Genomic DNA, 50,530 nt, shown 5'->3' on the forward strand with positions numbered 1-50,530 from the left:
AATTGGTGGTGGTTGCCGAAAGAAGAGGAATCCTGGACCAAAGAGCGACAGGTTCGCTCGGCTATTGAAAGAAGTGTTAAGCGAGTATCGAACCAGATTGACTCCGTTCACGCCTACATGCGGAGTATAGGGGTAGATAAGCCTATTCATATTGGGGAAACAGGCTGGGCGTCCAGTGATAATCACCTCTATGGAGCGGAAGGGTCAGGTGCTGCGGATGAATTCAAAGAAATGCTGTTTTATCAAAAGATTCGGGCGTTTTCACAATCTAGAGGAATGGCCTGTTTTTATTTTGAAGCTTTTGACGAGCCTTGGAAAGACGGAAAGAATCCAGGGGGGAGTGAAAACCACTTTGGGCTGATCACCGTGGATGGAGAGGTGAAAATGCCTCTGTGGGAAGCCTTTGATAAGGGAGTCTTTAATGACCTTTCGCGTGGAGGTGAGCTTTTGAGAAAGAGTTTGGATGGTAACATGGAGAGAGGTCTCAGTCTTGCATTCTCCCCACCGAACAGTAATGATTAAGAAGACTTTTTAAATGGAGAGGATAAGCTGTGACTCAGCTTTAACCGTCGTGCGTAGCTTAATTAGAATCGCGTCCCATTTTAGTGTATTCCCCGATTGATAAAAAAGAAGCGGAGACGAACAATGAGGTTGTCCGTGCTCCGCTCTGGTCTTAATGAATCGGCATTTTGAAAGCAACTCTTGAATTATTGATTAGCTATGCGATCATATCAAGTTGGGTTGACGAAAATCATAGCATTTACAATAAAAGGCGAATGCTTTCAACGTTCCTATTTTGAGTCACCCATCTTCACGCCAAATTCAGAAATTGGTCCGTTGCTCGAATCCCAGCTGGCGTTTTTCCAATGAGCCGCCCGGAACTATGAGTTCCCAGGTTACAAATCCAGTTTTATCTTCAAGCTTACCCCCATCAATATTTAGTATTTCGACATTGGTCCACTGAGCCGTTTCAACGGGTATCTGATCGACAATTGTGATAGATATCGCTTCGCTTTTGGTGTTCCTGATGGAAAGATCCCAGAAAACTGATTCAGTCTGCGATTTAGAGAGGATTTTTTTACTATACAGTTTCGTATTCAATTCTCTTGTAACGACAATAGAAGGGTCTCTCCCAAGGCCGAGTTCCAAAGTGTCTTTTGTACTCTGAGGGTCGATCCATGTTTCACCCCTGAATGTGCCTTGACAATACAAGCTCGCAGATCCTTCGGATAAGTCTAACCTGGTCCATTCTGGTATCCCGGCTACCAGGAAAACCCCAGGGTCGGCAATTGGTGCACTGTAGTATTTATAGTCGACACCAATTTCAACCTGTTTCAGTCGAACTTCATAGTCACGTCCATCTGATGGCACTGTATAAGGCACGTTTATTTTATATGACACTCCTGTTAAGCGATCTACATCGGTGTTGGATAAAAGACTCGTATTCTTCAATGGGGCCGCTTTAATGCCTTCGACATAAACTTCCGTGGCATCAGACCTGCTGCCTCTAACGTTAATGCCACTTCCGTTATCTACTTGATACACGCCAGCCGCAGTGCTAGCAAGGGAGGCAACATCACGTTGTGGGAGATTCTGTATTTCTTCACCTTTAGAAGTCCTTCCCTGCTTGTCAGGATCAATCAAGGGGGTGGTATACCCAATCACATCAACCGAAACTAAGGTTCCTTTATTCTCATATAGCGTAAAGTTCACCTTCTTTCCATTCAATGGTTTCAAATTAACGTTACTATAAGACGTTTCCTCGTAACCGATAAAACTGCATTTAACGGAATAACGACCTTCAGGAATTGGCTTGATCATGTATTTTCCCATATAGTTTGTAGTAGTTCCATGGATCAATTCCCCACCCGCGTATATTGAGATAGCGGCATATGCAACTGGCTCGCCAATGCTGGCATCTACGACAGTTCCTTCTATCCACGAACTACCTTCAAAGGACTTTTCTTCAAGCTCGTATTGAGGGATACGTTCTCCGGAATACCATCTCTTGAGTATTGGTCGAGTATTGTTTTTTCGAGGAACATCTGGAATCAAAGTCATTTGAACTTCTGACCAGTTCTCTCCTGTGCTTTGAAAAACATTTGCGAGATACACTATCGTCAAAGGTTCATTCGTATTCAAAACCCGAAAATCATACTTTGGAGTCCAGCCCGCGTGATCCACGAAATAGCTCAGTCGTACTGTTACTTCAGTATTCGGACCTTCAGGTTCAAGACTAACACTGACAATTGATTGAGGCTTGAATCGCTTTGTCTGAAGCCTCTGGATTCTTTTATTAATGACTTCTATTGAGTCGGTGAGACTTTCCATCTCATTTCGAATCTTTCGCTTCTCAGTCAAAATGGATTCAATCTTTTGACTATAAAATTCGGCCGCTTGTTGTACCTCAGTTAAGTCGGAGGAGCCGTCTCTTCTAGTGAAGTCGTTGTTCTTATTCAAAATGTGCCATTCTTGATCAAGTGCTTTTAATCGGATTGAATGAGCGTAACCTACTTCCTCAATTTCATCAATGATTGCCTCGAGCGACTTTTCTTCCTGAGATTTACTAGCCCCAAGGAATTCTTGTCTTTCGCGTTTAACCCCAATAATTTTGGCGTTTCCATCAATGTTTACCTGAACACTATTTGAGCGAATGTCTAGTGGTAAATCATCGAATCTAACCAAGATCTTTTTAGAGTTAACGGAAACTGTGACCTCACGTTGAACTTCGGCGCCTGAGAAGAATAGTGTGACCTTTTCGATTTTGCTTTCTGCGGACAAAGTGTCTTGTCCGTGGGCGGGGCCTATGACCACTAGGTATAGGAATCCCATCAAGAGTAGATGTTTCATGACAAGGTAATAAAGGTTAGTACAAAGGAGATCGGAAGAGTTGTAGCAATCCGATATGTGCTAAATACAAAAGAACTGTGTGATTTACAAGAAGCTAGCCGAAAAAATGCTCCGATGAAGACGTTGAGACCCCGTATTGTGCTCTCTGATGTGGAAAGGGTTACGTAATGAACGTCATCCTCTGAGATCGAATGAGATTCGAAGCAAGAGAGAGTGATTAGGTTTTACAGTCTATCAATTCTATTTCAATCTCAGAACCGAAGCTGTAGCTGAAGTGTGTATTGTATTGGGGCGCCAATCTTTGCGGGGCGAATGAGGACCTCTCGATTGAAGGCGTTTTCGACGAGTGCTCGGATTTGAATATTCTCATTTATGGTGTAACCGATCCTGAAATCCCAGATCAAATCGCCTGTGTTTAGTCGAGCTCGACTTTCGGGAATGCCCGGTACTTGAGTTGCAAAGAGGTCGGAAACGAAGATCAGATCGATGTTTGCCATGAAGTCGTTCATACGTGTCGAGGCTCCGATCATCCAGGGTTCATGATCAAACTGAATGTCGAGTTTGAAAAGGTGTTGGTAGCGATATTTTAGTATCCCACTTGGGTCGCTGCTGGTATTGGCGTAAGTCAAAGAATCGGGCCATATGGGTTCTAGGGAATAGGCTGTAGCAAAGACTTCATTTGGATCAGCTATTTGGGGGTTCATAAACGTGTACCCTCCCATGACTTGAATCTTGTTTTTTCCGAAATCGTATTGCAGAGCTGTGCTTAGCTCAATCCCGCGAATGTCAGTGGTTCCGATATTGATGCTTCGGAATCCCAGGCCGAATAGCCTGTTGATGTCGGTCGATTCTTCCCATCGACCGAAGGTGAACTCCATCATGTCGTTGTATTGCATCCAGAAACCCGCTATATCGACAAAGCCTTTTAGACGTCCTATACGAAGTCCCTGTTTCACTCCAATTTCTGCACTCCAGCCGCTTTCGGGCTGAAGGTTTTCATTTGGATATATCCAAATGGCTCCTACACTCGTACGCGTGTACTTTTCGGCAATGGTCGGAAAACGGTACCCTTGCCCAAAGCTGGCCCGAATGCTCGTAGCCTTCGTTATGGCGTAGTTTATTCCGCTCCGTACAACGGGTTTTGAATAACTGGCTTCATCTAATCTGAAATGCTCGTAACGACTTCCTAAAGAGAATTTCAAACGCCCAAATTTCTTATCGACCTGAAGGTATCCTGCCAAATTGTAGCTCGAGTGTTGGCCCTGAAAGAGTGCGGCGTCGCTATAGGACCACATATTTACCAATCCGCCCGTAAGGGCGATATTCTCACTTAAATAGTACTGACTCTGAAACTCCGTGTAGTTGGTGTAGAACGAGTTGTCGTAGATATTCGTTTCTGAGCGCGAAGTATTCAAATTAGACATGAAGCGCCCCTTGAATTGATGGGACCAACGGTTCTTTTTCCACGAAAAGAACGGATCGATATAGATGAAATTAGCTTCGGTTATCGTTCGGGAACTATCGAGGGGGATATACCCTTCATCTTCGGAATTCCAGATCAAGGCATCTCCGCTCTTGCGGTAGTTGATGTTCGTGCTGACTCCGTATTCCCATGGAGATTCAACATTGTTGTGGACCCAAGAGCCTTCGATCCTTATCCGGTGATCTTCGACATCGTATTCAAATCCATTGTCGCGCAGCGCGTGGCCACCGAGAACGAACCCGTTCGTTCCGGACGACCAACTCGTTCTCCAGTTAAGGCCGGAAACGGTTTGCGTGCCGCTCCACCATTTGAGCTCTTCCCGCGCAGGAATACCATATGCGCCTGCAAAGAGCGTTAGCTCCGTTATAAGTGTATCGCTCGGTGCTTTAGTGCGTACGTTGATGACTCCATTTAAAGCTGAAGAACCGTACAATGCACTGCTTGCTCCTTTGATGACTTCGATTTGCTCGACAAGTTCTGTCGGGACAGACTTCCATTGCACTTGACCGGAACCCCCATCGATCACGGGTAAATAATCTATGAGTACTTGGACCCGCGTACCGGCTCCATAGCTCCAACCGCTACCTCCTCGAATGTTGGCTTGGTCTTCTATGATGCTTATTCCGGAAGATTGTTCGAGGACCTTTTGCACTTCATAGGTGTTCTTTTGTTGGATAAGACGAGGTGTAACGATATCCATAGACACGGTGACTTCATCGAGACGCTGATCGAATTTACCGGCGGTCACGGTCACGGCCGATAAGAACTCATTCTGAGGGATGAGTTCAATTTTAAGTTCTACAGCAGCATTTCCCACTTTTACACCTTCAATGATCATGGGCTCGTAGCCCACAAAAGTGATGTCAAGGTTGTAAACACCCGAAGCAACGTCCAAGGTAAAGCGACCATTTTCGTTGGTCACCGTGCCAAACTCGAAATCCGGTATTCGAACGTGAGCACCAGCGAGTGGTTCACCAGTAGAAATATCAATAACGGATCCGGAAATGGTTTGTGAGAATGCCCAAGAGGGGATGAGGAGGAGCAGGGCGAGAAATCTTGTCATGACTGAAAGGTACGAAATGCCATTTATCCAGCACGGATGTAGTGATGGGCACCCGTATTGACAATTAGTCCTTCCATTTCAAGCTGAAGCAGCACGGGAAGGGCCTTCGGTAGTTCGCAATTGAGTTGCTTACACAGCGATTCGATGGAGCAGCTTTCTTCAGATCCGATGAGTTTTAAAATGCTATGTTGAAACTCGGAAAGTTCAATAGGGAGCTGGAGCTGAGGTTGATCGTGAATGCGTTTCCAGCCGAGGAGCTCGGTCAAGTTATTGGGATGTTCGATGAGGTGAGCCTGGTGATTTCTAATAAGGGAGTTGCATCCGGCAGAGAACTCATCCGTGACTCTTCCAGGAAGGGCCATGACATCACGACCGTATTCATTGGACAGTTTTGCGGTGATCAGTGCTCCACCTTTCCGAGCGGCTTCAACAACGACGCACACATCACAGAGGCCCGCGATGATTCTGTTGCGCTTTGGAAAGTTCTCTTTTTCTGGTCGGGTACGCGGCAGGAATTCCGTGATCCATGCTCCTTGATCCAGAATGTCACGAGCGACATGTCGATTAGAGAATGGATACATTTTATCGAACCCGTGGGCCAGAACCGCCCAAGTGGGAAGTGCGTATTTTATGGCGGCCCGGTGCGCCTCGACATCTATTCCGACCGCAAGACCCGACACAATGGCCACGTCGAATGCCGAAAGGTGTTTTACCAGGTCGCGAACGAAACGCCTGCCGTATTCGCTGGCCTGCCTGGAGCCAACTATGGAAACGACGTGCTTTACCGGACTTAATTTCCCTTTCACGAAGATCCAGGGTGGCGCATCGTGGCAATGGCGTAGTCTAAATGGAAATCGTGGGTCCTCGAAAGTCAAGGTGTCGAAAGAGGTTCGCTTTAGTTCGTTTACCATGGTTTGTGCCCATTTGAAACGCTTTGGTTCGATCGCGTTGATCTCTCTGAGCCAATTTCTTTGAGGTTCCGTAGCTTTCATGTAGATTTCGGGGCCCGGATCGAGCAGGCCACGGGCGGATCCGGCAAGGGAAATGAGCTTACGTAAAGTTACCGGTCCGATACCTTCGACGTCGGCAATGGCAATCCGGCAAATGAGTTCTTGGTCGTCCATGGCCGAAAGGTCGGTGATGTAGGGGCCTAAGAATGGCACTGCGGGACATCCGCCCGCAGGGCGAAAAAATAAAATGGGAGGTCAATAATTTCTCCTACTTTTGCCTCAGTAACTACACACTACTCAGTATGAACGCTACACAAAAGGAGTTCATGGATCGGGTAACTGCGAAGAACCCGAATGAACCGGAATTTCTGCAAGCAGTGCAGGAAGTGGCCGAAACGGTGATCCCGTTTATTGAAAAGAATCCAAAGTATGAGGTGCATAAGATCCTCGATCGGATCGCTGAGCCCGAACGCGTGCTCATGTTCCGTGTGCCATGGATCGACGATGAGGGAAAAGTACAGGTGAATCGCGGATTTCGGATTGAGATGAATTCGGCCATCGGACCGTACAAAGGGGGCTTGCGCTTCCATCCATCGGTGAACCTCAGTATTTTGAAATTCCTCGCCTTCGAGCAAGTTTTCAAGAACTCGTTGACCACTTTGCCCATGGGCGGAGGAAAGGGAGGTTCTGATTTTGATCCTAAAGGAAAGTCAGACAATGAAGTTATGCGCTTTTGCCAGAGCTTCATGACGGAATTAGCTCGTCATATTGGGCCGAACACGGATGTGCCGGCAGGAGATATCGGTGTTGGTGGACGTGAGATCGGATATTTGTTTGGTCAGTATAAGCGTCTCCGCAATGAGTTCACCGGTGTATTGACCGGAAAGGGCTTTAACTGGGGAGGAAGCTTGATCAGACCGGAGGCTACCGGTTATGGGAACGTGTACTTCGCCGAGCAGATGCTCGAGACGAAGGACGAGATAATCCGCGATAAGGTAGTCACCATTTCAGGATCGGGTAACGTTGCGCAGTACGCTTGCGAGAAAGCAACCCAATTGGGTGCGAAAGTGGTAACGATGAGTGATTCGGGTGGTTACATATACGACAGTGAAGGCATTGACGAAGAAAAGTTGGCCTTCATCATGGACTTGAAAAACATCCGCAGAGGGCGCATCAGCGAGTACGTTGAGAAGTATCCAAATGCCGAATACCACGAGGGAAATCACCCGTGGGGTATCAAGTGCGATATCGCGTTGCCTTGTGCAACTCAAAACGAGTTGAATGGTGAAGAGGCTCGAATGCTCGTAGACAACGGAGTGATCTGCGTGTCGGAAGGAGCTAATATGCCGTCTACGCCCGAAGCTATTGAGGTGTTCCACAAGAACAAGATCTTGTTCGCGCCAGGAAAGGCGAGCAATGCCGGTGGGGTAGCGACGAGTGGTCTCGAAATGAGCCAGAACTCACTTCGCCTGAGCTGGACGCGTGAAGAGGTCGATGCTCGCCTTCAAAACATCATGAAGGACATCCATCGCGCTTGTGTGAAATACGGAAAAGAGGACGGAGGATATGTTGATTACGTGAAAGGAGCCAACATCGCCGGATTCGTAAAAGTGGCCGACGCCATGATCGATCAGGGAGTGGTTTGACCCTCGATCACAATTGAAATTTATAAGCCCCGGAATTATTTCCGGTTTTTTTATTTAAGGAGTATGAAAAAAACTTTTACTGATTATGGCCCTAGCGGGCGGATGAGCCGCTAGTACACAGGAGCAGTTCGGGCGTGAGCTGTTCATCTACGACATTGGAACGCCACTACTTCAAAATTCCGACGGTATTAGTCAGGACGGCCGATTCAGCTGGTCGCACTACTTTACGGCATACCGCGACGTGGCAATTGGGCAGTCGAACAACAGTATCGCAATCGGAGTGGGAATGGGCTGGACCCAGATCAATTCGGACCTCAACGGAAGTGTAAATCCGCCCGGGTCTGCTGAAGCTGGCGAAACCGTTTGGAGGACCTTAGCTACGGGAGAGGATCCAACGCGTAATCGAACAACCTTTCGTCGTGTTTACGTGCCCATTGAGTTCCGCTATCGCGGAAAACAAAATCCGAATGGCGGATATTTTAAAGTTCACGCCGGAGTGCGGATCGGTTGGAACTACCAAACGGTAGGTTATTACAAAGAAGGAACCTACAGCGTAAAGTATTTCGGATTGTCAGGTACCAACAACTTCCGGGCCGATGCCGTATTGCGCGTTGGCTTTGGAGAAGGTGCTTTTAGCTTTACTTTTAGTTTAACCGACTTGTTCGATGGGGCCCAATTGTCCGACGGTACCGATCTGTCGGGTCAGGCCTTGACCATAGGCTTGTCCATGATCGCCTTCTAAAAAAGGATCATTACCGTAAATACGGGTACAAAGCCCACCAGAAATCCGATATACGTTTCGGAAGGCTGGTGGGCTTTTAAGTAGATGCGGCTGCTGGCCAGAAACCCTGCCAACAAAATCAGTGGCCCTAGAATGTAGAAAAGGTTGATTTGGCTTAAGACCGAAATGGCCAAAACGCCTCCAATGAGCCCTCCCATCCCGGCAACGTGCACGCTGGCTTTCAGAAATTGATTCACGAAGAACCCCAAGGCCAATGACAGTGTGATGCCCTGCAGAAAATGAAGGATGTCGACCGGAGTATAGAGGTGTTCGAGAATCCGTTCAGTAGCGTAGACGGCCATGGCCGAGAAAAGCAGTGGCCACGAGCGGTCTTGACGGCGTGGAAGCTCCACGGACCCTACCATTCCGAACAGCATCAACAATACGACCAACAAGGCGGGCAATACGTATGTGCCGGCAAATACTATTCCTACGAATAAGTAGTAGTACTCCTCGGGAATTTGAATCGGGGAGTAAGCGTTGATCAGTAAAACTCCGATGGCCGGCATGATCATCGGGTGTAATAAGTAAGCAAAGAAGCGCGCGACCCAGTACATTAGAGTTGCTTGCGTAATCGGGCCACTGGAATGTTCAGCTGCTCGCGGTATTTTGCCACCGTTCTACGTGCGATCGGAAAGCCTTTTTCCTTGAGCGACTTGGACAGTTTTTCGTCGGTGATTGGCTTGCGTTTGTCTTCTTCCCCGATGAGGTCCTCCAAGATCTTCTTGATCTTACGAGTGCTCACCTCTTCACCCTCTTCATTGGTCATGGCCTCGCTAAAGAAGTTTTTAATGAGGAAGGTTCCATATGGGGTCTGAACATACTTGCTGCTCGCAACACGGGAGACCGTTGATATGTCCATATTGATCTCATCCGCGATATCCTTCAAGATCATCGGCTTCAACATGCGCTCGTCACCGGTTAAAAAGTAGTCGCTTTGTTTTTCCATGATGGCATTCATGGTGATGTATAAGGTGTGTTGGCGCTGTTTTATAGCATCGATGAACCACTTTGCCGAATCGAGTTTTTGCTTGACGAACAACACCGCTTCTTTTTGCTCCTTGTTGGCCTTCTCCTTCGTCTTTTGGAAGTGGTGAAGCATATCGCTATAGCTTGGGCTGACGTTTAGCTCAGGCGCATTGCGAGAGTTAAGCGTGAGCTCCAATTCACCGTCCACGATCTTTATCGTGAAGTCGGGGATCACCTGCTCTGCTCCACGGGTGTTGGGTGCTGCAGAGGTGCCCGGCTTGGGGTTAAGCTTCACTATTTCTTCGATCGCTTCTTTGAGCTCTTCTTCGTCGATCTCCAATTTCTTGGTAATCCGGCTGTAGTGTTTCTTGGTAAACTCGTCGAAGCAGCGGTCGAGAATGCATATTGCGTTTTCGATGGCCGTGGTATGCCTTTTGCGGTCGAGCTGGATCATTAAGCATTCCTGCAAATCACGTGCCCCCACACCTGGAGGGTCTAAGGACTGCACGACCTCCAAAGCCTCTTCGAGTTTGTCTATGGATGTGAATATGTTTCCCGTAAAGGCGAGGTCGTCTAGAATTGAAATCAGTTCACGCCGGATATAACCGTCGTCATCTACTGCACCGACCAAGTATTCGGCGATCTCCTCGATCTCCGGATCCATGTTGACCATTTGAAACTGTTCGCGCAAGACTTGAGTAAACGTAGCTCCGGCCGTGATAGGTGCCCTGGCCTCTTCATCATCGGCCGAGTAGTTGTTTGCCTGGAGGCGATAACTCGGTATTTCGTCATCGCTCAAGTAGTCATCGACATTGATGTCCTCCGCCTCAATGGTGTTCTCTTCGCGATCCTCGTAATCGTCAAAGTCCGAAGAATCGGAATCCATTTCAAGCATCCCCTCTTCAAGGGCCGGGTTGTCTTCTAGCTCTTCTTTAATGCGTTGCTCCAGGGCTTGCAAAGGCAGCTGGATCATCTTCATCAGCTGGATCTGCTGTGGAGATAGTTTCTGACTGAGCTTCTGTTGGAGCTGTTGTTGGAGCATTTTTAGGTATGATTACTAACCGGCTATCAAAAGTCGTACCAACCCAAAAATAGAAAATTTAGAATTCTGCGCTACCAGGAAAACGTGGAAATGGAATAACGTCACGAATATATCCCATTCCGGTAACGAATTGGACTAGTCTTTCGAAGCCCAATCCAAAACCACTATGTGGTGCCGTACCGAATTTCCGGGTTTCGAGGTACCACCAAAGTTCCTCTTCCGGAATGTTGAATTCGCCGATCTTTTCCTTCAATACACCGTAGCGCTCTTCACGCTGAGATCCGCCCACGATTTCGCCGATGCCCGGGAACAGAATGTCCATGGCCCGAACCGTTTTGCCGTCCTCGTTCAAGCGCATGTAAAAGGCTTTGATCTTGGCCGGATAATCGAATAGGATCACCGGACATTCAAAGTGTTTCTCCACCAAGTAGCGCTCGTGCTCGCTCTGAAGATCGGTGCCCCACTCTTCGATGAGGTAGTTGAATTTCTTTTTCTTATTCGGCTTACTGTTCCGAAGGATGTCTATTGCCTCGGTGTAGGTCACGCGCTTGAATTCGTTGTATACAATAAAGTGCAATTTGTCGGTCAGACTCCGGGCCGAGCACTCGTTTTGTGGCTTAGTTTTTTCTTCGTCGAGCAATCGCGCTTCGAGAAACTCCAGGTCCTCAGTGCAGTTTTCGAGCACATATCCGATCACGTACTTCAGAAAATCCTCAGCCAGGTCCATGTTGGCCTCAAGGTCGTTGAACGCCACTTCGGGTTCGATCATCCAGAATTCCGCAAGGTGGCGGCTGGTGTTCGAGTTTTCTGCTCTGAATGTAGGACCAAACGTGTATACCTGACCTAAGGCCATGGCTCCGAGTTCTGCTTCGAGCTGTCCCGAAACCGTTAGGTTCGTTGGTTTTTCGAAGAAGTCTTGCTTGAAATCCACCTCGCCCGATTCGTTCTTCGGAACCGCGTTGAGATTCAGTATGGTTACCTGAAACATTTCACCGGCACCTTCGGCATCGCTACCCGTGATCACCGGCGTGTGCATGTAGTAATAACCGCGGTCGTTGAAATACTTGTGTATGGCGAAGGCGATGGCATGTCGAATGCGGAAAACGGCTCCAAAGGTTTGGGTACGCGGACGCAGATGGGCGATCTCGCGCAGGAATTCGAGACTGTGTTTTTTGGGTTGCAACGGGTATTTCTCCGGATCGGCGGTGCCCAATACCTCGATCTCGCGCACTTGGATCTCCACACTTTGGCCTTTACCTTGGCTCTCGACAAGCTGTCCGGTAACGCGAACGGCGGCACCAACCGAAATCAGCTTTATAATCGATTCATGGGTTTGCTCGTGGTCGACCACCGCTTGGATATTGGTCAAACAGCTACCGTCGTTCAGCGCAATGAACCGGTTGCTCCGAAAATGGCGCACCCAGCCCATGGCCGTTACCTCTTCACCAATCTTTTCGCCGCCGAGCAGCTCCTTTACCTTGATCCGTTTCATTCCCTTTTTTATTGGGGCCTACGGCCCGATGAACAACCCTGCAAAGGAATTTATTTCCCAGGTATAAATCAAGCCGTTACCCTAAGAAAAAGCGGCTGTTTGCCGCGAAGATGCGTATCGGCCCGCAGGGCCATAACCATTCCTTTGTACAAGGGGAACATAAAAAATACGGAAACAAAATAAAACTAAAATGTTTCCGTGTGATTACATTGATTATATTTGCTGCCGAAATGGAGAAAGAATTAGAGGAAAAGATAAGAGAACACGCACTCAAGATGTTTATGCAACTTGGGGTGCGTAGTGTGACGATGGACGATGTGGCGCGGGATATAGCCATTTCGAAGAAGACGTTGTATCAATTCGTGGACAACAAAGCAGACCTGGTAGATCGGGCCTTTACCTTGTTGGTAGACTTGACTATTCCGCGGGTTCGCGAAATTCGAAAGGCCAGAGGAAATGCTATTGATCAAATGTTCATGCTCGATGAATTCATGTGCAGCATGGTCGAATCGCACAATCCGGCCGTTAAGTTTCAACTTCACAAGTACTACCCATCGACCTGGCGGAAGGTCGAAGAAATGCGATTCCGCGAATTCATGGCCACCATCAAGGCCAATTTGGAGCAGGGAATGAAGGAAGGGCTGTACCGGGCAGGGCTCAATGCGGAACTCATCGCCTACATGTATTTCGGCAAGGCCGAGATCATGACCGAAACGACTTGGTTTCCCACCGAAAAATTCGACATGACGGAAATAAGCCACGTGAGTCTCGAATATCACTTGCGTGGAATTTGTGCACCCCTAGGGTTAGAGTACCTCGACAAATTAATAGCAGACAAGAAATGGAAACACTGAAAAGAGTATTGATCGCATTATTCTTGTGGCCTGCGGCATTGCTGGCGCAAGATGGTTCGACGAGTTTCACGTTGAACGAGGCGATCGAGTACGCCAAGATCAACAGCTACGCCTTACGCGACTCTGAGTTCGAGATTCAGAAGGCCAAGAGGCTGGTGAAGGAAGCCCTGGCGATCGGATTGCCGCAGATCAGCGGTTCGGCATCCTATAACAACTACCTGGAAGTGCCGATTCAACAGATTCCGGGCGATTTTATCCCGGGTGGACAACCCGGTGACCTGATCGAGGTGCAGTTCCAGCCAGAACAGAATATGGGATTTGACGTCACTGCTAATCAGTTGATCTTCGACGGGTCTTATATCGTGGCCACGAAAAGTGTGAAGGTCTTTTTGGAGCTTTCTGAGAAGTTGAAGACCAAGACTGAATACGAGATCACGAATGCCATTATTCAGCTCTATGCCCAAGTTTTGGTTTCTGAAGAGAACTACAATGTTCTGGAGGAATCGGCAGAGAACTTACGCACGACCCTCGACGAAACAAAAGCTTTGAATACAGAAGGGTTTGTTTCTGAGCAGGACGTGGACCAGTTAGAACTGTTGGTTCTAAGCACTGAAAACCGCGTGCGTCAGGCCGATCGCCAAAAATCGATCAGTCAGAATATCCTTCTATACACCATGGGACTACCGTTAGAGACCGATCTAGCATTGACGACCCCCCTAGAGGATATCGTCGATATAGCCGGAGAAGAGACCTTGGTCGGTGATTTTGACTTTACGGAGCACATCGACTACCAGCTAGCCGAAAACCAACTGCGCACCGATGAGCTGAAGATGAAGAACGAACAAGCTGCCTACATGCCCTCGCTAAGCGCATTTTACAGCTATCAGCAAAATAGCCAAGCGAACGAATTCAATTTCTTTAACGATGGAGTATGGTTCCCGACGCAATTGCTCGGGGTTCGATTGAACGTTCCCATATTCACTTCGTTCGGAATAAAGAACGCCGTGGCGCAAGCGCAGATCAACGTTGAGCAAAGCTCTATGAACGTCGAGCGCGTTGGTCGCGATATTCAAGTTCAGGTGCAGCAAGCCCGCGATGTATATTACCAAGCACTCGACAACTATCAAACCACCGAGCAGAACCTCGAATTGTCGCGCCGAATCAACGACAAAGAGTTGATCAAGTATCGCGAGGGAGTTTCGACCAGTCTCGATCTCGCGCAGGCTCAGCGCCAGTTTCTGGACAGCCAGAGCAATTTCATCATGTCTACCTACAACCTCATTGACGCTAAATCGAACTTACTTAAAGCACTTAACCGTTACTAAAAATGAAAAAGTTTATCATTCCCTCAATTGCGGCCTTGTTCCTCGCCGCATGTGGATCCACCGCACCCCGGGATACATCGGAATTGGCAGAACTCCAGAAGGAAAAAGATTCCTTGGTGAGTCTGAGCCAGGAGATCACCGCTCAAATTGCCGAGTTGGATGAGTCGATCAGCAAACTAGACACAGCGGCCAAACGAGCACTAGTGAGTGTGGTAGCTGCGGAACAGCGTTCATTCGAGCACTACTTTAGTGTACACGGTATTGTTCAGGCGAATAAGAACGTGACCTTGTTCTCGGAGAGCGCCGGGACCATCACCGGAGTTCTCGTAAAAGAAGGTCAACGTGTGCGCACGGGTCAAGTCTTGGTTGAACTCGACGCCGATGTAATGAAGTCTCAGCTCAAAGAAATAGAGACGAGCTTGGAGTTGGCAACCGAATTGTACGAGCGCCAAAAGCGTTTGTGGGATCAAAAGATCGGGTCTGAAGTTGATTACCTTAATGCCAAGAATCGCAAAGAAGGCCTAGAGCAAAGTAAAGCTACTTTGGAGCGCCAGATCAAAATGGCGCAAGTGGTAGCACCATCTAGCGGTGTGGTCGATGAGATCTTCCCGCGCCAAGGCGAATACGTAGGTTCTTCGAGTCCGGTGGTTCGCTTGGTCAACTTGGATCAACCCTACTTGGAAAGTGAGGTTACCGAAGCCTATGTCGGCCGTATCGGTGCTAAGACCCTGGTTCGAATTGCCTTTCCAGCGCTAGACACAGTTGTTGAAGCTACCATCAGCAGAGCTGGAGATTACATCAACCCGAACAACCGAACCTTCAAAGTGGAGATCAACCTCGATCAAATGAAGGGTTTGAATGTGAAGCCGAACATGTTGGCGGTCGTCCATATTCGCGACTATAGTTCGGAAGAAGCCGTAACCTTGCCATCGCGCATGGTTCAGCAAACGGCCGATGGAAGCTCATATGTGTACGTCGCTTCCCAAGGAACTGATATCGCACGAGTCGAAATGCGAGCCGTACAACCGGGACGATCGTACGATGGTTATACCGAGATTCTGAAGGGAATTCAGCCAAACGAGTTCGTGGTCGATCAAGGAGCGCGCTCCATCAGGCCAGACCAGCAAGTTCGCGTTGTAGCGAATCCCTCCTAAGCCAATTGCACACCCCTAATTCGAAAGAAAATGGCTGAAGAAAATAAAGACTTTAAGGTCATGAAATTCATGAAGGAGTTTCGGTTGTCGAGCATTTCCGTCGACAATAAAATGACCGTTTTTGTATTGACGTTCATTATATTCATCGCTGGACTTTCCTCCTACATGACCATGCCGAAAGAGGCCTTTCCGGAGATCGTGACCCCGGAGATCTATGTGGGAACACCCTATCCAGGTAACTCGCCCGTCGACATAGAGCGATTGATCACTCGTCCCCTCGAGAAAGAAATCAATGGGATCACGGGAATCGATGAGATCAGCTCAACGAGCGTTCAAGGATACAGTACTATTCAAGTAAAATTCGATTTTGACGTTACACCGGAAGAGGCCCTTCGGAAAGTGAAGGATAAGGTGGATATCGCCAAGAGCGACCCCGATTTCCCAAGCGATCTACCTGCCGATCCAAACGTATTCGAGCTCAACTTCTCGGAGTTGATGCCCATCTTGAACGTGAACCTCTCCGGACCCTTCACCATTGATCAACTCGATGACTATGCGGAGTATCTGGAAGATGAGATTGAATCGCTACCCGCGATCTCCGATGTTGAAATCCGCGGAGTAGAAGACAAGGAGATGAAGATCAATATCGACTTGCACAAAATGGAATCGCTGGATATTAGCTTTGGCGATGTGGCGAACGCTATTCAATCCGAGAACGTCACCATTTCCGGTGGAGACTTATTGGTGGATGATTATCGTCGGAATGTACGGGTCATCGGAGAATTCGAGGATGTAGCCGACGTTGAGAACGTGATCGTTAAACAAGAGAATCAGGACATCGTGTACCTGCGGGATATCGCCACGGTGAAATTCGAAGGTGAGGACCCGACGAGTTTTGCACGCGAATACACTGAGCCCGTAGTGATGGTCGACGTCATGAAACGCTCGGGTGAGAACTTGCTCATCGCTTCTGATAAGATCACAGAGATAATCAACGAGGCGAAAGAAGGCTACTTCCCGGACAACCTCACGGTGACCATTACGAACGATATGTCCGACCAGACCCGGAACCAGGTCAACGAGTTGGAGAACTCCATCATCTTCGGAATCATCTTGGTCGTCCTCGTTCTTCTCTTCTTCCTAGGAATTCGGAATGCCCTGTTCGTAGGGATCGCAATCCCCCTCTCTATGCTCATGAGCTTCTTTATTCTTGGAAGTTTCGGAGTGACCCTCAACACCATGGTGCTGTTCTCGCTCGTACTGGCATTGGGCATGCTCGTGGACAATGGGATCGTAGTTGTTGAGAATATTTACCGCCTCATGGAAGAAGGCTATTCGCCAATAGATGCGGCCAAGGCCGGAGTTGGCGAGGTAGCCGTTCCCATTATCGCTTCAACAGCAACCACTCTGGCGGCATTTCTGCCACTGGCTTTGTGGCCTGGACTGTTCGGGGAGTTCATGAAATACCTCCCGATCACGCTCATGATCGTATTGGGCTCATCTTTGTTTGTGGCTTTGGTTATTAACCCCGTGTTGACCAGCGTCTACATGAGAATTGAAGAGGCCAAGGTGAACACCAAACGGCTGCGGTTGATCGGATTGAGCCTCCTTGGTGTAGGGTTGCTGATGATCTTTGCCGGCGTATCTGGAGAGGAGTGGAATGGCAGCCTGGTGTCATTCGGTAACCTCTTTGTTGTTTCCGGAGCTACAGGCTTCCTGAATCATTATATACTGACCCCCTCGACGCGCTGGTTCCAAGGAGTATTTATACCTCGTCTCGAGAATATTTACAGCAAGACCTTGCAATTCGCGTTGGCCGGATGGCGAGCATACTTGTTCTTCTTCGGAACGGTTATTCTGCTTGTCTTGAGCATCGCCATGACGGCAATATTTCCACCACCTGTCGAACTCTTCCCTGAAAATCAGCCTAACCAGGCCATTATTTACATCGAAAAGCCGATCGGTACGGACATAGAAGTAACTAATGACCTGACTAAAAAGGTCGAGGACCAAGTGCTCGAAACCATCAAGAAATACGAAGAGCAGGTTGAAGTCAATGGCGTTGAGCAAACTCGGAACTGGATGGTTGAGTCCGTCATCGCCCAAGTAGGTGAAGGTACAAGTGATCCGAACGAAGGACCGTCAATGGCACAAACGCCCAACAAGGCCAGGATCACCGTGCAATTCGTTGAATTTGCCGATCGCCGTGGAGTTCAGTCGAGTGAGGTCCTCAAGGAGATTCGCAACAGTATCGCACTTTACCCGGGAGTTCAGATCACAGTAGACAAAGACAATCAAGGTCCCCCGGCAGGTGCGCCGATCAACTTAGAAGTTGCAGGTGATGATTATTACGAATTGCTTGCTGAAGCCGACCGTATCAGGAACTACATCAACGAAGCTAATATCCCGGGTATCGAAGAGCTCAAGCTCGACGTTGAATCCGGAAAGCCGGAAATGCCGATCGTGATCGATCGGGAGAAGGCACGTCGATACAACGTTTCTACCTATATGATCGGCGATGCTCTGCGCACTTCGCTGTTCGGAAAGGAGATATCTACCTATAAGGACGGAGAAGACGATTACGACATCGTTCTTCGCTTTGATGACCCCTACAGATATGACTTGGAAGCGTTGATGAATCAGAAACTGACCTTTAGAGATCAAGCCACCGGTCGTATTCAGCAGGTTCCGATTTCATCGGTTGCCCATGCTGAAAAAACTTCGACCTTCTCCGCGGTGAAGCGGAAAGACCTGAAGCGTGTGATCACCATTTCTTCGAATGATTTGGAAGGTTACAACGCTACGGCGATCAATACTTCCATCAAAGCACGTATGGCCACCTACGAAATGCCCAAGGAGATCGACTTGAGCTTTACCGGTGAACAGGAAGAGCAAGCCGAACAGTTCGCCTTCTTGAGTAGAGCACTCATGATCGCGTTGTTCCTCATCTTCTTGATTCTCGTGAGCCAGTTTAATTCGGCAGGTCAGCCCTTCATCATCCTCAGTGCCGTAGTATTGAGTTTGATCGGAGTATTCCTCGGAATCGTGACCTTCCGCATGAACTTCGTGATCATGATGACGATGATTGGTATCATTTCACTTGCGGGGATCGTGGTGAACAACGCCATTGTATTGATCGATTACACCAAGCTCATCATTGCGCGTAAGAAGGAAGAGTACGGAGTAGGTGATAACCAATACTTGCCGAAACAATTGCTGTTCGACGCAATTGTCGAAGGTGGAAAACTTCGATTGCGTCCGGTATTGCTGACGGCAATTACGACCGTGTTGGGATTGATCCCGCTGGCGACGGGAATGAACATCAACTTCTATACCCTATTCTCCGAATACGATCCGCAAATCTACTTTGGTGGAGATAACGTGATCTTTTGGGGGCCGATGTCGTGGACCATCATCTTCGGACTTACGTTTGCTACGTTCCTAACATTGGTGATCGTTCCGGTTATGTTCTACCTTCAAAATAGGATGTTGTATCGACTCTATCCGAGCAGAATTGCAAAGGTCGAGTGAACCGCTGACCCTTAGGTTTGTTATCTTTGCCTAATTGCCCTAGCTTTCAGATAAATCCGACCTAAGATGGAGTTTAAGCCCGGAGCCTTATTGGCTCAGATCAATAGCCCTGAAGATCTAAGAAAGCTCGATAAGGGCCAACTCAAACAGGTGTCTACCGAATTGCGCGACTTTATCGTAGACCTAGTCTCCGTTAAAGGTGGGCACTTCGGTGCGAGCCTTGGTGTTGTAGAACTTACCGTGGCGCTGCATTACGTATTCGATACGCCAGTGGATCAGCTGGTTTGGGACGTGGGTCACCAGGCATACGGGCACAAGATCTTGACCGGGCGTAGGGAAGTTTTTCACACGAACCGCAAGTATAAGGGCATTAGCGGTTTCCCGAAGCGAAGCGAGAGCGAGTACGATACGTTTGGAGTTGGGCACTCCAGCACTTCGATCTCGGCTGCTCTGGGCATGGCAGTGGCGAACCGCAAAAAGGGCAATATGCGCCAACATATTGCGGTGATTGGCGATGGAGCCATGACGGCCGGATTAGCCTACGAAGGGCTGAATCACGCCGGGGCCGAAGATTCGAACCTGCTTGTTATATTGAATGATAACTGCATGTCTATCGACCCAAATGTCGGGGCACTCAAGGAATACTTGACGGACATCACCACTTCACAAACCTACAACAAGGTGAAGGATGAGGTGTGGGAGCTGTTAGGCAAAGTCAGCAAATTTGGGCCTAATGCTCAGCGTATCGTTCAAAAGGTCGAGAATGCTGTAAAATCGGCTCTGCTGAAACAAAGTAACCTTTTCGAGAGCCTGAATTTCCGTTACTTCGGTCCGGTCGACGGACACGATGTCGACCACTTGGTTCACGTGCTCAATGACCTAAAAGATATTCCCGGGCCAAAGATTCTACATGCCGTTACAGTAAAGGGAAAAGGCTACGGGCCTGCCGAAGCTGGGAGCCCTACAAAATGGCATGCGCCGGGGTTGTTCGATAAAGAAACCGGTGAGATCGTTAAGTCCTCGAACAACAAACCTCAGCCTCCAAAGTACCAAGATGTATTTGGGCACACCATAATTGAGCTCGCCAAGGAAAACGAAAAGATCATGGGCGTTACGCCGGCCATGCCTACCGGATGTTCACTTAAGTATATGATGGAAGAAATGCCCGATCGCGCTTTCGACGTTGGGATCGCTGAACAACACGCGGTTACTTTCAGCGCTGGCTTGGCAACACAGGGAATGATTCCCTTCTGCAACATCTACAGTTCCTTTATGCAACGAGCCTACGATCAGGTCGTTCACGATGTTGCCCTGCAAAACCTCAATGTGGTCTTCTGCTTGGATCGCGCCGGAATGGCGGGGGCCGACGGACCAACCCACCACGGAGCTTTCGATATCTCATACATGCGCTGTATTCCGAACTTGATCGTAAGCGCGCCCATGAACGAGAGCGAACTGCGCAACCTTATGTTTACCGCCTCTCAGGACGACATGGGTGCTTTCGTCATTCGCTATCCTCGTGGAAACGGGGTCATGACCGAATGGCGCACACCGCTCGAACTCGTAGAGGTCAGAAAAGGCCGTAAAATTCGCGACGGTAAGGACATTGCCATCTTGACCATAGGCCATATCGGTAACTATGCGACGAAGGCCATTGAAACGCTTCAAAACGACGGTGTCGATGCCGCGCATTACGATATGCGATTCGTGAAACCCCTCGACGAAGAGCTTTTGGCCGAGGTATTTGAAAACCACGATCGGGTGATTACTGTTGAGGATGGCGCCCTCTCGGGCGGATTCGGATCGGCGGTGGTCGAGTGGATGTCGGACCAAGGGTTCAACTCACGGGTTTCCAGGCTGGGTATTCCGGATCGATTTATTGAACACGGTACACAAGATGAATTGTACAACGAGTGTGGCTACGACGCCGATAGCATTCGCCAAGCAGCTCTTGAACTGCTCGGTGAAAAAGTGCTCGACTCCTTGAAATAAAAAAAAGCCGCTTCAAGAGAAGCGGCTTTGGGATTAGGGGTTACTTGACGTCCCTTACGCCCAATGGATCATTCTCGTCCAAGAATTTCGTGGTATAATTACCTTTCTTGAAATCTTCGTTAGCAAAAAGCGCTTGGTGGAATGGGATCGTGGTCTTAACACCTTCGATCACGAATTCATCCAATGCTCTTCTCATTTTGGCCACGGCCTCTTCACGCGTTTGTGCAACGGTGATCAATTTAGCGATCATGGAGTCGTAGTAGGGCGGAATCACATAACCCGCATACACGTGCGTGTCGATTCGCACCCCGTGCCCTCCCGGTGCGTGGAAGTTGGTGATCTTCCCGGGACTAGGCCTAAAATCGTTATACGGATCCTCCGCGTTGATGCGGCATTCGATCGCGTGCAATTCGGGCTCGTAGTTCTTTCCTGAGATCTTTTCACCCGCAGCAACTTTGATTTGCTCCCAGATCAGATCGTACATGATCACTTCCTCAGTGATCGGGTGCTCTACCTGAATACGGGTATTCATCTCCATGAAGTAAAAGTCTCCGTGCTTATCTACCAAGAATTCTACCGTACCGGCTCCTTCGTATTTTACAACCTCGGCTGCCTTAATAGCGGCTTTACCCATCTTGCGACGAAGCGAAGCGGTCATGAATGGAGATGGAGTCTCTTCTACGAGTTTTTGATGTCGACGTTGGATCGAGCAATCGCGCTCGCTCAAGTGGCAAGCCTTTCCGCGATTATCTCCAACGATTTGGATCTCGATATGGCGAGGCTCTTCAATGAACTTCTCCATATACATACCGTCATTTCCGAAGGCAGCACCTGCCTCTTGCCGGGCTGAATCCCATGCTTTCTCAAGCTCATCCTCAGCTTTGACGACGCGCATTCCTCGTCCACCACCACCGGCGGTAGCCTTCAACATGACCGGGTACTTGATCTGCTTGGCCACCTCTATGGCTTCTTCCAAGCTGCCGAGAATCCCGTCAGATCCGGGAATGGTCGGTACACCTGCCTTGCGCATGGTTTCTTTGGCCGAAGCCTTGTCGCCCATGCTGTTGATTTGGTCAGGACTAGCTCCAATGAATTTGATACCGTGTTCTTCACAGATCTTGGAGAACTTGGCGTTTTCACTCAAGAATCCGTAGCCGGGATGAATAGCGTCGGCATTGGTGATCTCAGCAGCAGCAATGATGTTCGGAATCTTGAGGTATGATTCCGCACTACTTGCTGGTCCTATACAAACGGCTTCGTCGGCAAAACGAACGTGTAAACTTTCTTTGTCGGCCTGTGAATAAACCGCGACGGTTTTGATGCCCATCTCCTTACATGTTCGGATGACACGTAAAGCGATCTCACCGCGATTCGCCACAAGCACTTTATTGAACATCTTATTGCTCATGCGTGCGTGATTTTGCGCTCGTAAGAGCGGATTAGGATGGGTCAACCAAGAAGAGCGGCTGATCGTATTCTACAGGGCTCGAGTCTTCTGCGAGCACCTTCACGATCTTACCGGAGATCTCCGATTCGATTTCGTTGAAAAGCTTCATGGCTTCGATCACACATACGACCGAACCATCTTTAACTTCGTCCCCAACACTTATGAAAGGATCTTTATCCGGCGATGGACGCCGGTAGAATGTACCGATCATCGGCGAATTGATTTCCACGCACTTGGAGTCCTCAGCACTAGAGCCTGAATCCGCTTCCGTGGCCGAAGCTGGTGCTGCGGCAGCCGGGGCGGGGACTGTAGGAGCTGCTTGTACTTGTGGAGCGGCGGTTACAGGCACATGCTGCACTACCGTAGTTTCTTTTACCTCTTCGTCCCCCTTCGTTTTGATGTAGATCTTTACCCCATCCGTTTCGAGCTCAACTTCTGTGGCTCCAGATCTTGCCACGAAACGAATTAGACTCTGGATTTCCTTTAGATCCATGTGATTCGGGTTTAGCGTATTAAAACAAAGCTAATAATTATATCAAGAATCGTAAGCCCACGTCAAATAAAGTGAGCCCCAGGTAAATCCGCCACCAAAAGCGGCGAATATTATGTTATCTCCCTTCTTTAATTGCTTTTCATAGTCGTGCAAGCAAAGCGGGAGTGTTCCGTTGGTCGTGTTACCGTATTTGTGAATGTTGAGCATCACCTTTTCGGATCCAACGCCCATTCTACGTGCAGTAGCGTCGATGATCCGCTTATTGGCTTGGTGGGGCACCAACCAGGCAACATCGTCTGCGGTTAGTCCATTGCGCTCCATGATCTGTGCGCTTACCTCGGCCATATTCGTTACGGCGAACTTAAATACTTGTTGGCCCTCTTGGTAAACGAAGTGCTCTTTCGCAGCAACAGTATCTTCATTTGGCGGATACATAGAACCGCCGGCCTTGATCTTCAGGAATTGACGACCAGCTCCGTCGGAGTGTAGAATTTCATCTTGTAATCCGTAGCCTTCTTCGTTGGGTTCGAGTAAAACGGCACCCGCACCATCTCCAAAAATGACGCAAGTAGTTCGGTCGGTGTAATCAATGATTGAAGACATCTTGTCTGAACCGATCACCAACACTTTTTTGTATCGTCCACTTTCGATAAACTTGACACCTGTGGCCAAGCCGTACAAAAATCCCGAACAGGCGGCCATTAGGTCATAGCCGAATGCGTTTACAGCCCCGATTTCGGTTGCCGTGTAGGTTGCAGTTGCTGCAACTGGCATGTCCGGTGTGGCTGTAGAAACCAAGACCATGTCGATCTCGGCCGGATTCAAATTCTTTTTCTCGATGATTTCCTGAGCGGCTTTGATCGCCATGTAGCTCGCTCCGAGTCCTTCGCCTTTTAGTATGTGACGTTCTTTGACCCCGGTACGCGTTGTGATCCACTCATTGGTGGTATCTACCATTTTCTCCAGTTCCGCGTTCGTCAGGACATAGTCCGGAACATAACCACCTACTGCAGTAATGGCTGCTCTGATATTTCCCATAGGATTCATTCGTTAGGTCGCCGCTAAGGTACTACCAAAAAAGAAAGTAGATTCGGCTACGAAAACCAAATCTACTTAATCCTTTCTTGAACAGTGCGTGCCTTGGATTACAATTCCTCTTTCTCCATTACCACTTTGCCCTTGTAGTACAGCTTACCTTCGCTCCAGTAAGCACGGTGATACAAGTGAGGCTCTCCGGTGGTCGGACAAGTAGCAATCGTAGGTGCAGTCGCCGTGTAATGCGTACGGCGTTTATCGCGACGGGTCTTCGACTGTTTGCGCTTTGGATGTGCCATGTCTATCTATTTACGTTCGTTGCTCAATCTTTTAATAGATCCTTTAGTTTATCCCACCGCGGATCGGTATCATCACCTTCTGAATCATCCCCCTCTTCCGAGGCTCCTGGACTCAATTGTTCCAATCGGTCCAGAATGTCCGAATTCAATGTGCCATCGGCCAAACCCGGATGTTCCTTTTTCATCGGAATGGAAAGCTCGATGATGTCCCTTATGAACGGGCTTACATCTACTTTCACAGCTTCGTAAGGTAAAATCAGCACTTCTTCATCGTCGTCGTTGAATTCATGGCCGAACTTAACGACCCATTCAGCGTTTTCGTCGATGGGGTGATCAAAAGGCTCATCGGTAACGTCGCATCGCAACTCTACCTTCCCTTTAAATGCAAAAGACAATTCAAGCATGCGCTCGGACTTGTCCATTTCCATTTCTACCTCAACATCGAAATTCTGATGCTCCTGCGATCCAAAAAAACTAAAGAATTCGTCGTCCACATGAAACTCGAACTGATGCTTTCCCAATGCCAGTCCCGTAAACGGAATGCTGAACTCCTTCAAATCCTTCATCGCATCTCGATTTCAATGGGCCTGCAAAGATATGAAAAGAATAGGAAAAGCGAAGTCTATTTTACCTCTTCTTGCTTGATTAGCGGATTTTTAGCCCATTCTCGGTGTCGTGAGCGTCGCACAAAGATGTCTTTGGCCATGTATAGTGCTTCGCGGAACGATTCTTCATTAGCGATGCCTTTTCCCGCGATATCGTACGCCGTACCGTGATCCGGAGAGGTTCGAACAACCGGTAAGCCGGCTGTGAAGTTGATTCCGCCTCCAAAATTAAGTGCTTTGAAGGGTACCAATCCCTGATCGTGATACATGGCCAAAACGCCATCAAAATTCTTGTGTTTTTGCGATCCGAAAAAGCCATCTGCGGCATACGGGCCAAAAACGAGCATGCCGTTTTCAAAATGTTTCTTAACAGTAGGTCCGGTGATCTTTTCTTCCGTATCGCCGATAAGTCCTTGGTCGCCGGCATGCGGGTTGAGACCGAGAACGGCGATTCGAGGTCGCTCCAGTCCAAAATCCAGCCGCAGGCTGTGCTCAAATAACTTCAGCTTTTCGCCGATCGATTGTGATGTGATGAGGGGCTCGACCTGGCTCAAGGGTACGTGTCCGGTGACCAATGCCACGCGAAATTCGTCACGACAAAGAATCATCAGACTTTTTCCCTGGCCAAATCGTTTGCCCAGAAACTCTGTGTGTCCTGGGAACTTAAACTCTTCGCTTTGAATGTTGTGTTTGTCGATCGGCGCAGTTACGAGGGCTTGAATATGCCCATTTTCCAACGCATCGGCTGCCGATTTTAAGCTCTCATAGGCAAACTGCCCCCCGTCACGGGTCGATTGCCCCACTTCTATCTTCGGTTGCGAGTCGATGCAGTCGAAGAGGTTGGCCTGATCGTTTCGAACCTCATTCCATTGTTTGATGATCTTGACCGGAATGTCCTTGAAGTTTAGAGTCTTGCGGTTGTATGACAACACAGATGAAGATCCGAAAATGATCGGAGTCATCATTTCGTTGATCCGTTTATCGCTCAGCGTTTTCAATATGATCTCCATCCCGACCCCATTGAGGTCGCCGGCCGATATGCCGATTCGGATCTTATGGGAGTCAATATTATCGCTCATTGTAACGCGTGCGTTGCAAGAAGTACTCAAACAATAATCGCACACCCACTCCGGTTGCATTCTTGGTTCGGTACTTATCTTTCTTTTTGAGCCATGCGGGTCCGGCAATGTCGAAATGAACGTACGGATAGTCCGTGAAGTGCTCCAGGAATTTACCCGCTGTAATAGCTCCGCCCTCTGGGCCACCAATATTCTTGAGGTCGGCAATGTCGCTGTCGAGCAGCTCTCGGTATTCCGACCAGAAAGGGAATACGGCCAAGCGCTCGTGGACCGAATCCGCCGCTCGATGAAGCTCTTTCCAAACGGGTTCGTCGGCATTTCCCATGGCCACTACACCGTACTTGCCGATCGCCATTGCAGCCGATCCGGTCAGGGTAGCCAAATCGATGACCAGCTCGGGGTCGAATTTCTTTGCGTAGGCCAGGGCATCGGCCATGATCATTCGGCCTTCAGCGTCGGTGTTCAATACTTCTACCGTAGTGCCATCGAACATTTTAATCACGTCGCCCGGAGCATACGCATTCTCGCCCGGCCTATTGTCCGTGGCCGGAACCAATCCGATCACGCGAATGGGCAATTTTGTTTCGGCCAAGGCAACCATTGCGCCAACAACAGCCGCGGATCCGGCCATGTCGACTTTCATGAAATCCATGCTATTGGCCGTTGGTTTCAGCGAAAGTCCTCCGGTGTCGTAAACCACTCCTTTGCCTACCAGCACAACTGGTTTTTCGTTGATGGCGTCCTCGGGACTCCACTCCATGATGGTAAAGGTCGGAGGATCGATACTCCCCCGGTTCACAGCCAAAAGCCCTCCCATCTTCAATGACTCTATCTGCTTTTTCTCCAGAACGGTCACCTTGATACCTAGCTCACCGCCCCACTCCTTCATGATTTCGGCATAACGCGCAGCGGTCAATGTGCTAAGCGGTTCGTTGCTCAAATCTCTGGCTCGAACGGTTCCGTCAAAAGCGGCATTCAAATGGTCGAGCTGCTCAAAAGCGATCTTTTGCGCTTCGGATTCGTAAAGTATTTTGTGAATTGGTAGTTGCCCAGGACCAAGCCCTCCAACACGTACAATCCCGCCTCTTGGTTTTCCGTGAGGTCGACCAAGGTGATCCTGCTGGCTTTTTGACGATTCAATTCTTCCTGGAGCTCATCGCCCAGACAACGCCAAGATTCCAGCCTTTCGGCTCTCGAGTCTGTGGTTTTTGCCCTCGCGGGCAGATAGAGATGCGAGGTGCGATCTAGAACGACATAATTCTTACCGGAATCACCGGTAGCTTCATCAATATGATCTCGTTCCTTTTGTTCCTGGAGGTAGTACTCCAACTGCCCAGCATGATCAAACAGCAATATCGCGTCCTCCCTCGCATCCAGCTTGGCTTTCCTGCGAACAAAAGTCCTCATTTCTTTGTAGTTTTATGGACGCTAAAGTAGGTAAAATCAATGAATACGGATCAGTTACTGGCCCGAGCGCTGAGGCGCGAATTCCTCAGTGCAGAAGAAGGGCAGGTTTTGTTTGAGCAGGTGTCTACACCTGAATTGATGTTCGTGGCCAACGAACTGAGACAGGAATCGGTGCCGGGTAATAAGGTGACCTGGATTATCGACAGAAATACGAATACCACTAACGTTTGTATAGCCAATTGCAAGTTCTGCAACTTTTTTCGACCACCCGGTCATCCCGAACAATACATCACGGATCTCGAAACCTATCGAACGAAGATACAGGAGACCTTTGATTACGGTGGTGAGCAGCTCTTGCTTCAAGGTGGACACCATCCTGATCTGGGGCTCGATTATTATTCTAAGCTGTTTAGCGACCTTAAATCGATGTTCCCGAATTTAAAGCTTCACGCCCTCGGTCCACCCGAAATCGCGCACATTGCCAAACTCGAAGGGGCTTCCCATACGTATGTATTAGAGAAACTTAAGGAATCGGGTCTGGATAGTTTGCCGGGAGCGGGAGCAGAGATCTTGAATGACCGAGTTCGTCGATTGATCTCAAGAGGAAAGTGTGGAGGCCAAGAGTGGCTCGATGTGATGCGCAGCGCGCATCAATTGTACATTACTACTTCGGCTACCATGATGTTCGGACACATCGAGACGGTCGAAGAGCGTTTTGAACACTTGGTTTGGTTACAGCAGGTACAGAGCGAAAAGCCGGAGCACGCAAAGGGCTTCATAGCATTCATACCGTGGCCATTCCAGGACGACGGAACGTTGTTGCGAAAGATTCGCGGTGTGCGAAATTCGGTAACTGATGATGAATATGTGCGCACGATCGCCATTAGCAGAATCATGTTGCCAAATATTAAGAACATTCAGGCTTCTTGGCTCACCGTTGGCGAGCAAGTGGCTCAGATGTGTTTACACGCAGGAGCCAACGATTTCGGTTCGATTATGATCGAAGAGAATGTGGTTTCAGCGGCCGGAGCACCTCACCGTTTTACATCGGAAGGTATTCAACAGGCCATTCGAGAGGCCGGATTTGAACCCCAATTGAGGAATCAGGAATACGGGTATCGCGAGCTGCCCGAAAATATTGTGCAACAAGTTATTGACTATTAAAATAAAGGGTACGGAAAATTGGTTAATTTAACGGAAAATTGGTTAATTTAATTACCAACCCAACGGCATGAAAAAACTACTCTCCTTTGTCACCTTGCTGCTGTGGTCGACCGCCGCAGTATTCGCTACGCACAATCGTGCCGGGGAGATTACGTATAAACATATCGCGGGTTTACAGTACCAATTCGTTCTGGTGACCTATACGAAGGATTCGGCACCGGCTGACCGGCCCGACCTGATCGTTTTCTGGGGCGATGGTACCAGTGACACTCTACAGAGAAGTAATGGCGGTGGTAATGGCCAACCCATTGGGAACGATACCAAGCGAAACGTGTACATCGGTACGCATACCTACCCGGCGCCGGGAACGTATACCGTTACCATGGAAGACCCTAACCGGAATCGAGATGTCGTGAACATCCTCAATTCGATCCACACTCCTTTCGCGATCAGCGCCACGTTGGCGGTTAACCCGAACCTGGGATTCAATAATTCACCGGACCTGTTGTATCCTCCGATCGATAACGGATGTGTGAATGTACCTTTCATTCATAATCCGACCGCTGTCGATACCGTTGACGAGGCCGACAGCCTGAGTTATGCGCTCATTCCTTGCGCGGGAGCCAATGGAGATCCGATTCCACATCCACAGTGGACCCTTCCATCGGCCAGCAACAGCATTAGCATCGATTCCGTTTCGGGCGATTTTTATTGGGACTCACCCGTTCAGGCCGGAGAGTATAACATTGCGATCGAAATTTCGGAGCATCGTCAAGATACTAATGGGAACTGGTCCATTGTGGGGCGTATGGTCCGCGATATGCAGATCGACATTGCGGGCTGTGATAATAATCCGCCCGAGATCGAGCCACTCGATGATATTTGTGTAGAGGCCGGAGACAATGTGCTCTTCCCGGTCGTGGCGACAGATTCCGATGCCAATGGGGTGACCTTGAGTGCGTTTGGAGGTCCTTTTGTGGTCGATGATCCGGCAGAATTCCCCGATAACCTGCAAGGTCAAGGCCAAGTGACCGGCATATTTGAATGGCAAACCAGTTGCCTCCATGTTCGCAAGCAACCATGGCAAGTGGTGTTCAGAGCGGAAGATATTGGAACCTTCCCGTCACTGGTCGACCTAGAAACGATGAACATAACCGTCGTTGGACCCGCACCTGATAACCCAACAGCAACTCCGAATGGAAATGCGATTGATCTGAGTTGGGACGCATCAGCTTGTACCCGGGCCAGTGGCTACGATATTTACCGCAAGAATCAGTTTTACGGATTCGTACCGGACGATTGTGAAACCGGAGTTCCGGGTTATACCGGATATCAAAAGATCGGCTCTACGAATGGTTTGAACTCTACCACTTACTTCGATAATAATAACGGGGTTGGGTTGACCAAGGGTAATCAATATTGCTACATGATCGTGGCGAAGTATCCGGACAGAGCGGAAAGTTACGCTTCTGTCGAGGTTTGTGCTGAACTCCTGCGCGACCAGCCGCTGATAACGAACGCAACGGTCGATGTCACCGACGTTGCCAATGGCCGGATCGAAGTCCGTTGGGTAAAACCGATAGAGATCGATTCAGTGCAGTATCCCGGCCCGTACGCATATCGAGTAAATCGTGCCGTAGGCACAAATGGCAATAGTTTCATTGAGATCGCAACCTTGAACGACATCGAGGATACTTCGTACGTCGATTCGGGGATTGATACCGAGACCACGGGATATCGATATCGAATCGATTTCTTCCAGAATAACGGAGGTACTTTGGAGCCCATTTCGAAGAGTGATCCGGCATCGAGTGTGTTCATTAACTTGGTTCCGACCGATCAGGCGATCATTGTGAATTGGTCGGTGAATGTTCCCTGGATCAATGCAGAGTACGTCATTTACAGGCGCGATCCCGGAGCAACGACATTTGATTCGGTCGGAGTGAGTTCGACGAATAATTATTTGGACGGAGCTCTTGAGAATAACCGCACCTACTGCTATTACGTAGAGACAAGGGGAGCTTATTCCGGTTCGGGACTTCCTACGCCGCTGATCAATCTCTCTCAGGGAGTCTGCGGGGCTCCAATTGATGCTACGCCTCCTTGTCCTCCGAATTTTCGGGTCGAGCGAAATTGCGATGAGAATTTTAATCAGTTGAATTGGGGATTCCCTGATGAGGAGTGCGGAATTGATGCGATCGAATACGAGTTGTATTACACGCCTGTCGAGGGCGGGGAATTTGAGTTGTTGGCCACAATAATCGATCCGGCCGATTCATCTTACATCCACAATGGACTACTGAGCATCGCGGGTTGCTATGCCGTAGTTGTCGTCGACTCATTCATGAACGTGAGTGAGTTCTCCAATGTGGTTTGTGTGGACAACTGCCCCGCTTATGAACTTCCGAACGTCTTTACGCCGAATGGTGATTTGGAGAACGACCTCGTAGTTCCGATCAGCAATAAGTACGTAGAGAGTGTTGAGGCCACCATTTACAATCGTTGGGGAAGTATCGTGTATCAAACCAATGATATCAATATCAATTGGGATGGAACCCACATGACCTCTGGTGAGCCGGTTCCTGAAGGAGTATACTATTATGTGGTTCGGATAAATGAAGTGCGCCTCACGGGTCTTGAAGTCCGCGAGATCACAGGCTTCATTCACTTGTTCCGAGATTGATGATTGCACCATGTTTACTGGAATAATCGAAGAATTGGGCGAGGTTATCGGCCTACGGAGATGGCTCGAGAATTCCGAGTGGATCAGAGTGTGGCTCATAATGGGGTTTGCCTGACCGTTGTTGAAGTCAATGGCGACGAATACTCTGTTACAGCGATCGAAGAAACGCTTAAAAGGTCCAATTTGTCTGACTGGAGCGTTGGAACACATGTCAATCTTGAAAGGTGTATGTCGGCCAATGGGCGATTTGATGGACATATCGTTCAGGGTCACGTGGATACTACAGCGAAATGCACTACAGTTGAGGAACGTAATGGTTCTTGGAACTTCTTTTTTCAGTACGAACCTGCGAGTGGACATATAACCGTAGAAAAAGGCAGCATCACTATTAATGGTGTGTCGCTGACGGTCGTTCACAGTGAAGAGACTTCATTTTCGGTCTCGATCATTCCCTACACGTACGAGCATACAAACTTTAAGGATATCATTCCGGGTTCGCGAGTAAACCTAGAGTTTGATATCGTCGGAAAGTACGCGGCTCGACTCCTATCGAAATAAGAAATGCCGGCACTGAGGCCGGCATTTTAATTTATGATAGATCGGAATCTTAATCGTTTCTGATAAGCATCAAGTGACCTTTCACTTCAAGCTCTTCGCCTTCTTCACCTACTGCTTTCACAAAATAGTAATAGGTTCCTTCTGGATGACCTTCACCACTCCATCCGGAGCTTTGGTTTTCCCAGTCGTCCCATTCGTAAACCATATATCCCCAACGGTTGAAGATCTGACCTTGAAACTCAACCAAATTAGCAGTTGAATCATTTTTAGTAACCGCATTGTAGTACGGGAATAGACCTCCAGGAGTAAATACGTTTGGCATCTTCAAGCGAGCCTCACGTTGGTAAACGGTGAATTCGCAGTAGTTCGATTCGCTGATATAGACACCACCAGTGTCGGTATACTCCGTTTGGATTCGAACCGTATAGTCATCAGCATCGTAAGGTTTTTCAATGGTGGTTGAAGTCGAAGTGGTGGTATCAACTGTACTCCATGTTCCATTAGAACCTTGGATCTGGACATAATACTCTGGATTGGGCAAACCCCAATAGTCGCTCCAAGTAAGGTCGAGCAACAAGGTGTCCGAGTTATCGATGCAGTCCAGTAAGATACTCGCGATCGAATCGCTCTGTTGAGAAAGACCTCCGTCGTAGACGATTTTTACATAGTAATTATAGGAATTGGTGTTTACATCGGTCGACGTTAAACTCAAATCTTCCCAAGAAGTCGTATTGAAGGTATTGATGATTCCACCCGGAGCAGGAGCGTAAGGCCCCGTAGGGTTCAATGAGCGGAAGACCTGGTATTCAGTAAACAAGTTGGCCAAATAGCTTAGGATCGTATCCGTTGAAATACCCCACTCGACCTTCGTATGATCATCGTTTACGACCGTTACGTTCTTGAGGTCAATATCGACTTGGTAACAGTTGTAGATGTTAACGAGTAAGGTGTCAAATTCGGGTAGTGATCCACATTCAGACGTCAAAGAGTTTTGATCGTTACCCAATTTTGACCAGAAGGTATAAACTCCGTTCGAGCCCATTGGGAATAGGGTAGTAATGGCAATTTGAGTCGTTTGGCCATTCTGGCAGTTCACACCCTGTGCTCCAATCACCGGAAGCGGGTTTCCATTAGGAAGCGACATACGGAAATCCGATCCGTCGGCTGAAATAGAGTTACAATTGATCGGACGATCGATCGTAATCACGAAAGTGCTATCACCACAAGGGATCGTAATGTCAGGACCAAGAGCTGGGCGTGGATTTACGAATACATTCACGGTGTCGTATACGACTGTTCCATTCGAGTCAGCAACTTGAACCCAATAGGTTGTGTTTTGAGTTGGGGTTACCGTATCATGCGTCGTGGTTGCACCGGTGCTCCAAAACAGGTTAAAAGGTTCACAACCAATAACCACCTCATCGATTCCCCACGCGTCCCATCCTTGGTTACTCGTTTCCAATTGCGCCCAACGGAACGAGGTTGCCGTTGTCACGGCGGCATTCGGAATAGGACAGCGGTAGAGGTTCCAGTGATACAACGTGCTCATTTGTTGCTGAGCTAAAGTAGGATAAGGTTGCCAGTATCCTCCAGAACCCGGAACAGTAGTAATGAAAGGCGGTGCTGTGTTGAGGTTTCCGATTGGCTCTGAGTTAGGACCGGGAAAGTCGGTCCACGCGAGACCGTTGTTGGTTGAATACTGCAGGTGAACCCCCTCGTCAGGTTGATCGGGGTCCTCGCAAGGTCCGGTACCGGGCACGAGTCCGTACCTCATCCAAAATTCAATATAACATGCCCCTTCCGCGATAAGGTCATACGTATTCGTGACCAACGTACGAATTGAAGAAGGCGTTGTTCCTACCCACAGGTGAGGACCGTTTGGTCCGGGGCCACATGGATTCGTAAATACCGGATTGGCCTGAGTGGAGCTCCAGCCGATACCGATGGTACCGTTGTTGAAGTCATTCAAAAGGAAGGCAGAGACACACTCAAGAAATACCGTATCACCTTCACAAATGGTCGTATCCTGGGCAGGAGAAATGATAGTAATGTTCAGGCTGTATCCATATGACCAAGAAAATCCGAAAGCAAATGCTAATAGAATCTTTTTCAAAGCAGTCATTATTTAAAGGTCACAGTCAAGTTCGCTAATTCGAGGTCGGTCAATTCACGCATGTCGGTTTTACGAGTAAAGCGCTTATATTCCGACAAGTGTTCGTCACCGCATGTTCCTTCGATCGACAACCCTGCGGTAAGCTCAAAACGAGCAGTGCGCTCGTCATCCGAATGTGAGTCGAAAGCCGGTTTGTTATCATGGTATGGGTGAGGAATCCAAGAAACTTCGACGTCTTGATCATTGGTGTTGGTCACTTTGATCAAAACATATTCGAGGAATACTCCATTTGCTGGGTCGTCACATGTTTGTTTCTTCATGAACACCTCAACCCCGTCTTGAGCTGTGTAAAGAGTCCATTCGTCGCTATTGATTCCATCCGGAGCTACTGCTGCCGATAGAGCCAGCCAGAGAGCACCCGCTAAGGAAAGAATACATTTTTTCATACTTAGATCGATGTTTAGGTTCGAAGCTATTGCGCCAAGAACAGCAAATATAATAAACACTGCTGCGGTGCTACAATATACGAAAGTTGGGCCAAGTTGGTTGGTATTCTACGTAATACAGTTTAGAATCGTATACTGAGCCAACGAAAAAGCGTAATTTCGCGCACTTATGAAAAACATCCGGAATTTCTGCATCATTGCCCACATCGACCACGGTAAGAGTACTTTGGCCGATCGCTTGCTAGACGCCACTCAGTCTGTGACGGACCGCGAGAAGAAAGACCAAATCCTCGACAATATGGATTTGGAGCGGGAGCGCGGGATCACTATCAAGAGTCATGCGATTCAAATGGTCTATCGACACAACGATCAGGACTATACCCTGAACTTGATCGATACGCCGGGACACGTTGACTTCAGTTACGAGGTGTCTCGATCGATTGCCGCATGTGAAGGTGCGCTATTGGTCGTCGATGCCGCCCAAGGGATTCAAGCACAAACGATTTCGAACCTTTACTTGGCCCTTGAGCACGACCTTGAGATCATTCCGGTATTGAATAAGATCGATCTTCCGAGTGCGAACCCAGAAGAGATATCAGATCAGATCATCGACTTGATTGGTTGTGACCAAAGCGAGATCATCCCCGCATCTGCAAAAGAAGGCATTGGCATAGAAGCTATTTTGGAGGCCATCATCGATCGAATTCCCGCACCAACGGGCGATCCAAATGCCCCCCTTCAGGCGTTGATCTTCGATTCTGTTTACAATCCATTCCGAGGTGTAGAGTCGTATTTCCGAATTATGAACGGGAGTCTCAAGAAAGGGGAGATCGTCAAATTCGTCAATACAGGAAAGAAATACGATGCCGATGAGATCGGTGTTTTAAAGCTAAAACAGGAGCCCCGTAAAGAAATTTTTACCGGTGATGTTGGGTACATCATTTCGGGCATAAAAGATGCTCGAGAGGTGAAGGTTGGAGATACCATTACCTCTGTAGAGCACCCTTGCGATAAAGCGATTTCAGGTTTTGAAAATGTAAAGCCCATGGTATTTGCCGGTGTTTATCCGGTCGATACCGAGGAGTATGAAGAATTGCGCGGGGCTATGGAGAAACTTCAATTGAATGATGCCAGCTTGACCTTTGAGCCGGAAAGTTCTGCCGCCTTGGGGTTTGGTTTCCGTTGCGGTTTTCTCGGCATGCTTCACATGGAGATTATCCAGGAGCGGCTTGAGCGTGAGTTCAAAATGACCGTGATCACCACGGTTCCTAACGTTTCATACAAAGCATACACCACATCAAGTGGCGAAAATTTTGAATGGGTGAATAACCCATCTGATTTGCCTAATCCAAGTTTGCTTCAGAGCGTCGAGGAACCGTACATCACTGCTCAGATCATCACCAAATCCGAGTTCGTAGGGTCCATCATGACCTTGGCGATCGAAAAGCGGGGTATTTTGAAGAATCAGGTTTACCTTACTTCGGATCGGGTAGAATTGAGTTTTGACCTTCCTTTGGCGGAGATCGTGTTCGATTTCTACGACCGATTAAAGACCGTATCTAAAGGTTATGCCAGTTTCGATTATCAGCCGATCGATTATCGAGAGTCGAACCTCGTTAAGGTCGATGTACTTCTGAACGGTGATCCGGTCGATGCCTTGTCGGCGCTTATTCACCGTGATAATGCATACGACATCGGTAAAAAGATGTGTTCAAAGCTACGTGAGCTGATCCCGCGGCAACAGTTCGACATCGCCATACAGGCTGCGATCGGAGCTAAGATCATTGCACGTGAGACAGTGAAAGCCCTTCGGAAGGACGTAACGGCTAAGTGTTACGGTGGTGATATTTCGCGAAAACGAAAGCTTCTGGAAAAGCAGAAAGCCGGTAAAAAGAGAATGCGACAGGTGGGGAATGTTGAAATCCCTCAACAAGCCTTTTTAGCGGTGTTGAAATTGGACAGTTAAGTCCTATTTCTTTGCTACTTTAGTGCACCTGAATTAACATGTGAAACAGGGGCCATGTCGAAGAAATTTAAAGAGCTGGACAACAAGATCGCAGAGGCCCAAAAGGGGGGCGGCGAAAAGAGAATAAAAGCGCAACATGATAAGGGCAAACTCACTGCCCGCGAGAGAATCCACTTCCTGATAGACGAAGGAACATTCGAAGAGATCGGAATGCTGGTCACTCACCGATCGACTAATTTTGGGCTGGACAAACAAAAGATCTTAGGGGACGGAGTAGTCACTGGATACGGTCGTGTCAACGGTCGGTTGGTGTATGTTTTTGCTCAAGATTTTACCGTATTAGGAGGCTCGTTGGCCGAAGCTCATGCTCAGAAGATCTGTCGGATCATGGATTTGGCGATGCAGAATGGCGCACCGGTGATCGGATTGAACGATTCGGGTGGTGCTCGTATTCAAGAAGGCGTTGTTTCGCTCGGTGGATATGCCGATATCTTCTACAGAAATACAAGGGCAAGCGGGGTAATTCCTCAGCTTTCGGCCATTATGGGACCTTGCGCCGGGGGTGCTGTATATAGCCCCGCATTAACGGACTTCATTCACATGGTAGAAGGAACTAGCTATATGTTCGTTACTGGTCCGAACGTGGTCAAGACGGTTACTCTTGAAGAAGTAACGGCCGAAGAGCTCGGAGGAGCCTCGGCGCATTCTACGAAAAGTGGGGTTGCTCATTTTACCGCTGCAAATGAGATCGCCGTTATTAAGCAATTAAAAGACTTGCTGAGCTATATCCCTCAAAACTGTGAGGAGGAACCGCCCGTGATTCCTTACGAAAGCTCAGATGAAAAGCGCCCTGATCTCAATCAGATAATTCCCGAAAACCCAAATCAGCCATACGGTATCAAAGAGGTTATCTCAGGAGTTTGCGATGCGGACTCGTTCATGGAAGTCCACAAGGACTACGCTGAGAACATCGTGGTTGGATTCGCTCGCTTGGCGGGTAAGAGCATTGGCATCGTGGCCAATCAACCGGCCTTTCTCGCCGGAGTACTGAACATCGAGGCCTCACAGAAGGCTGGTCGTTTTGTTCGTTTCTGCGATAGCTTTAATATTCCGCTATTGGTCTTTGAAGACGTACCTGGATTTTTGCCGGGTACCGATCAAGAATGGAACGGGATCATTAGCCATGGGGCAAAACTATTGTACGCCTTCAGCGAAGCCACCGTTCCACGTGTTACGGTGATCACTCGCAAGGCATATGGCGGTGCCTATGATGTAATGAATTCGAAGCATATCGGTGCCGATATGAACTTTGCCTGGCCAACGGCCGAGATTGCCGTAATGGGCGCCAAAGGTGCTGCGGAGATCATTTTCCGAAAAGAAATTGCCTCAGCGGACGACCCAGCAGCCAAGCACGCGGAGAAAGAAGCGGAATATGCGGAGCTCTTCGCCCATCCTTATAACGCTGCTGCACGTGAATATGTAGACGAAGTCATTAAACCGGAAGTCACCCGCGAAAAACTTATTCGCGCATTTGAGATGCTCAAGAACAAAGTAGATCAGTTGCCGAAGAAGAAACACGGGAACATTCCTTTATAATTTGAACTGAAACAAAAACTATCTGAAATGAAAAAAGCAATCTCCTTTGTGTTCGCCGTGATCGCGAGCGCTTCATTGATGTCCTTTGGGTCGGCTGATTCAGGAAACCAACTGTCGATCGGCGATAATATGCCTATGGCGCACATTAAAATGGCTGGAGTTGACGGCAATGAAGTCAATCTTCGCGAGGCCATGAAGCCAAACGGTTTGTTGGTGATCTTTACGTGTAACACCTGTCCCTTTGTTTTGGAATGGGAAGAAACGTACAACGACCTCTACGAGGTAGCTTCTGGAAACAACATGGGTATGATTCTCGTGAACTCCAATGAAGCTAAAAGAACCGGCGATGACAGCATGGAAGAAATGATCGCCCATGCCAAAGCGCAGAACTATGCCGCTCCTTACGTGATTGATGAGAATCATGTCGTGGCAGATGCATTTGGTGCCAACACGACTCCTCACGTGTACCTATTTGACAAAAACCTCAGCTTGATCTATACCGGTTGTATCGACGATCGTTATGAGAACAGCGAAAAGGCGGTTACTAAAACGTATTTAGTTGACGCAATGAACGCGTATTCAGATAAGGCCGCGATAGATCCGGCTGTGACGAAAAACAAAGGATGCAGTATTAAGCGCGTCAAAAAGTAATAACGAGAAAATAGGTTCTTCATGAACATCCTGGTCCTTGGGTCGGGTGGGCGCGAGCATGCTTTAAGCTGGAAGATCGCCCAAAGCCCGGAAGTTGACAACATATATATAGGTCCCGGGAATGGGGGTACGGGTTTAGTTGGAACTAATGTTCCGCTCAACCCCAACGATTTTAGCTCCATTGCCGAGTTCATTCGGGATAATGAAATAGACGGTGTTGTCGTTGGGCCAGAAGATCCATTGGTCAACGGTGTTCGAGATGCGTTGGAAGCGGAGTTCTCACATGACCAACTTTGGATCATAGGTCCCGGGAATGGTGGTGCTCAATTAGAAGGATCCAAGGAGTTTGCCAAGAATTTCATGGAGCGGCACAACATCCCGACTGCACGGAATAAAAGTGTGGACAGCTCGAATCTGGCCGAAGGCCATCGTCTTTTGGAATCGTTTTCGCCGCCCTATGTATTGAAGGCGGACGGCCTCGCGGCCGGAAAAGGTGTTTTGATCCTCGATGACCTCGACGAGGCGAAGTCGGAGTTGAGTGCTATGCTCGACGGGAAATTTGGCGATGCGAGTGCGAAGGTCGTTGTGGAGGAGTACTTGGCCGGTATAGAGCTGTCGGTATTCGTTTTAACGGATGGCGAAACCTACCGCTTGTTGCCATCGGCAAAGGATTACAAACGGATCGGGGAAGGTGATACGGGCTTGAATACGGGCGGAATGGGCGCGATAAGCCCCGTGCCTCATGCCGATGATGCATTTTTGTCCAAGGTAGAAGAGCGTATCGTGAAACCAACGGTCGATGGCCTCAAGAAGGATGGGATTCCCTACTGTGGATTCATCTTTTTGGGACTCATGAAGGTGGGAGACGATCCTTATGTGATCGAGTACAACGTTCGAATGGGTGACCCGGAAACCGAGGTGGTGTTACCCCGACTAAAAGGTGATTTTGCAGAGATCATGAAGGCTACCGGAACTGGTACATTGGATAAAGTGTCGGTGGAAACCGTGGACGAAACGGCCGTTACCGTGATGTTGGTCAGCGGAGGTTATCCTGAGTCTTACGAAAAGGGAAAACAGATCACCGGAGTTGGTGACGTCGAGGAAAGCATCGTTTTCCACGCCGGTACGAAACTCGAGGATGGAGTGCTCAAGACTTCTGGCGGTAGAGTTATTGCGGTAACCTCAATGGCCGATGATCGCCAAGAAGCGTTGCGGAAAAGCTATGCGAGTGCGTCTCGCATTGAGTTCGACAAAATGAACTATCGGAAGGATATAGGATTCGATCTGGATTGATCGATCACTGCTCGCCTGCTCGCTTGAACTTGACCAATTGGCCCATCCAGTATAGGAAAGCTGCGGCACCGACTAAAAGGAATACCAAGTTGGCTGTGTTTCCCAATGCAGGGAAAATTTGAAAGGTCATTTGTAGAAAATCTCCGAGTCCGGTCCAGAATTCCGTCATGGCAATTACTTTTGAGTCGGGCCAAAATTAAGTAAAAAAGCACAATGTTGATCAACGTTTTCAAAAATCAGAAGCCGGCCTCATCGGTCCTGACGCTTCTGATCTTTGCGCTTTTTTGGCTTTCGGACTGGTTCCTTCATCCGGTTGAAATTCAGCTGAGTGGTGGCATGCCGCTGTACATGTTGCTGGTTGAATTAATTGGTGACTCCCTGTGGGTTCATCAGATCGTTACCGGCATTATGATCTGGTTGGCGGCCATAAGCCTGAATGGTGCCGTTAACCGACAGGATATGTTCAAAAGCAAGAACAACCTCACCCTCTTCTTTGTCATTTTCCTCATTTGTTGCATTCCGGAAGTGGTAAACCCTTCTCCGGCACTGTGGTCTTTGCCCTTTTTCGCGCTTTCGATAAGGGAGTTGTACAAACTTTACTTTGACGAAGGCAGTTTGATGATCGCCCTCAACGCCAGTTTATTCTTATCGCTCAGTTGGCTTATGTACTTTCCGATCATCGTGTTCTTTCCAATACTTTGGATTGCCATTCTCATTAACGGATACACCGATTGGCGACATATCACGGCCGTAGTGCTCGGTTTTTTGACTCCACCTTTTATCGCCTTTTCGGTATGGGTTTGGATTCCCGGACTTGTCGATTTGACCTCTCTGAATTATTGGACGGCCCTGCGAACGGGGCAAATTGATTTGACCATCAGGCCCGCAAACTTACCGGTCATGATTGCAGTACTCATAACCGCGGTTACGGGAACGGTGGAACTTACCCTAAACCTAGGTAAAAAGAGGGTGAGTAATCGGAAGAATTTCCTGCTGATGATCTGGGTCATCATTGCGGCATTACTCGGATTCTTCGTGAGTCCGGCAAATCAGTTTACGCATTTATCGGTTTTAGCACTGCCCATGTCGCTGGTCATGGCCAACCTATTTTATTACCTCAAGAAACCACTTTGGACAAATTTGGTCATGGTTGCTTTGTTGGCAACCGCTTTGATTTCCGTGCTGGTGACCTAAGGTTTTTGATATATTCGTTTTATGGGGCAGCAGCCGAAAAAAGAGGACCTCGAAAAGGTCAAAGACAAGTTCTTCTCGAATGTCACTCACGAATTCAGAACTCCGCTGACCTTGATCTTGGGTCCGGTGGAGCAGATGTTGCGGAACGATCTGGACCCCCAAATGCGCCAACGACTGCTGTTGGTGCAGCGCAATGCGCTTCAATTGCAGCGGCTTATCGACGAACTCCTCGATATCAGTAAGATCGAAAACGAAGACGTGAAGGTCGAAGTTACCTATTCGGATTTTGGCCGTTTTTTTCACGATCTCTTTGAATCGTTCCGTCCGATCGCCGAAGAAAAACCACTCGATTAACAATGGGAGGGTCCGACCGAGCAGATGGATGTTTTCTTCGATCACCGTAAATGGCAAAAAGTGATCTATAACATTGGTGTCGAATGCCATTAAATTCACCGATGGCGGAGGCGGGGTGTTCGTGAGATTCGCCGAGATCGGCGATCATGTCGAACTGCAAGTAAGCGATACTGGTATCGGTATCGTCGAAAGCAAATTACCTTTCGTCTTCGACCGGTTCTACCAAGAAGAAACCCACGTACGCTTGTATCAGGGGACGGGAATAGGTCTCTCACCGGTCAAAGAACTCGTGGAGCTCATGGGCGGTACCATCACCGACGACAGCGTGAAATTCCAGGGGACCACCTTTACTGTAAGGTTTCCCGCCTTTCGGCGCGAAGCGGATCTTCCGGAGCAGTGGTTGGTCATCCCGCCGCAGGCGGCAGAAAGAATTGAGGACCACAAAGCCGAAAGTAAACGGAGAAGTGACGTACACCCCATTGTGGATGCACAGACCAAATCCGAAGATGCACCGCTGATTCTGGTCGTTGAAGACCACAACGAGGTGCGACATTTCGTGAAGGGGCTGCTCGACAAGGACTTTGAGGTCATTACCGCGCGAAACGGCCAGGAGGGATTGCAAATCGCAATAGAACAGGTTCCGGACGTGATCGTAAGCGATGTTAATATGCCCGAGATGGACGGCTTTGAAATGGCTCGACTCTTACGAGAAGAGGATGTAGTAAACCATATTCCGGTGATCTTTTTAACAGCGCGCGATGAGGATGTGGACCGCATGCAAGGATGGGAGGAAGGTGCACAGGCATACCTGACCAAGCCTTTTAACGAAGATGAACTGTTACAGGTGTGTCATAACATGCTGGAGCAGCGCGATCGTATGTACGCATACTTCAAGCGGGTGGTCGAGATCCAGAAAAAGAAGGACGAGAAAAAGTCACTGACTAAGTCCGAGAGTTTTTGCTTCGGATCCAACAGGTGGTCGACAAACATATCGACCGCAGCGATTTCGGCGTAGAAGAACTGAGTCAAGAACTGTACATGAGCCGCACGCAGGTGCACCGAAAGATCAAGGCGCTTACGGGCTTAAGTACCAGCATTTACGTTCGCAACTACAAACTGTCGAAATCCATGACGATGCTGCGCGATTCCGATAAGTCGGTTAGTGAAGTCGCCTATGAGCTTGGGTTTAGCAGTCCGGCTTATTTCAGTAAGTGCTTTAGCGATTGGAGTGGAAAGTCGCCGAGTACCGTGCAAAAAGAACTGGCCGATGAATAGGCTGTTCACGATATTCACTTTATTTCTCTGCCTCAGTGCTTGGTCGCAACCTATTCTGTAAAGCACCGAATTGGACGACTCGGGCCGCGAATACATTATCGATGAATACCTCACCGTTTGGAAGGATACGTCCGGAATAAGAAACGCGCAGTCGGTATGGCTTCGGGAGCGAACCGGCTTTGTTCCCCTAACCAAATTCAATTTCGAATTGCCCTTGGATGGCGTTTACCGGATGTTCCTGAAATACGAGCCAGCGGACAATTTAGAACCCTACGTAACTTTTAACGGCACGTCCGCACACATGTACTATCGGAACGAATCGGGCCGCATCGTTGAATACACCGGTCCGAGTACGGTTCGGCTTCAGCGAAGGAGATCGTCGGGGAGTCATTCCACCGATGTACAGGTATTTCAGTTGAAGGATTTGCCGGCGAAAGCGCAGTTCCTCCTCTTCTCGGTCACCTTTGATAAAACCGTGGCCGAACACGAAGAAATAGGGGGGGGGCGATACAGTGCTTGATCCTATGAAATGATCGATCTGATCGCAGGGCAACAGAACGCCTTTTATACCTTCTTCGGAATTCTGGTCACCTTTTTACTGTACAATCTGTTTTTCCTAGTGCTCACGCGATCAAGTTCCAACATGTACTTCCTCATATACGTCTTAGCGGCCAAGGTACTACTTTATCAGCTGTTTAAGACCGATGTGCTCTTTGTTTCGGTAGGTGAAGGGCGCAGTCTCGGTGGCATATCGAACCGGCTGATCACCGTGGTCCTACTCCTGAGCTTCGGGGCGTTCACGACCACCTACATGAACCTCAAAGAGCGCATGCCCAAGATCCGGCAGATCATTCTCGGGCTCATGGCGATGTTCGTCCTGAACTTTTTCCTGTGGCTATTCAACCACGGCTTCGAAGAATCCATCCGCAACTTCAATGCGATCATGGCTTTGGTCATGTTCCTTTGCGCGGTCGTTGCCGCCGTTCGCATCTACCTGAGCGGGGTAAAGCACCTGCGATTCGTCATGCTGAGCTTTTCCGTTCTCTTCGTGTTCCTGTTCCTTTTCGGACTCGATTACTTCGATGTGGTGAACTCCAATTTCAATTTCTTCTTTACGGGCATCACCTCACAGATTTTTTTATTCGGCTTGAGTTTCGCCGATCGGTTCAATTTAGAGCGGGCCAAGTGCCTCGAAGTGCTCAGCAAGCAAAAGGTCGTATTAGAGCAGCGCGTAGCCGAGCGCACTCGCGAGATCGTGGAAGAACAGCAAAAGGCGGAGGCTTTGTTGCTCAATATCTTGCCGGCGCAAACGGCCGAAGAACTCAAAGCCGAAGGGCGTGCACGCGCTCATTCGCACCAGAATTGCACGGTCTTGTTCGGAGATTTCGTCGGATTCACCACGATCGCCGAGCAGATGGAACCACAGGAACTGGTCGATTTGATCCATGAATGCTTCAGGGGCTTCGACGAGATCATCGATCGCTATCCCATCGAAAAGATCAAGACCATTGGCGACGCGTACATGTGCGTTTCGGGCTTGCACGAAAACGGCGACCACGCCGAGGTGTTGGTGATGGCGGCACTCGAAATGCGCGATTTTATGGTGCGCCTACGGCGCGATAGGGAAGCTCGCGATGAGTTCTACTTCGACGTGCGGCTTGGTTTGTCTAGCGGGCCTGTCATAGCAGGGGTCGTGGGCACTAAGAAGTTTCAGTACGACATCTGGGGCGATACGGTAAATACCGCAGCTCGAATGGAGCAAAACTCTGAAAAAGACCGCGTAAACATCTCACAAAGTACCTACGAGCTTGTAAATGACGTATCGTCCTTGTATTTTGAACCCCGAGGATCGCTGAAGGTCAAGAACAAGGGCGAAATGTTCATGTACTATGTTGATCGAACGCCATCACAAGAAAATGAAACATTGGTGTAAATGAAGCCCGTTCAGACCTGCGATCTTTAGTGCTTGTATCTATGGCCGATTTTGAAGGAGCAAAAAAGCATATCCTCCGGCATCTCGAGGAAAACTTGCCAGAGCATTTGAGCTATCACAGCGTTGACCATACGTTGGACGTGTATGCTGTGGCTATGGATCTATCGGAGCACTATGGGCTCGATCCTGCCGATAGGCAGATACTCGCAACCGCCGCTTTGCTTCACGATGTGGGGTTCGTACTGACCTATGAAGGACACGAGAAAAAGAGTGTGGCTTACGCGCGCGAGGTGCTTCCCAAATTCAACTACAGCTCCGAGCAGATCGATCGAATCGCAGATCTGATCTTGTCGACTCAGGTGCCGCAAAGCCCGAAGTCCCAATTGGCGCGAATACTTTGTGATGCCGATCCGGATTACTTGGGCCGAAAAGATTTCTTTGTCACGGGGTCGCGACTCTTTCACGAGTTCAAGACCTTGGGGTTCGTAGGCAATGAGCAGGACTGGAACAAACTACAACAGCGTTTCCTCGAATCACACGATTACCATACCGATTATTCCAAAGAACGTCGGGAGCCTGTAAAGCAAATGCATTTAGAACAGGTTCGCGAGATTGTTGCAGCCTATGACGACTAATTCTATCTTTGGGTCAAGATCAATCAGAACAACATGAGCAAAACTACTCTGGTCGTACAGCACGCTTTCTCCTCCGTCGCAGATACGGCCCTGAACCACGCACTTTATATCGCCAAGCCGATGAACGGTAAGGTTGTATTGCTTCACATTCTAAAGAGCGACGCCGAGCGCGAAAGTGCCGAAGCGAAATTGAACGAAATTGCCGATCGCTCGCAAAGAGAAAGCGGTGTCGACGTTGAATTCTTGACCCATGTGGGTAGTATTTTCGACGATATCGGAAACATCTCACGCGACCTCGAGTCGAGCCTCATCATTATGGGAACGTACGGAATGAAAGGCTGGCAGTTCCTTACGGGAAGCAATGCCCTTCGCGTAATCAAAGACAGCAGCACTCCATTCATCGTAGTGCAAGTGCGTAAGATCGATAAAGGCGGATACGATGTGATCGTGCTTCCGATCGACCTCTCGAAAGAAGAAAAACAAAAGCTTCGTGGGGCGGTTGAGATCGCCAAGTTCTTCAACAGTATGGTGCACATCGTGTCTCCGATCCACAACGATGAGTTCGTGCGCAATCAGCAACAACGCAATATGACCTACGCCGAAGAACACCTTCACGAGAAAGGTGTAAAGTTCGAAAGCCATATTCTTGAGGATGCCGGAAGCTTCGACGAAGAAGTGGTCGATTTTGCTGTGAAGGTCAATGCCGGCTTGATCTCGATCATCAACCACGAAGACGCCGTAGGAGCACTTTTCGGAAGTTCGTTCGAACAGCAACTCATTACCAATAAATCGCAGATTCCGGCTATGGTGATCAACCCCAAGGCCATTACTACCTTGGGCGGCGTTATCGGTACCTGAGCGCAACAAAAAACCGTACCTTTGCTGTGAATTCGTTCACGGCTTTTTTGTTTTAAAACCTATTGTCCATGAAATTCGGCGTCGTCATTTTTCCCGGTTCAAATTGCGATCAAGATATGATCTATGTACTTCGCAGCTTCGGCCACGAAGTAGTTGAGCTTTGGCACAAGGATCACGACCTCCAAGGGTTCGATTTTATTATGCTTCCGGGTGGATTCAGCTACGGAGATTATTTGCGCTCCGGCGCTATTGCCCGCTTCTCGCCCATCATGAACGAAGTGATCGAATTCGCTAATAACGGCGGATACGTCATGGGCGTTTGTAACGGATTCCAGGTGTTGTGCGAGGCCGGTCTTTTACCGGGCACTTTGATGCACAATCCGAATCACAAATTCATCTGTAAGAACGTCTACATTAAACCTCAAAGCGGAACGGCTTTGCCATCGGCCGAGCTCAAGAGCTCCGAGGTTTTGGAGATTCCCATTGCCCACGGCGAAGGAAACTACTACACCGATGCAGCGACATTGAAGGAGGTCAACGATAATGATCAAGTCATGTTCCGCTATTGCGATGCCTCGGGCAATATCTCGGCGGAGAGCAACCCTAACGGCTCTGCCGAGAATATCGCGGGTGTTTGCAACGCCAACAAGAACGTATTCGGTATGATGCCGCACCCTGAGCGCGCCGCCGACGAAAACCTCGGCAATACCGACGGCCGCAAAATCTTCGAATCGATCCTCAGCGGTATCCTGGAAGAAGCCTAACGGAGTTCATAGGTCTTAGTGTTGAGGGTTTAGTTGGATCAGAACCTCAGCAGTCAAATGCTTTGCGTGCATAGTCTAAAGGCTCGCTCTGCGCTTTGGACTCAACTAAGAACTCAAAACTAAGAACTACTCGTAGTAGTGCATCTCCCGAATTTCCTGCCAGGCGGAGGAGGGCACCATAGCCGAAACATCCTTGCCTTCCGAAATGGCCTGGCGAATAAAACTGCTCGATAGATCCATTTGCGGAGCATCGACTACCATAACGGATTCGTGATCGGTGTAGGGGCCGGAACCGCCATCGGACCGCGGATATACGTAAACGGAGTAGTTGGTGACCAAGTATTCGGCATTCTTCCACTTATGCAAATTGCTCAGGTTATCGCTTCCCATGATGAGGCAGAACCGAAGCTCGGGATGTTGTTCTTTTAAGTGCGCGAGCGTGTCGGTGGTGTAGCTGGGTTGAGGTAAGCTGAACTCCACATCCGAGGCGCGAAGGCCGGGAATGGACTCGACCGACCTTTGAACGAGGTTGTACCGAGCGCGATCGTCCAGCAAATTAGCTTTCTTCTTGAACGGATTATGCGGTGTTACGATCAGCCATACTTCATCGAGGTCCGAAAACTCGCGCATGTACTGCGCAATGACCACGTGTCCCATGTGGATGGGATTGAAGCTGCCGAAATAGAGTCCGACCTTTTTCATGCCTCGAGGAAGTTCAGCAGAATGGATTCGACCTCTGCAACGGCTCTATCCAAATCGTCGTTCACGATCACGTGATCGAATTTAGTCCGGTATTCGAATTCCCAATCGGCCTTACTGAGACGTTTCTGGATCTGCTCTTCGGACTCGGTGCCTCGACCGCGCAGTCGCGCTTCCAAATCGGCCCGTGAGGGTGCCATAATAAAGAAACTACAGGCCTTGTTGCCGAACATTTTCTTTAGATTGGCCCCACCGACCACGTCGATGTCGAACAGCACGGCCTTGCCCTCGTTGTGCAGGCGGGCGACCTCGCTTTTGAGGGTGCCGTAGTAGGTGCCTTTGTATACCTCTTCGAACTCGAGGAAGGCCTCGGCATCAATGCGTTTTCTGAATTCTTCGGTCGTGAGGAAGTGGTAATCGACCCCGTTTTTCTCGGCTCCTCGAGGCGCTCGGTTGGTGGCCGAAATACTGAACCCGAGTCGACCCGGAAGCCGCTCCATCAATTTACGTACGATGGTCGTTTTTCCGGAGCCCGATGGAGCGCTGAATATGACCGCTTGGGCTTCCATCAAAGGACGTTGAGTACTTGTTCTTTGATCTTTTCGAGCACGTCTTTCATTTGAACGACGTGTTTTTGGATGCCGGCGTGATTGGCCTTTGAACCGATGGTATTGATCTCCCGGCCCATTTCCTGACCGATGAATCCGAGCTTTTTACCTTGGCTCTGACCTTCCTCGAGCACGCTGATAAAGTAGCTGCAGTGCTTGCGCAGACGTACCTTTTCTTCGTTGATATCGAATTTTTCGAGGTAGTAAATGAGCTCTTGCTCAAAGCGATTTTCGTCGACCTTTTCTTTCAGTTCCTCGAGGTTCTTTTGCAAGCGTTCGCGCACTTGGGCCTGACGCTCCCCTTCGAGCGGTTCAATGGCCTCGAGCTGGTTCAAGATAAACGCTACGTTGTCGCGCAGGTCCTTTTCCATGGCGCGCCCTTCTTCAGCTCTGTGCTCATTCAAACGCTCCACAGCCTCGCTCACGACCTCGCTCAAAGCTTTCCACTCGTCGTCGCCCAGTTCTTCGCGCTCACTTTGCAGCACTTCGGGGAAGCGCAGTACGGCGGCAAGTAGGTCGCTCGATTCGCCCAGTTCTTCTGAAAGCGATTTCAGTTGAGCGTGGTACGATTTGATCAGTTCCGTATTCAGCCGGTTGCCCGATTCGGCACCGTCGCTCTCGACGTACACCGAAAGATCCGCTTTTCCGCGATTCAGCGCCTCCGCAACGACATTCCGAATCTCGAGATCCTTCTCGCGATATACCTGTGGCAGTCGCGTATTCACATCGAGGCCCTTGCTGTTCAGCGATCGAATTTCGACCGTGAGTTTCTTACTTTTAAATTGCGCCGTGGCCTTTCCAAAGCCCGTCATCGATACCACCATGGGTCCAGTTTTGAGGTCGGTAAAGGTACAAAATAGCGCCGTTCGCCAAGGTCAGTGTTTCTGCGCCTCTCGGCGCGATGCGTTCCTCGGTTTCTTCGAGACGAGATATACCCCGGCGAAGATGAGTGCCGCGCAAATGAGCATGAGAGGAGTAAGTCGATCACTCCCAACGGCCAAGGCAAAGAACGCGGCCAGTACCGGCTGAAGATAAATGTAGATGGACACCACGGAAGGGTTCACGGTTTTGAGCGCATAGGTATTGAGGAGGTAGGCCAAAAAGGTGGTGCCGAGCACTACGAAAGCCACGGCCATATAGATCTCCGCCGGCATGGATGACCAGTTGACCGCGGAGGCCTGCTTCCACCCGAAGGGTGCAACAAAAAGTAACCCGAAAGTAAAGACCCATTTGATGACGGTGATGGGTCTGTAGTGGTTCATTAGCGGCTTTACGAGCACGAGGTAAACCGCGTAGCTGGCGGCATTTAGAAAGACCAAGAGGTTCCCGAAATGCTTGTCGTTATCGAGAAGGTCCACCGCTGCGCCGTCGCCGGTGATCAAAAGTATGGCTCCGACCGCGCCGAGGGCGATGCCGAGAATCTTGACCCAGGTGATGCGTTCGTTGATGAGGAGGGCCGACATGATGAGTACCAACACAGGATTGCTGGTCATGATTATGGCCGCATTGATGGGTGTGGTGAGGTTGAGCCCTTGGAAGAACAGCATTTGGTTTCCGGCCACTCCAAAGAGCCCGCAGAGGATCAGCCGCGGGAAATGTCGCTTTTCGATTCGATCCGTTTCGAACAGTCGGCCTACCAACCAAAACAAAGTCACCGCCCCGGTGACGCGGAGTAGAATGAACCCGAGCGGCTCAATGAAATCGGGCATCACGTCCTTGGCTACGGTGTAGTTGATTCCGTAAATGAGGTTGACGACGAACAGGGCGATATGTGCTCGGTACTGTTTGGGCAAAGTGGGGGTGGCGCACTTATCCGCTAAGTTATGGATTCAGGGCATGATGTACTTCGAGGGCCGTTTTTTTGCTGTTTCCGATGAAGATTTGGTCATTCACGATAACCACGGGCCGTTTGAGGAAGGTGTATTCTTTGAGAATGTAGTTGCGGAATTCTTTTTCCGAGAGTTCTCTCTCGTGAAGGCCCAAGCCTCTGAACTTCATGGCGCGTCGGCTAAAGAGAGCTTCGTAACTCCCGGCCAACTCTGCCATTTGGTCGATCTGCTCTTCGGTGATCGGGTCCGATTTAATGTCTTGCAATTGAACGTCATTTCCCGGGTTCCAATCGTTCATTAATCGTATGCAGGTGCTGCAAGTACCAAGGATGTAGTTCTTTTGCATGGGGGAGTGTGTTTGCGACTTTAAGGTAGGTCATTTTCATACCTTTGACTCGATTCATTGAATGAGAA

Annotated in this window: 45 protein-coding genes and 1 pseudogene (1 of these 46 only partly in view); 24 read left to right on the forward strand and 22 right to left on the reverse strand. The window is 49.0% G+C overall.

The window, feature by feature from the left end; genetic code table 11:
• Window positions 1-522, forward strand: partial view of a glycosyl hydrolase family 17 gene (locus J4F31_02530; protein ID MCE2495446.1) — the final stretch only. It extends 717 nt beyond the left edge of the window; only the last 522 of its 1,239 coding nucleotides appear in the window; its start codon lies off the left edge, out of view; it ends in the stop codon at window positions 520-522.
• A gap of 300 nt (window positions 523-822) precedes the next feature.
• Here J4F31_02530 and J4F31_02535 read toward each other — a convergent pair whose 3' ends face one another.
• From J4F31_02535 to dprA, 3 genes are all read right to left on the reverse strand, one after another.
• Window positions 823-2,850 carry a mucoidy inhibitor MuiA family protein gene (locus J4F31_02535; GenBank protein MCE2495447.1) on the reverse strand — a complete coding sequence of 676 codons (2,028 nt, stop codon included), beginning with the start codon at window positions 2,848-2,850 and terminating at the stop codon, window positions 823-825.
• A gap of 251 nt (window positions 2,851-3,101) precedes the next feature.
• Complete coding sequence (locus J4F31_02540; protein MCE2495448.1) at window positions 3,102-5,396, reverse strand: TonB-dependent receptor; 2,295 nt, start codon at window positions 5,394-5,396, stop codon at window positions 3,102-3,104.
• Between the two features lie 23 nt (window positions 5,397-5,419).
• Entirely contained in the window at window positions 5,420-6,520 is a 1,101-nt protein-coding gene (gene dprA / locus J4F31_02545; GenBank protein MCE2495449.1) for a DNA-processing protein DprA, read from the reverse strand.
• A 128-nt stretch (window positions 6,521-6,648) separates the two neighbouring features.
• On the opposite strand from dprA, the gene gdhA reads away from it, so the two are divergent.
• Window positions 6,649-7,992 carry an NADP-specific glutamate dehydrogenase gene (gene gdhA, locus J4F31_02550; protein ID MCE2495450.1) on the forward strand — a complete coding sequence of 448 codons (1,344 nt, stop codon included), beginning with the start codon at window positions 6,649-6,651 and terminating at the stop codon, window positions 7,990-7,992.
• 241 nt (window positions 7,993-8,233) lie between these two features.
• Window positions 8,234-8,734 (forward strand): hypothetical protein, encoded by a 501-nt coding sequence (locus J4F31_02555; protein ID MCE2495451.1) that lies wholly within the window; start codon window positions 8,234-8,236, stop codon window positions 8,732-8,734.
• Here J4F31_02555 and J4F31_02560 read toward each other — a convergent pair.
• The 3 genes from J4F31_02560 to asnS are packed head-to-tail and all read right to left on the reverse strand — an operon-like array spanning window position 8,731 to window position 12,276.
• Window positions 8,731-9,282 carry a hypothetical protein gene (locus J4F31_02560; protein MCE2495452.1) on the reverse strand — a complete coding sequence of 184 codons (552 nt, stop codon included), beginning with the start codon at window positions 9,280-9,282 and terminating at the stop codon, window positions 8,731-8,733. The two genes, J4F31_02555 and J4F31_02560, sit on opposite strands and share 4 nt — an antisense overlap.
• A gap of 47 nt (window positions 9,283-9,329) precedes the next feature.
• On the reverse strand, window positions 9,330-10,784 hold the full coding sequence (gene rpoN, locus J4F31_02565) for an RNA polymerase factor sigma-54 (GenBank protein MCE2495453.1): 1,455 nt from the start codon (window positions 10,782-10,784) through the stop codon (window positions 9,330-9,332).
• A gap of 58 nt (window positions 10,785-10,842) precedes the next feature.
• A complete protein-coding gene (gene asnS, locus J4F31_02570) occupies window positions 10,843-12,276 on the reverse strand; it encodes an asparagine--tRNA ligase (protein ID MCE2495454.1) in 1,434 nt (477 codons plus the stop codon).
• 200 nt (window positions 12,277-12,476) lie between these two features.
• On the opposite strand from asnS, the gene J4F31_02575 reads away from it, so the two are divergent.
• The 5 genes from J4F31_02575 (at window position 12,477) to dxs (ending at window position 21,132) form a co-directional block, all read left to right on the forward strand.
• Window positions 12,477-13,130 (forward strand): TetR/AcrR family transcriptional regulator, encoded by a 654-nt coding sequence (locus J4F31_02575; GenBank protein ID MCE2495455.1) that lies wholly within the window; start codon window positions 12,477-12,479, stop codon window positions 13,128-13,130.
• Window positions 13,118-14,455: a TolC family protein gene (locus J4F31_02580; GenBank protein ID MCE2495456.1), complete on the forward strand. Its 1,338-nt coding sequence runs from the start codon at window positions 13,118-13,120 to the stop codon at window positions 14,453-14,455. The genes J4F31_02575 and J4F31_02580 overlap by 13 nt, the downstream gene beginning before the upstream one ends.
• A gap of 2 nt (window positions 14,456-14,457) precedes the next feature.
• The gene (locus tag J4F31_02585; GenBank protein ID MCE2495457.1) at window positions 14,458-15,609 is read left to right on the forward strand and encodes an efflux RND transporter periplasmic adaptor subunit; all 1,152 of its coding nucleotides are present in this window, start codon (window positions 14,458-14,460) and stop codon (window positions 15,607-15,609) included.
• Between the two features lie 60 nt (window positions 15,610-15,669).
• Window positions 15,670-19,140: an efflux RND transporter permease subunit gene (locus tag J4F31_02590; GenBank protein ID MCE2495458.1), complete on the forward strand. Its 3,471-nt coding sequence runs from the start codon at window positions 15,670-15,672 to the stop codon at window positions 19,138-19,140.
• A 66-nt stretch (window positions 19,141-19,206) separates the two neighbouring features.
• On the forward strand, window positions 19,207-21,132 hold the full coding sequence (gene dxs / locus J4F31_02595) for a 1-deoxy-D-xylulose-5-phosphate synthase (protein ID MCE2495459.1): 1,926 nt from the start codon (window positions 19,207-19,209) through the stop codon (window positions 21,130-21,132).
• Between the two features lie 40 nt (window positions 21,133-21,172).
• Here the strand turns inward: dxs and accC are convergent, their stop codons facing one another.
• From accC to J4F31_02635, 8 genes are all read right to left on the reverse strand, one after another.
• Window positions 21,173-22,528 carry an acetyl-CoA carboxylase biotin carboxylase subunit gene (gene accC, locus J4F31_02600; GenBank protein ID MCE2495460.1) on the reverse strand — a complete coding sequence of 452 codons (1,356 nt, stop codon included), beginning with the start codon at window positions 22,526-22,528 and terminating at the stop codon, window positions 21,173-21,175.
• Between the two features lie 43 nt (window positions 22,529-22,571).
• On the reverse strand, window positions 22,572-23,072 hold the full coding sequence (gene accB / locus J4F31_02605) for an acetyl-CoA carboxylase biotin carboxyl carrier protein (protein MCE2495461.1): 501 nt from the start codon (window positions 23,070-23,072) through the stop codon (window positions 22,572-22,574).
• A 42-nt stretch (window positions 23,073-23,114) separates the two neighbouring features.
• Window positions 23,115-24,110 (reverse strand): ketoacyl-ACP synthase III, encoded by a 996-nt coding sequence (locus J4F31_02610; protein MCE2495462.1) that lies wholly within the window; start codon window positions 24,108-24,110, stop codon window positions 23,115-23,117.
• 107 nt (window positions 24,111-24,217) lie between these two features.
• The gene (gene rpmF / locus J4F31_02615) at window positions 24,218-24,406 is read right to left on the reverse strand and encodes a 50S ribosomal protein L32 (protein ID MCE2495463.1); all 189 of its coding nucleotides are present in this window, start codon (window positions 24,404-24,406) and stop codon (window positions 24,218-24,220) included.
• Between the two features lie 23 nt (window positions 24,407-24,429).
• Entirely contained in the window at window positions 24,430-24,972 is a 543-nt protein-coding gene (locus tag J4F31_02620; GenBank protein MCE2495464.1) for a DUF177 domain-containing protein, read from the reverse strand.
• 56 nt (window positions 24,973-25,028) lie between these two features.
• On the reverse strand, window positions 25,029-26,090 hold the full coding sequence (gene pdxA / locus J4F31_02625) for a 4-hydroxythreonine-4-phosphate dehydrogenase PdxA (protein MCE2495465.1): 1,062 nt from the start codon (window positions 26,088-26,090) through the stop codon (window positions 25,029-25,031).
• Window positions 26,080-27,069 carry a leucyl aminopeptidase gene (locus J4F31_02630; protein MCE2495466.1) on the reverse strand — a complete coding sequence of 330 codons (990 nt, stop codon included), beginning with the start codon at window positions 27,067-27,069 and terminating at the stop codon, window positions 26,080-26,082. The genes pdxA and J4F31_02630 overlap by 11 nt, the downstream gene beginning before the upstream one ends.
• Complete coding sequence (locus J4F31_02635; GenBank protein ID MCE2495467.1) at window positions 27,066-27,497, reverse strand: hypothetical protein; 432 nt, start codon at window positions 27,495-27,497, stop codon at window positions 27,066-27,068. Before J4F31_02635 ends, J4F31_02630 begins: the two co-directional genes overlap by 4 nt.
• A gap of 39 nt (window positions 27,498-27,536) precedes the next feature.
• Between J4F31_02635 and J4F31_02640 the strand changes: the two genes are divergently transcribed.
• The 3 genes and pseudogenes from J4F31_02640 (at window position 27,537) to J4F31_02650 (ending at window position 31,902) form a co-directional block, all read left to right on the forward strand.
• Complete coding sequence (locus J4F31_02640) at window positions 27,537-28,661, forward strand: CofH family radical SAM protein (GenBank protein ID MCE2495468.1); 1,125 nt, start codon at window positions 27,537-27,539, stop codon at window positions 28,659-28,661.
• A gap of 67 nt (window positions 28,662-28,728) precedes the next feature.
• A complete protein-coding gene (locus tag J4F31_02645) occupies window positions 28,729-31,344 on the forward strand; it encodes a gliding motility-associated C-terminal domain-containing protein (GenBank protein ID MCE2495469.1) in 2,616 nt (871 codons plus the stop codon).
• 10 nt (window positions 31,345-31,354) lie between these two features.
• Window positions 31,355-31,902 (forward strand): annotated as a pseudogene (locus J4F31_02650) (riboflavin synthase).
• 49 nt (window positions 31,903-31,951) lie between these two features.
• On the opposite strand, the gene J4F31_02655 reads toward J4F31_02650, so the two are convergent.
• Window positions 31,952-34,015: a gliding motility-associated C-terminal domain-containing protein gene (locus J4F31_02655; protein ID MCE2495470.1), complete on the reverse strand. Its 2,064-nt coding sequence runs from the start codon at window positions 34,013-34,015 to the stop codon at window positions 31,952-31,954.
• 8 nt (window positions 34,016-34,023) lie between these two features.
• Window positions 34,024-34,461 carry a hypothetical protein gene (locus J4F31_02660; GenBank protein ID MCE2495471.1) on the reverse strand — a complete coding sequence of 146 codons (438 nt, stop codon included), beginning with the start codon at window positions 34,459-34,461 and terminating at the stop codon, window positions 34,024-34,026.
• Window positions 34,462-34,630: 169 nt separating this feature from the next.
• Between J4F31_02660 and lepA the strand changes: the two genes are divergently transcribed.
• The 4 genes from lepA to purD are packed head-to-tail and all read left to right on the forward strand — an operon-like array spanning window position 34,631 to window position 39,967.
• Window positions 34,631-36,427 (forward strand): translation elongation factor 4, encoded by a 1,797-nt coding sequence (gene lepA / locus J4F31_02665; protein MCE2495472.1) that lies wholly within the window; start codon window positions 34,631-34,633, stop codon window positions 36,425-36,427.
• A 54-nt stretch (window positions 36,428-36,481) separates the two neighbouring features.
• Window positions 36,482-38,023 (forward strand): acyl-CoA carboxylase subunit beta, encoded by a 1,542-nt coding sequence (locus tag J4F31_02670; GenBank protein MCE2495473.1) that lies wholly within the window; start codon window positions 36,482-36,484, stop codon window positions 38,021-38,023.
• A 27-nt stretch (window positions 38,024-38,050) separates the two neighbouring features.
• Complete coding sequence (locus J4F31_02675; GenBank protein MCE2495474.1) at window positions 38,051-38,674, forward strand: redoxin domain-containing protein; 624 nt, start codon at window positions 38,051-38,053, stop codon at window positions 38,672-38,674.
• A 21-nt stretch (window positions 38,675-38,695) separates the two neighbouring features.
• Entirely contained in the window at window positions 38,696-39,967 is a 1,272-nt protein-coding gene (gene purD / locus J4F31_02680) for a phosphoribosylamine--glycine ligase (GenBank protein ID MCE2495475.1), read from the forward strand.
• 4 nt (window positions 39,968-39,971) lie between these two features.
• Here purD and J4F31_02685 read toward each other — a convergent pair whose 3' ends face one another.
• Window positions 39,972-40,136, reverse strand: a complete 165-nt coding sequence (locus tag J4F31_02685) for a hypothetical protein (protein MCE2495476.1) — start codon at window positions 40,134-40,136, stop codon at window positions 39,972-39,974.
• Window positions 40,137-40,180: 44 nt separating this feature from the next.
• Here J4F31_02685 and J4F31_02690 point away from each other — a divergent pair, with 44 nt between their 5' ends.
• The 9 genes from J4F31_02690 (at window position 40,181) to purQ (ending at window position 46,980) form a co-directional block, all read left to right on the forward strand.
• A complete protein-coding gene (locus J4F31_02690) occupies window positions 40,181-41,161 on the forward strand; it encodes a hypothetical protein (protein MCE2495477.1) in 981 nt (326 codons plus the stop codon).
• Between the two features lie 21 nt (window positions 41,162-41,182).
• Window positions 41,183-41,515 (forward strand): hypothetical protein, encoded by a 333-nt coding sequence (locus J4F31_02695; GenBank protein MCE2495478.1) that lies wholly within the window; start codon window positions 41,183-41,185, stop codon window positions 41,513-41,515.
• A gap of 76 nt (window positions 41,516-41,591) precedes the next feature.
• Complete coding sequence (locus J4F31_02700; GenBank protein ID MCE2495479.1) at window positions 41,592-42,530, forward strand: response regulator; 939 nt, start codon at window positions 41,592-41,594, stop codon at window positions 42,528-42,530.
• Window positions 42,473-42,790 carry a helix-turn-helix transcriptional regulator gene (locus J4F31_02705; protein ID MCE2495480.1) on the forward strand — a complete coding sequence of 106 codons (318 nt, stop codon included), beginning with the start codon at window positions 42,473-42,475 and terminating at the stop codon, window positions 42,788-42,790. The genes J4F31_02700 and J4F31_02705 overlap by 58 nt, the downstream gene beginning before the upstream one ends.
• A gap of 70 nt (window positions 42,791-42,860) precedes the next feature.
• The gene (locus J4F31_02710) at window positions 42,861-43,310 is read left to right on the forward strand and encodes a hypothetical protein (GenBank protein MCE2495481.1); all 450 of its coding nucleotides are present in this window, start codon (window positions 42,861-42,863) and stop codon (window positions 43,308-43,310) included.
• A gap of 9 nt (window positions 43,311-43,319) precedes the next feature.
• Window positions 43,320-44,723 (forward strand): hypothetical protein, encoded by a 1,404-nt coding sequence (locus tag J4F31_02715; GenBank protein ID MCE2495482.1) that lies wholly within the window; start codon window positions 43,320-43,322, stop codon window positions 44,721-44,723.
• Window positions 44,724-44,764: 41 nt separating this feature from the next.
• Window positions 44,765-45,358 carry an HD domain-containing protein gene (locus tag J4F31_02720; protein MCE2495483.1) on the forward strand — a complete coding sequence of 198 codons (594 nt, stop codon included), beginning with the start codon at window positions 44,765-44,767 and terminating at the stop codon, window positions 45,356-45,358.
• A gap of 33 nt (window positions 45,359-45,391) precedes the next feature.
• Window positions 45,392-46,216: a universal stress protein gene (locus J4F31_02725; GenBank protein ID MCE2495484.1), complete on the forward strand. Its 825-nt coding sequence runs from the start codon at window positions 45,392-45,394 to the stop codon at window positions 46,214-46,216.
• A 68-nt stretch (window positions 46,217-46,284) separates the two neighbouring features.
• Window positions 46,285-46,980, forward strand: a complete 696-nt coding sequence (gene purQ / locus J4F31_02730; protein MCE2495485.1) for a phosphoribosylformylglycinamidine synthase subunit PurQ — start codon at window positions 46,285-46,287, stop codon at window positions 46,978-46,980.
• Window positions 46,981-47,106: 126 nt separating this feature from the next.
• Here purQ and J4F31_02735 read toward each other — a convergent pair whose 3' ends face one another.
• From J4F31_02735 to J4F31_02755, 5 genes are all read right to left on the reverse strand, one after another.
• Entirely contained in the window at window positions 47,107-47,682 is a 576-nt protein-coding gene (locus J4F31_02735; protein MCE2495486.1) for a nicotinate-nucleotide adenylyltransferase, read from the reverse strand.
• On the reverse strand, window positions 47,679-48,248 hold the full coding sequence (gene gmk / locus J4F31_02740) for a guanylate kinase (protein ID MCE2495487.1): 570 nt from the start codon (window positions 48,246-48,248) through the stop codon (window positions 47,679-47,681). The genes J4F31_02735 and gmk overlap by 4 nt, the downstream gene beginning before the upstream one ends.
• Entirely contained in the window at window positions 48,248-49,099 is an 852-nt protein-coding gene (locus J4F31_02745; protein ID MCE2495488.1) for a YicC family protein, read from the reverse strand. The genes gmk and J4F31_02745 overlap by 1 nt, the downstream gene beginning before the upstream one ends.
• A 63-nt stretch (window positions 49,100-49,162) precedes the next feature.
• Window positions 49,163-50,080: an EamA family transporter gene (locus J4F31_02750; protein MCE2495489.1), complete on the reverse strand. Its 918-nt coding sequence runs from the start codon at window positions 50,078-50,080 to the stop codon at window positions 49,163-49,165.
• A 28-nt stretch (window positions 50,081-50,108) separates the two neighbouring features.
• A complete protein-coding gene (locus J4F31_02755; protein MCE2495490.1) occupies window positions 50,109-50,462 on the reverse strand; it encodes a hypothetical protein in 354 nt (117 codons plus the stop codon).
• Between the last annotated feature and the right edge of the window lie 68 nt (window positions 50,463-50,530).

The organism is Flavobacteriales bacterium (assembly GCA_021296215.1).
Lineage (GTDB): Bacteria > Bacteroidota > Bacteroidia > Flavobacteriales > ECT2AJA-044 > ECT2AJA-044.

Bases quoted from the DNA above. Each gene is read 5' to 3' on its own strand.
- J4F31_02670 (MCE2495473.1), top strand. From the start codon at position 36,482: ATGTCGAAGAAATTTAAAGAGCTGGACAACAAGATCGCAGAGGCCCAA.
- J4F31_02720 (MCE2495483.1), top strand. From the start codon at position 44,765: ATGGCCGATTTTGAAGGAGCAAAAAAGCATATCCTCCGGCATCTCGAG.
- J4F31_02690 (MCE2495477.1), top strand. From the start codon at position 40,181: ATGTTGATCAACGTTTTCAAAAATCAGAAGCCGGCCTCATCGGTCCTG.
- J4F31_02590 (MCE2495458.1), top strand. From the start codon at position 15,670: ATGAAATTCATGAAGGAGTTTCGGTTGTCGAGCATTTCCGTCGACAAT.
- J4F31_02715 (MCE2495482.1), top strand. From the start codon at position 43,320: ATGATCGATCTGATCGCAGGGCAACAGAACGCCTTTTATACCTTCTTC.
- J4F31_02620 (MCE2495464.1), bottom strand. From the start codon at position 24,972: ATGAAGGATTTGAAGGAGTTCAGCATTCCGTTTACGGGACTGGCATTG.
- purQ (MCE2495485.1), top strand. From the start codon at position 46,285: ATGAAATTCGGCGTCGTCATTTTTCCCGGTTCAAATTGCGATCAAGAT.
- J4F31_02580 (MCE2495456.1), top strand. From the start codon at position 13,118: ATGGAAACACTGAAAAGAGTATTGATCGCATTATTCTTGTGGCCTGCG.
- accC (MCE2495460.1), bottom strand. From the start codon at position 22,528: ATGTTCAATAAAGTGCTTGTGGCGAATCGCGGTGAGATCGCTTTACGT.
- J4F31_02660 (MCE2495471.1), bottom strand. From the start codon at position 34,461: ATGAAAAAATGTATTCTTTCCTTAGCGGGTGCTCTCTGGCTGGCTCTA.
- J4F31_02755 (MCE2495490.1), bottom strand. From the start codon at position 50,462: ATGCAAAAGAACTACATCCTTGGTACTTGCAGCACCTGCATACGATTA.
- J4F31_02725 (MCE2495484.1), top strand. From the start codon at position 45,392: ATGAGCAAAACTACTCTGGTCGTACAGCACGCTTTCTCCTCCGTCGCA.
- J4F31_02560 (MCE2495452.1), bottom strand. From the start codon at position 9,282: ATGCCGGCCATCGGAGTTTTACTGATCAACGCTTACTCCCCGATTCAA.
- J4F31_02635 (MCE2495467.1), bottom strand. From the start codon at position 27,497: ATGAGGACTTTTGTTCGCAGGAAAGCCAAGCTGGATGCGAGGGAGGAC.
- J4F31_02645 (MCE2495469.1), top strand. From the start codon at position 28,729: ATGAAAAAACTACTCTCCTTTGTCACCTTGCTGCTGTGGTCGACCGCC.
- J4F31_02640 (MCE2495468.1), top strand. From the start codon at position 27,537: ATGAATACGGATCAGTTACTGGCCCGAGCGCTGAGGCGCGAATTCCTC.
- J4F31_02675 (MCE2495474.1), top strand. From the start codon at position 38,051: ATGAAAAAAGCAATCTCCTTTGTGTTCGCCGTGATCGCGAGCGCTTCA.
- gdhA (MCE2495450.1), top strand. From the start codon at position 6,649: ATGAACGCTACACAAAAGGAGTTCATGGATCGGGTAACTGCGAAGAAC.
- dxs (MCE2495459.1), top strand. From the start codon at position 19,207: ATGGAGTTTAAGCCCGGAGCCTTATTGGCTCAGATCAATAGCCCTGAA.
- pdxA (MCE2495465.1), bottom strand. From the start codon at position 26,090: ATGAGCGATAATATTGACTCCCATAAGATCCGAATCGGCATATCGGCC.
- J4F31_02610 (MCE2495462.1), bottom strand. From the start codon at position 24,110: ATGGGAAATATCAGAGCAGCCATTACTGCAGTAGGTGGTTATGTTCCG.
- J4F31_02540 (MCE2495448.1), bottom strand. From the start codon at position 5,396: ATGACAAGATTTCTCGCCCTGCTCCTCCTCATCCCCTCTTGGGCATTC.
- purD (MCE2495475.1), top strand. From the start codon at position 38,696: ATGAACATCCTGGTCCTTGGGTCGGGTGGGCGCGAGCATGCTTTAAGC.
- J4F31_02685 (MCE2495476.1), bottom strand. From the start codon at position 40,136: ATGACGGAATTCTGGACCGGACTCGGAGATTTTCTACAAATGACCTTT.
- J4F31_02735 (MCE2495486.1), bottom strand. From the start codon at position 47,682: ATGAAAAAGGTCGGACTCTATTTCGGCAGCTTCAATCCCATCCACATG.
- gmk (MCE2495487.1), bottom strand. From the start codon at position 48,248: ATGGAAGCCCAAGCGGTCATATTCAGCGCTCCATCGGGCTCCGGAAAA.
- J4F31_02585 (MCE2495457.1), top strand. From the start codon at position 14,458: ATGAAAAAGTTTATCATTCCCTCAATTGCGGCCTTGTTCCTCGCCGCA.
- J4F31_02535 (MCE2495447.1), bottom strand. From the start codon at position 2,850: ATGAAACATCTACTCTTGATGGGATTCCTATACCTAGTGGTCATAGGC.
- accB (MCE2495461.1), bottom strand. From the start codon at position 23,072: ATGGATCTAAAGGAAATCCAGAGTCTAATTCGTTTCGTGGCAAGATCT.
- J4F31_02695 (MCE2495478.1), top strand. From the start codon at position 41,183: ATGGGGCAGCAGCCGAAAAAAGAGGACCTCGAAAAGGTCAAAGACAAG.
- J4F31_02745 (MCE2495488.1), bottom strand. From the start codon at position 49,099: ATGACGGGCTTTGGAAAGGCCACGGCGCAATTTAAAAGTAAGAAACTC.
- rpmF (MCE2495463.1), bottom strand. From the start codon at position 24,406: ATGGCACATCCAAAGCGCAAACAGTCGAAGACCCGTCGCGATAAACGC.
- dprA (MCE2495449.1), bottom strand. From the start codon at position 6,520: ATGGACGACCAAGAACTCATTTGCCGGATTGCCATTGCCGACGTCGAA.
- asnS (MCE2495454.1), bottom strand. From the start codon at position 12,276: ATGAAACGGATCAAGGTAAAGGAGCTGCTCGGCGGCGAAAAGATTGGT.
- rpoN (MCE2495453.1), bottom strand. From the start codon at position 10,784: ATGCTCCAACAACAGCTCCAACAGAAGCTCAGTCAGAAACTATCTCCA.
- lepA (MCE2495472.1), top strand. From the start codon at position 34,631: ATGAAAAACATCCGGAATTTCTGCATCATTGCCCACATCGACCACGGT.